This is a genomic window from Rhodococcus sp. Eu-32 (assembly GCF_003336925.1).
GTDB lineage: Bacteria > Actinomycetota > Actinomycetes > Mycobacteriales > Mycobacteriaceae > Rhodococcoides > Rhodococcoides kyotonensis_B.
Genome location: NZ_QGNK01000028.1, coordinates 1 through 55,898 on the forward strand (window position 1 = coordinate 1; position 55,898 = coordinate 55,898).

The window sequence follows — 55,898 nt, forward strand, 5'->3', positions numbered from 1 at the left end:
GCCCTTCCAGGATGTGCAGGTCGGTGCGGCACACGCCTGCACCGCCGATCTTGACGACGACGTCGAAAGGCCCTGTGGGCGTGGGTATCGGCAGTTCGGCCATCTGCAGTTTGTCGTGGTATCCCACTACCTGTACGGCTCTCATGACATTTCCTCCAAAGATGTTGTCAGACATTGACGGTCGTACGTTCCGGATCGTCGTACCGGGTCCGCAGCAACCCTCGGCAGAAGTGAGTGTTGCCGTCGATCGAAATTCGTGTCGAACGTGCTCGTCGAAGAGCCAGAGGCACATCGATCTTGGCGTAGTCGTTTCCGTCGTGGTCGACCATCACCAGACTGTCGGAGGTGGTGGGCAACCCGACCATCTCGCGGCGACGCAACAACGCGCCGGTGTTCTCGTCGTCTGGCAGTTCACGCAGACGCACCGTGCCCATCTCGCTCATATCGCGCGAAGGATCCTGCCGAAGCAAACCCGTCAGGCACCGTTCCATCGCCGCGACATGCGCTTTGCGAAGAAAGGTCGTGCGCAATTCCTCCAGATCGGTCTCCGCTTCGTGTCCGAAGGTTCCGCGGTAGCCCGCGTCGGCAGCCAAACCCGCGTTGATGATCAACGAATCGTGATGGTCGTCGAGCTCGACGGTGACTTTCCTCGTCCACGGGAGCCGGGTCAGCGCGTCCTTCGCATCCGACGCCATCAGGTATGCGAAGTTCGGCGCACAGAACGACGTCGGAAGCCGAAGGTGCACGACGACGTCTCCGGTACCGTCGACCTCGAGCGACTCGACGAAATCGAGATCGGTGATCGGCTGGTCGAGCTCGGGGTCGATCACCGTCCCGAGTGCAGCTACAGCAGCATCACGCAAAGTGGTCATACTCAGGCTCCTACCAGGTGTTCCTCCGAGGCGTTGTCGGCGCCCCGCGGTCCGGTCTCGGTCTCGTCTGCGTCCGCGAGCCGTAGGTCGGCCGGCACCGGAATGTCGTACATCTTTGCGGCGTTCAGCCCGAGGATCTTCTTCTTCTGTTCGAGCGTGATCGCCGGATATTCGGCGAGCTCCTCCGAGATTTGGAACTCGACGAACTTCTCGATCAACCAGCGCGGCGTCCACAGCGCGTAGTCGGAGGAGAACTGGATGCGGTCCTCCCCGAGCCAGTACAGCAGTTCGCCGATGATCTGGCCGAAGTACTTGGGCCTGGTGTGGATGAACGGCATCGCCACCGCAAGTCCCGCATGCACGTTCGGTTCCTGAGTCGCGATCCAGCAGAAGTCCTCCAGCCGCGGCAGGCCACAGTGCTCGACAACGAAGCTCAGATCGGTGAAATCGGTGGCGATGTGATCGACATCGGCGACATCGAAAGCATCGCGGTCGAGTGGGCGAATCGTCGGCCCCTTGTGGACATGAATATTCTTCACCCCGAGCTCTCGGCACACCTCCAGGTAACGACGGGTCCAATCGTCGTCCAGCTTGTACCCACGCGAATCACCGTGCCACTCGGCGGTATAGAGCTTCACCCCTTTCAGCCCGAACCGCTCCGCGTCCGCACGTAACTGGTCGAGGCCGCGTTCACCGTTGCGAGGATCGAAATTGTGGTTGTACGTGAGCAATTCGGGGTGCGCCTGCGTCAGCGCCCAGGCTTCCTCTGTCTGCCCGAACCCGTTGACGTAGAACTCGCCGAGGTGCGCCGGCTGGAAGATCGCATGGTCGACAAAGCCGTCGACGAACAAATCCTTGATCAGGCGTTCGCCGCCCTGGTACAGGTACTCGTCGTACGTCCACAGCTCCGACTCCGGCGACAGGTTCCGGTGGTAGTCGTAGAAGCAGTCGATGAACTGCTTGCCGTGAATGTTTCGTTGATTCTCGACGCGCGCATCCCACAACGCGACGTGCGCATCGACGATGAAAAATTTGTCGTCCCCGCGTGAATACATGCGAAAAACCCTTTCAGTCGTGTGACTGGCGCCACAACCAGCGTGTTCACGGTATGCGCGAGAGGAGGGCTCGGCCATCTCATTTTGAGACGAATCAGTCTCGCCGCGCCGTCCTGGAACGCGACTCGAACTTCAGTCTCAAAGTGAGACGGATGAGACTCAGGTCACAGTGTTCAATCGGGTGCACAACATCGCAGAGAAGGCCGGCACCCCCGCTGACCTTGCATCCAGGAGGGCACATTGAGTAGGCAAAGTCTCACCAAGGCACACGCAAAAATTTCGGAGCTTAAGTGGGAACCCACGTTCGCCACCCCCGCTACTCGTTTCGGTACGGACTACACATTCGAGAAAGCGCCGAAGAAAGACCCGCTGAAACAGATCATGCGATCTTACTTCCCCATGGAAGAAGAGAAGGACAACCGCGTGTACGGCGCGATGGACGGAGCCATCCGTGGCAATATGTTCCGCCAAGTCCAGCAGCGGTGGCTCGAATGGCAGAAACTGTTCCTGTCGATCATCCCGTTCCCGGAGATCTCGGCAGCCCGTGCGATGCCGATGGCGATAGACGCCGTACCGAACCCCGAGATCCACAACGGGCTTGCGGTTCAGATGATCGACGAAGTTCGTCACTCGACGATTCAGATGAACCTCAAGAAGCTGTACATGAACAATTACATCGATCCCGCAGGGTTCGACATGACGGAGAAGGCATTCGCAAACAACTACGCCGGCACCATCGGTCGTCAGTTCGGCGAGGGATTCATCACCGGCGACGCCATCACCGCGGCCAACATCTACCTAACTGTTGTCGCCGAAACTGCCTTCACCAACACGCTTTTCGTGGCGATGCCCGACGAGGCAGCCGCAAACGGCGATTACCTGTTGCCGACGGTGTTCCACTCGGTTCAGTCGGACGAGTCGCGTCACATCTCCAACGGATATTCGATTCTGTTGATGGCGTTGGCCGACGAGCGCAATCGTCCCCTTCTCGAACGCGATCTGCGCTATGCATGGTGGAACAACCACTGTGTTGTCGACGCCGCGATCGGGACATTCATCGAATACGGCACGAAGGACCGCCGTAAGGACCGAGAGAGCTATGCCGAGATGTGGCGCCGGTGGATCTACGACGACTACTACCGCAGCTACCTCATTCCGCTCGAAAAATACGGCCTGACGATTCCCCACGATCTCGTCGAAGAGGCGTGGAATCGCATCACCAACAAGGGGTATGTGCACGAGGTCGCACGGTTTTTCGCGACGGGCTGGCCGGTCAATTACTGGCGCATCGACACCATGACCGACAAGGATTTCGAGTGGTTCGAGCACAAGTATCCGGGTTGGTACTCCAAGTACGGCAAGTGGTGGGAGGAGTACAACCGTCTCGCGTACCCCGGCCGGAACAAGCCGATCGCGTTCGAGGAAGTCGGGTACCAGTACCCACACCGCTGCTGGACGTGCATGGTTCCCGCGCTCATCCGCGAGGACATGGTCGTGGAGAAGGTCGACAACCAGTGGCGAACCTACTGCTCCGAAACCTGCTACTGGACCGACGCCGTGGCATTCCGTGGCGAATACCAGGGCAAAGACACGCCGAACATGGGCCGGCTCACCGGGTTCCGCGAATGGGAGACCCTGCACCACGACAAGGATCTCGCCGATATCGTCAAGGATCTCGGATACGTCCGCGACGACGGTGAGACGCTTGTCGGTCAACCACATCTCGATCTGGATCCGAAAAAGATGTGGAAGCTCGGCGACATCCGCGGCAACACCTTTCAGAGCCCCAACGTGCTGCTGAATCAGATGTCGGACGCGGAGCGGGCAGCGCATATTGCCGCGTACCGCGCCGGCGCAACCGTTACTGCCTGATCACCGACTCGGAGGGCGGTGCCGCGACGAACGGCGCTGCCCTCCGATTCCACCGTGATCGACACATAAATTTCAGGAGAGCCTTGTGGCCGACACACACCGAATCACCTTCGAGCCGGTCGATATCGAGATGGAAGTTCGCGAAGACGAGCACATTCTCGATGCCGCGTTCCGGCAGGGCATTCATCTCATGCACGGTTGCCGAGAAGGTCGCTGCTCGGCATGCAAATCGTTCGTTCTCGACGGTGACATCCAAATGGAAAACCATTCGACCTTCGCATGTAACGAAGCCGAGGAGGATGAAGGTTTCGTACTGCTCTGCCGGACGAAGGCATACAGTGACTGCACCATCGAACTCCTCAACTTCGACGAGGACGAACTACTCGGCGGAATTCCCATTCAGAGCGTCACGACCCGCGTCGTGTCACTCGAGTCGGTGACGGGTGACATCGTTGCGCTTCGTCTCGAACCGATCGAACCCGATCTTTTCGAGTTCAAGCCGGGGCAGTACGCGGATCTCACCGTTCCGGGGACCGACGAGCACCGATCGTTTTCGATGGCGTCGACCATGTCGACTCCCGGTCAGGTCGAGTTCCTCATCAAGAAGTACCCCGGTGGCAAGTTCGCAGCACTGCTCGACGCGACCGAAACGGACGGCGGAATTTCGGTGGGCGACGAGATCGCGCTGACCGGGCCATACGGATCCTCCACGCTCAAGGACGGCCACGTGCTTCCTGTGGTCTGCATCGGCGGCGGAGCCGGCATGGCCCCGATCCTTTCGATCGTGCGTCACATGAGCGAATCGAGAAACACCCGCCCTGTGCACTTCTATTACGGCGCACGGACACCGAACGATCTGTTCTACGTCGACGAAATCAACGCACTCGGCGGCAAACTCGTCGACTTCACGTTCGTGGCCTGCGTATCCGACTCGGCCGGCGGGAAGTCGTCCGGTTCCTTGGCGGTGGAAGAAGGCAACGTCACCGACGTCGTGCGGAGACTGGAACCGGACATCGCCAAGGCAGAGGTCTACCTGTGCGGTCCGCCGCCGATGGTGGACGCAGCATTGGACTTCCTGGACGTATGCGGCACACCCAGCGACCAGATCTTCTACGACAAGTTCACGAGCCCGGCATTCGACTGATTCGCTGCCGCGCAGCGGTTTCACCGTACGACAGTCAACACACGACCGAGAGGCGAACATGACCACGACCACCGGGCCGAAGCAACGCAGCTTCCCCACAATCGAATTCACCGACTCCGAGGCGGGCGCCAAGGAGTTTCCGAGCTCGAAAAGCCGCACCTACAGCTACTACACCCCGGCCAAGCGCAGAGCGACGATGTACGAGGACGTCACCGTCGACGTGCAGCCCGACCCCAATCGCCATCTGACACAGGGCTGGATCTACGGCTTCGGTGACGGCCCCGGCGGCTACCCCCAGGAATGGACGACGGCGAAGTCGTCGAATTGGCACGCTTTCCTCGATCCCAACGAGGAGTGGGACCAAACGATCTTCCGCAACAACTCGGCCGTGGTCCACCAGGTCGAACTCTGTTTGAGCAACGCCAAGCGTGCTCGTGCGTACGACGGTTGGAACACCCCGTGGCTGAAGTTCATCGAACGCAATCTCGGCGCGTGGATGCACGCAGAGAACGGTCTCGCGCTGCACGTGTTCGCCTCGATCCAACGATCCGGTCCGACGAACATGATCAACACGGCTGTCGCCGTGAACGCGGCACACAAAATGCGCTTCGCACAGGACCTAGCTTTGTTCAACCTCGATTTGGCGGAAGCGGACGTACAGTTCGACGGCTCCGCGCACGTGGAAGTGTGGAATAACGCACCAGAGTGGCAGCCGACGCGGGAAGTCGTCGAGCAGCTCACTGCAGTCCCGGACTGGTGCGAACTGTTGTTCGCGACCAACATCGTATTCGAACAACTCGTTGGGTCTCTGTTCCGGACAGAGCTGGTCATGCAGATCTCCGCGCGCAACGGCGACTACATCACCCCGACGATCGTCGGCACGGGTGAACATGACTACGACCGCGACTTGAACTACACGCGTACGTTGTTCCAGCTGCTGACGCGCGACCCAGAGGTCGGCGATTCCAACCGCGCACTGTTCGGCGAATGGATGTCGGTGTGGGTGCCGCGGTGCCTCGAAGCCGCACGCGCGCTGCAACCGATCTGGTCTCAACCTGCGGACAAGGCGATCACCTTCGCGTCGAGCCTCGACGCAGCGATCGACAAGTTCACAGTCCTGCTCGAATCCCTCGGCCTCGACATCCCCAAGGAGTTGGCACGATGACCATGCAATTCGGATCCTCCACGGAATTCTCCAACATGTGCGGCGTAACTCTCATGAATACACCCGTCGGGCGCGTTGTCGCCGAGGTCATGGGCGCCAAAGACGGCGTCGAACTGACCGAGTACCCGTCGATGATTCGAGTCGACGGCACGAAGCTGCTGTCGTTCGACTACAACGAGCTGACCGACGCACTCGGACAAGAATTCGACGGCTCGGTGTTCGAAGAGATCAGCTCGACGCACTACGGGCGCATGGTCCACCTCGACGACAAGACAATGCTCTTCGCCAGCCCAGAGGACGCCGCCGAGTTCATCGGGTTCGATTTGGCCGAGCGCGCCTGATTTTTTCTTTTGCCGGTGGGTGCCCGCGTCCGGCGTGTGTGTATGCACAGTCTGGACACGCGGCACCCACCTTCCCTGACGAGTCGGAGACACAGAATGTATCAATCCGGACCTCTCTCAGCAGATTTTCCGACGCTCGGTGCGGCGTACAGGACTGCACTGGAACGTTCGATAGCCGATCATCTCGCCCGCACCGGTGGCGGCATCGACAGTGTTTCTTCGATGACTCTTCGTGACATCCGCGGCGAATTGCGTACGGCCGAGTTGATATCACGACGGAGTGCCCTCGGCCTCAGCCTGTGCCCCAACAGTCGGCTCTTCGTAGACGCCGAAGGCAACGCTATTCCTACAGAACAGTTCCCGTCGACACCACGACGCTCCGCCACCGTTTGCAGCGCGACACAAAGTCCCAACACCACCTCGAAAGGATCGAACTGATGGCCAAGGAACTGCGGTTCAATACCGAAGCACGCGCATTATTGGAGCAAGGTGTCAACGCTCTCGCCGACGCGGTGAAAGTGACGCTCGGACCGAAAGGGCGCAACGCGGTGCTCGAAAAGCTGACCGGCCCCCCGACCATCACCAACGACGGTGTCACCATCGCGCGTGAGATTCAGCTTCGAGAACCCTTCGCCAACATGGGCGCTCAGTTGGTGAAGGAGGTGGCGATGAAGACCAACGGCGTCGTCGGAGACGGAACCACCACCGCGACGGTCCTGGCGCAGGCCATGGTTCGAGAGGGACTGCGCGCGGTCGATGCGGGCGCCAATCCAATGCGGTTGCGCCGAGGAATCGAGACGGCAGTGTCGTCGATCGTCGACTCGCTGCGCGCACAGGCGGTCGAGGTCGTCGGCAGCAACGATCTGGAGCGAATCGCTACCCTCGCTGCTAGCGACGACGAAGCCATCGGCCAAAGCGTCGCGCGAGCTGTGGAGTACGTCGGAAAGTCGGGCATCGTCACCACGGAGGAAAGTGAAACCCTCGGCATGGCCGTCGATGTCGTCGACGGTATCGAGTTCGATCACGGCTTCATCTCGGGCTACATGATCACCGACCCCGAGCGCGCCGAGGCAGTGCACGACAATCCGGTCATCCTTCTGACCAACAAGAAAATCAATCAGGTCCAGGACATCATGCCGAGCATCGAGGCTGCCAAGCGCGCGGATCGTCCACTCGTCGTGGTCGCCGAGGACGTCGACGGACCCGCGCTGCAACTCTTGGTGGGCGGCAACATGCACAAGACCATGCAGTCGGTCGTCGTCCGCGCCCCCGGGTTCGGGCACCGCCGCGTCGCAGAACTGCAGGATCTCGCCATCGCGCTGGGCGGACAGGTCATCGCCAAGGACACAGGACTTGAACTGTTCGAAGTCACCATCGACCAACTCGGATCGTGCGACCGGATCACCGTCACCGAGAACGCGACGACCATCGTGGGCGGACGCGGCGACCAGAAGCTTCTCGAAGCAAGAGTTTCACAGCTGGAATCCCAGCTGGAGCGGTCGAAAATCGACGGCGACCGCGACAGCTTCGAGCTGCGAATCGCGCGGCTCACCGGCCGTGTTGCCGTGGTCCGAGTCGGCGGCGCCACCAGCGTCGAGCTCAAGGAGCGGATGCTGCGCGTGGAAGACGCCGTGGCGGCAGCTCGGGCGGCGCTGGAATCAGGTATCGTCTCAGGCGGCGGCACTGCGTTGGCGCAGGCTCATCGCGCTCTCGTCGGCCTCGAGCCGACCGGTGACCAGGCCATCGGTGTCGACGTGGTGCGCAAAGCACTGACCGAACCGCTTCGTTGGATCGCGATCAACGCAGGCTTCGAGGGCGACGAGGTCGTCGAGGTCGTGGCGGGGCTGCCCCTCGGACACGGATTCAACGCTCTCACAGGCGAGTACGGCGACATGTTCGACGACGGCGTCATCGATCCCTTGAAGGTGACGCGCGCAGCACTCGAGAGCGCGGCGTCCATCGCCGCGTTACTGATCACCACCGAGACCGCAGTCGTAGAGGAGGTGTTCGGCAATCCAGGCGCTATCGTGGCGCCAGGATTCGGTGACCTCGCCGAGGGAATGGTCCGCCCGTCGAACATCTACTGATCAACGGCACACGGAGCGCGGCCGTCTGAGGCGCGGACCGTCAGGGATGGAAAGACGCGAAACGCGAGACTGCGACTTTCCATCCCAGTAGTGTAACGAGTTGTCCCCAGGCAAGTTTCGGGTCTTGAATACCTCGAAACGTCGATCAGTGGTCGACACGGGACGACAACTTTCCGAATACGGATTCTCGTTGGGTCAGGTGACAATGCAGAACCGCCAGTCCAGTTCAGAACTGCACCGCGTCCGTGAGCGTTTTCTCGCCGAGCACGAGCTCGACAGATCATTGAGAGAACCCATCTCGATCTCCTGGGAACGATCGAAATCTCTCAATGTTCGCCCCGACGAGCTCGATCTGCCGTACATCCGCGAACCGGACCTCGACAGCCCGTTGGTGGTAGCGGCTGGGCCAGTCCTTCGTCAGCTGGCCGAGGGGCTGGCGGACGAGCCGGTAGCCGCGATTCTGACCTCAGCGGACGGCGTCGTCCTCAACCGCTTCGCCAGCAACAACAACCTACTCAACACCCTCGACGAGGTTCAGCTAGCGCCGGGTTTCAGTTACCTCGAGCAATTCGCCGGCACCAACGGAATCGGTACGACTTTGGAGACCCGCAAGCCGACCCTGGTCACGGGAGCAGAGCACTACGTCGAGACCCTCGGGTCGTTGATGTGTGCGGGTGTGCCGATCATTCATCCCACGACAGGCACCTTGGCCGGAGTGCTGGATGTCACCGGCTGGTGCGAAGACGGTGCACCTTTGCTGGTTGCGTTGGCTCGATCTGCGACCGCCCAGATCGAGGGCCGATTGTTAGCGCAGTCCAGCGAAGAGCAAACGGCGCTTCTGAACGCATACCTCAAAACATGTCGAAGGTCGGCGCAGGCAGGGGTCGTCGCTCTTGGCGACGACGTAGTGCTCCTCAACAGACGATTGCGACTAGCGTTGGATCCGCAAGATCAGGCTGCGACTGTCGAACACGTAATGGATTTAGGTCTCGACCAACGATCAGGAAGCCGCGTGGTCGAGTTGCCCAGCGGTCAGATCGCACGATTGTCTCTGGTCGAAGAGATAGGTCAACCGAAAAACCGATGCAGATCGGTAGTATCTCTCGTTCACCTAGCAGAGGGGATCAGTCCGACAACCGTGCCCGACGCTCTCGGACGCGCACTTCCCGGCGTTGTCGGTAGGAGTCCCTCGTGGCGACGTGTCTGCCAGCAAGTCGCCGAGTGCGCCAAGGGCGGAGTGTGGGTGGCGGTGTCCGGCGAGCCGGGAAGCGGACGGTTCGCGGGCCTGAAAGCCGCTGCCATGCAGCACGTCACGACAAGAACGCGTTTCTTCACCCCAGCCGAGCTCAGTGACGATGGCGGTCTGTCAACCCTCGAAACGGAGATCGAGGAAGACGGTTTCAGCGTAATACTGCGCGACCTCGACCTTATTTCCGATGACCGACAGCGCGCAGTTGCTACCGCAATCGAAGGCCGCGAACACGCTGGCTGGATTGCGGCAACTATCGGGACGGTGAATCGGAGTACCGAAACAGATGCAGTTCTGCTGCCGTATCTCAGCCACACCGTTCATGTTCCCGCATTACGTCACAGAATCGACGACCTCGAGGAATTGGTCCCTCACATGCTCAGACAGCTCACCAGGGGACAAGATTTGCGCCTGTCATCGGCAGCACTTCGCCAGCTGTCGAAGTTCGATTGGCCGGGCAATGTCGCGCAGCTGCGGGCAGTCCTGCAAGAGGTTGTCAACACGCAGCGGTCCGGCATCGTCGAGGTAGACAAACTACCGCCGTCATGTCGGTCCTTGAACCGACGTACTCTCACACCGATCGAAGCAATGAAACGGGACGCCATCGTTCGTAGCCTTTCGGACACTGGAGGCGACAAGCAGGCGGCTGCCGAAGCATTGGGGATGTCTCGTGCGACCATCTACAGAAAAATTCGCGAGTTCGGCATCGATGTGTGATTGGACTACGCGAAGGAGGGCCCGATGCGCGCTGAATACGATAGCCGATCTCGAAGGGTCTGACGTGGGGCGTCGGCCTCACTGTTACGAGAATGATTGGCTCGCAAACATCATGAATGATTCAATTCTACGACCGTCGGCACATCGATTCTGCGGGCAGCTCGCGGCGAGATTGAGACCAGACTCGCGGCAAAGGAATTCACTCTCCAGGAGTACCTGGCGGTACCAAGCGCGCGACTCAGGTTCGGTCCTGAGGAAATGCCATATCCTGCACAACGTCTGAGATGCCCATTGCGACCGAGACGGCAACGTCGTCGAGGTCTTCGTCCCTCAATACGAAGAGCAAACCGCCGTTCGACCTCGCCTCGGTCGAGACGGTACGCGGCGTCGGACACCGCCTCGTCCCACTCGGCTGGAGATCAGTCCTCGGGCGAGTACATAAGTTGAACAGTCACCGATTCGTGAATTCACCTCGACGACGTCCGCGCCGAAGTCCCGGCCGCCGCGCTGGCACAGGCGGTCCGGGACGCGGCTCAGAGCCGAATTGCTTGCCGATGCTGTCCTCGACTTTTCGGGCCGACTCCGCGAATCACGGTGACGACGTCGTCACTGCCGAACAGGTCGCTGTGCCGGGAATCGAATCCAGCAAAGCGGCGCCAGGGACAAGGCGGCGTCCGCGGCCGCTGTCCGACCACGCCGCGGCGGCGTCCGGACAGACAGGCACCCAGGAGATTACTCGAGCCCGAGGAACAGGCCTCGGGTGCGGAGGTTCTTCATTGGGGCCTCCCACGTCTGTGGCTCTACCAGCCAGGACCCACTCTTGTCGGCAATCCACGTTCGAATGCAGTGAGGCCCCCGCCAAGACCCCCTGACATTAGTCGGCGACAGTGTCGAGCATCTTGACAGGTGCGCGGTTGTAAAAATCGTCGGCGGCGGATGACGGCATTTCGATGCCGTAGCGCTTCTGTAGCTCTTCGGTCATGTCGATGAGCTTGCCCATGTCGTACTGGTTGATGTTGCGGTGCGTCGCGATCAGGTTGTCGTTCTTCAGAACCGGGTCGTAGCTCATGATCTCGTCACGGAACTCTTGTCCTTCGCCCGTCATCAGCCGCTTGGCGTCCCAGACGGCGACCTGGATCAGTCGGTCCCACGTGAGGTACGTGAGTCCGGGGAAGTGCACGGCTCCGGCCGCGTAAAGCCCTTCGACCTTGCTCGAGAGGGCGCCGAGGTGGAACTTGGGTGCTCCCTGCTCCCAGTCCAGGAGCTTGGGATCGAGCCAAGGGATATCGAACTGGTACCCGGTTGCCAAGATGATGAGGTCGACCTCGGCGGAGGTACCGTCGGCGAAGTGCACGGTCTTTCCATCGACCGACTGGACGTCCTGATGCGCCTGGAGGTGACCGTGCGCGATTTGGTAGAGCACCTGGTCGTTCATGACCCAGTGCGTTGCACCGGGTTCGTGGTCGGGCTTCGGCAGACCAAACGACGTAAGGTCTCCGACGCTCTCCAGGGTCAGTTGCATGGCCTCGGCGTCGGTCAGTTCGCTGAGGGGAGTAACTGCCTGAGGAACCTTGGCGGTGCGACTCAGCACCTGCAGGATTGGCTGACCGAAAATGAGCTTCGGGAAGAAGTGGTACCCGCGGCGCACGGAGAGGTGCGCCATGGAGCCTGCGATCGCGGCGTCGACCACGATGTCGACGCCGCTGTTGCCCGCGCCTATGACGAGGACTCGCTTTCCGACGACCTGATCGATGCGTTTGTAGTTGCTGCTGTGGATGACCTCGCCAGCGAAACCCTCAAGCCCTCTGATCTCGGGCCGGTACGGGCTGCTTTGAAGTCCGCAGGCCCACACGACGCCGCGGTAGAGGGTCTCTACACCGTCCGCAGTCTTCACTATCCAGCGCTGACCGGCCGCGGTATCGATCGGACGAGCTTCGATCACCTCCTTACCGGTTACGACGAACTCGTCGAGACCGTTATCGCGAGCGAACGCGTGCATGAAGTCGCGAACCTCATGCCAGGTGGGAAAGACCGGGACGCCGTCCGGCATGGGGTACCCGACCATGGCGCTGCTGACGCGATCGGAGATGAAGTTGCACGACTCGTACACCGGACTGTGCGGGTTGTCGATGTTCCAGATTCCTCCGACGGCGTCGTGCCGCTCCAGGATGTCGATGTCCAGTCCAGCCCGCCGAAAGGCGCGGGCGGCGATCAGACCATTCGGGCCTGCGCCGACGATCGCGAAGCGGTTCTCTCGATTCTCCATGGATCTTTCCTCTGTAGCTTTCGTTCTAGGTGTTGTTGGTTCGGGGGGTGGTCAACCGACGGGATCATCGAAAAGACCTGGTAGTCCATCCGGCCGCCGTCGAAAAAATTTTGAATGTTGATCAGCTCAAGGGCGATGAGCCCTTCGTGCCGAAAAAGGGACGTCGGCCAACGGGGTTACTCCCCAGATGCGACGTAGCACATTGGTGTGTTTGCTCGTCTGCTGGATGAGCGTGCGCTCGGAGACTGCCTTGTCGGCCGGATCGCGTGGTCCCGCATCACCTGGTTGACTTGGGTAGCTGCTGTTGTTGTCGGCGCCGCCGCGGAGGGTATGCCGAATCCGGATGTTCACGTCCAGCAATTCGCCGAGTAGTCGAATCCCTTGGGAATGCAGGCCTCTGCGAGCTTTTCAAGGTCAGTTGTGGGTTGGACGTTCATCTGCCTCCTCTGGCCGTTCCAAATTCAACCTACCGTCCGTTTGAATCAAGAGTAGCGCCGATCACACGCGAAGCAAAGCCCGGTATAGGTACACGCCTGTCGGGGTACGCGACGACCGCTCCGATCTGATGCTTGAACAACCCGATAGGGCGAGTTCCGTTCCGGAGTCGAGTCGGACGTGCGGCAACTCTGTGGCCTGCTCTCGACGAACCGCAGCTGTGAGCTGTGCGTCGTCGCCATGTGGCTGCACGCAGAGGTAGCCTCTACCCCCGGGGAGAACACGCGATGCGCCAGTCGGCAAGTTCGAAACTAGTTCACTACTGCGCTGCGCAAGAGGACAGACATCGCGCACCCGACGGTGATCTCGCACGCAAAGGGCTATCAATACTCGCCCATCCGAGTTGACGGGTAGACCTGCCCGCAACTGCTTTGTAAGGTGTACGCCGGGAGGGGGAACCCATGGATGCTTCTGCAGCAAAAGTGATGCGAGCGAGACGCGAGTTCGAACGTTTGATGCCACGACCGTGGAATCGTAAGTCGTTCCTGCATAACCTGAGTCAGTGGCGGGGACGCCCCGTTTTGTTGACTGCGGTTGAAACTTCATCATTGGGTGGCGCGCCCTGCGGAGTATGGCTCTCGTATGCCGACCACGATGAAATTGTCTATGACAAGGGCACTTCCGACTACCACATCGACCACAACATCTTGCATGAGACCGGCCACATGGTGCTCGATCACAACTCTGGAGATCTGAACGCAGGACTTGTCACAGTCCAGCGTTTGCTCCCTGATCTCGATGCCTCCGCAGTCGAGAAGGCGATGAGCCGAACGCAATTCGACGAAATCCAGGAGAGCGAGGCGGAGATGTTCGCCGACCTGCTCATGGCCAACTCGTACTCGAGGTACCGACGTTCGAAGCCCATGACATCGCTGTGGGGCACCCGCGCTTGACCTCCTCCGTCTCACCCGATGTCGCCTGGCCCGTCCTGGCATTCAGCTGCTTGGTAGTCCTCGTGCGCTGGTTCTGGTTCAGCGGAAGCCGGGGTGAACGTCGAATCACCTGGGTGCTCGGCCTTGCGGTCGTGGCGTGCATCCTTCGCGAACACCATGTCCAGCGGTTCTTGGCCCTCGCGCCTGGAAACTTCCTTTCTGTCGGCTTTGTCCAGCAGCTCAGCACGACGTTCATTGTCCTTGCTATGGCGCCGTTTTTCTTGGTAGTCGTGTCGTGGTCATTCGCTGACGAGGAACCGAAACGACTTGCGACCGCCGTCTACACGACAGCCGGCGCTTTCGTTCCGGTGATGCTGTGGCTTGGCTCGAACGCGCGATACGAGGGCCAGTACATCGATGTGACCGAGGGTTGGGAGACGGTTCTTTACTTCACGATGTTCGCAGTCTGGGTCGGGGGGATGGCCTGCGTCTTGCTGTGGACGTGCTGTCGCGAGCTGTTCAGAGGCAACCTCGAACCGCGTCACCGCTACTCGTATCTCGTTGTCGGTGCCATCGGAATCTGGGCTGCGGAAGAGGCCATCTCGATCATGGGTAGCGCAGTCTTTGCCTCACTCGGCAAATTCAGCGAGCTTGTCCAGTTCCGGGTTGCGATGAACGAGAACAACTTTGTGCTCATGACGGGGCTGGGCGCTATATGTGCAGCGCTCCCAGCGGCGGCTGCCGCACTCGAAAGCTTCGGCGCCGATCGTACGTCTCGCAACATCAAGGCCTTACGCCCCCTGTGGACAGATCTGACCGCCGCCTGCCCTGAAGTTCGCTACCTCGCCACGAGCGAATTCGAACTGCCTAGCACAGCTCGAACTCTTCATCGTATGGCCGTGGAAATCTGGGATTCCATTCTGATCCTGCGGCACTACGTACCGGAACAATCGATCGCAGCCCAGGTTCCGGACGACCTTGAGGGCCTCCGCAGCGCCGTTCAACTTCGAGAATCGATGAGGGCGAGAAGGATTGGCGCGTCTCCGCGTTCCGCACCGCGTCAGACCATCGCTACGACGGGCCGACACGGTGACGAGATTGGCCACCTCCGGGCGATCGCCGCTCAGTGGGCACGCGCCGGGGAACTAGTAGATACGACTCTGTCTCGATCCGACAGCAACAATGATGCATGAAAGGCCGTCGATAGCCATGAGCAGCACTACTCGTCTCCGCGCTGCGGATCGTGTACTCCCCCACCCACCTCGTCGACTCCCGATACTGGGGGATGTACTCGACCTCCACATCACAGATTCCAGTCAGTGGGGGTGGCGTGACGCCCAGAAGTATGGCCCGATCTTCGAACGTCGAATTCTAGGCGCCCGCGTCACGTATGTGTCGGGACCCGACCTGGTCGAGGAAGTCAACGACGAGTCCGTATGGGCGAAGTTTCTCGGTGTACCGATTCGAAACCTCAGATCGATAGCCAAGGACGGTCTTTTCACAGCACACAATTCTGAGCCGAACTGGGCCAAAGCGCATGCAATACTCGGTCCGGCTTTCACCCAGGCTGCTATGCGCCGCTACCACGACATCATGGTCAGTACGGTCCGCGAGCTCGTGAGGTCCTGGCAGACACGTTCTTCTGGTGACTGGATCGAGGTCCCCAGCGACATGAACAAGCTCACCCTGGAAATCATTGGTCGTGCCGGTTTCGGCTACGACTTCGGATCTTTCGCGGAGTCCGAACCCCACCCGTTCGTGGGACAGATGTCGCGAGCGTTGGCATACGTCAACCGATCTGCGTACTCCCACCCGCTCGTCGAAAACACCTTCTACCGACGAGAATACGCGCAGCACGGTCGCGATCTCGCCGCCGTACAGACCCTCGTCGACGACGTCATAGCCCGACGTTCCGCGGAGTCTCGGCCAGAAGAAAGCGATCTACTCGATCGCATGCTCAACACACCGGACCCGCAAACGGGACAGCGACTCGATCCGGAGAACATCCGCAACCAAATCCTCACGTTTCTCGTTGCCGGGCACGAAACCTCAGCCGGCGCGCTGGCATTCGCGCTGCACTTCATCGCCACCAACCCGGACGTTGCGGCACGTGCACGCAACGAGATCGACACCGTATGGCCAGTGGGCGACGAGATTTCTTACGAACACATCGGCAAATTGCGCTACCTGCGACGTGTCTTGGACGAGACCCTCCGACTGTGGCCTGTTGCCCCAGGGTATTTCCGGAAGGCAAAGGCTGACACGATGCTCGGCGGACAGTACCCCTTCCAGAAAGGTGAATGGGTGTTTGTTGTCCTGCTGCAGCTACACAGAGATGACGAGTGGGGCGCCGACCCCGAGACGTTCGACCCCGATCGCTTTCTGCCAGAACGAGTTCGAGCTCGCAGACCTGATCTGTACAGACCGTTCGGAACGGGCATGCGTGCGTGCATCGGACGCCAGTTCGCCCAGCACGAGATATTGCTGACCTTGGCGACGCTACTGCGGGAATTCGACTTCGAGGCAGATCCGAACTATGAGCTTCGAGTCAAGGAGATGATCACGTTGAAACCGGACGGGCTTCGACTGCGGGCTCACGCACGTTGACGTCACGCGACCTGCGCGTTGTGACTTCGTGTTCGGATTGCTTTCAAGAGGCACGACAATTCGGCCTGAGCGAAGTCACCCCGTAGGAACACACCCTTCACGCCAGAGTCGATCAACTCGCCTAGCAGAAGAAGTTGCCCGTGGAGCCCACCGCCGTCGTTCGACAACAGGTAACCGGGGTCCATGTGAAAATGCCGCGCAAGCGCTGTCAGCGAATCGACGTCTACGGACTCCACGGCACCGCCTCGGATATCGGCAATCTCCCTGGCGGACAACCGTCCACCGAGTGCAGATACCGACTTTGCGACCGCCTCGTAAGATTGCTCCTCTCCGGATTCACGCCAGGCACGGAACAGTGCGTCGACGCGCTCTGCGATCGACAGATGCTGGCTCTCGTCGTTTTTCATTCTGACGCTTCTCCCTGACCTGGATTGCTGGCTCTCAATCGCTGTGCAAACCGTTCCGACGTCGAGTGGTCTATCCCGCTCGTCCTCCCCGCAAGCCACCGTCGATACTGACGTTCCTCGAACTCCGTTGGGTCGGTCGACCGGTTCGGTTCGTCTAGCAGATGTCCGAAAACCGCAAAGACCGGTGAGACGGTCCCGCGATCCCGTCGGTTGGCTTCGAACAACTGCGTGACGTATCTGCCGTAGATCGGATGCAGTGCGTCGTTCAGATCGCTCGCGACGCCTTGCAATTCACGATCCTCTGGTCGATTCTCTGCCAATTCTGCGATTCTGGTTGACACGGAAACCAATTGCGCTATGGCTGCAACGTCCAATTCAACGCGTTCGATATTGGGAAACTGAACGGGCGAATCTTCGCGGTCCTCGATCGCCCTGACGTTGCCACCGCTCAAGAGTCGGGCAGCGCTTCCAGCTACCCACCCAAGACCGGCGTCCAGCTTCGCCAGCGTCGCAGGCGAAGGTTCCGGAAGTTCCTCTCGCTCGATCTTGGTCAAGGTCGGTTCCGACGGACCACCACGGTCACGCACCTGGACTCGTGTGAGTCCTAGTTGGCGTCGTCGCTCCCGAATCTGGTCCGAGAAACGGCGGTGGTCTTGCATGGACGGATCGTAAGCAAAACCGAACATAGACACAACAAATACACAAACTTGGGCCTTATTTTCGCCAGATTTGTGATAGATTTTTGTTTGCACATCGTCAACAAGAGCCTTTGGGGGAAGGACACCATGGACGAACAAGCCGGAACACTCGTAGTCCACGCGATCTGTGTTTCGTCGTGAACAGGAGCGCTGCGTGGCGACTCGGAGAAAACCCAGCGTACAACTGGTGTCGCTCGATCAGTCAGAGCAGCATCAGCGGCGAACTGAGGGCTTGCTCGCACGAGCTAGGCCATGCGGGCCTTCATCAATTCGTCGGTGATGACGGACTAGTACTCGCCCAGTGGGCTTCACCGCAACCGGTCTGACAGAACTCCCCCAGTCCGGGGGCAGGACAAGCCTCCGCTCGACACATCGTCGGATCGATCCCCATGCCCGGCCGATCGAGCGGTCACAGAGGCCGGGTGAGGACGCGTACCCCGCGCGTCCTTACCCGGCCTGCTCCATCTGCACGAAAGCCATTGTCGCACTTCGACCAAACGCACAGCTCATCCAGAGAGGTAACGGTATGCACACTGATTCGAGCCAGAGACTTCGTCTCGCACGCAAGGCGCACCACGGGGTAGTGGCAGGTCTGCCTGCCGTCGCAGCAGTGGCGATCGCCAGTCTGGTTGCGGCTCCGGCGAACGCCGCACCGTCCCAGCCGGGCGTGACCAGCCCGCAGGGCTCGCAGCCAGGCGTGACGACGACTCCTGCACCGGAGACGCCCGCGCCGGCACCAGTGATAGAGCAGTCCGACTACCTGCCCGGCTACACCCCGCTCTACGACTACGACGAGACCCGCACTGTCGACGATTACAACGCCGGCCGTCAGCAGCCTTCTTACCCGAGTCAGCCCGCCTACTACTACGAGAGCGATCCGGCTTCGGTTCAGGGCCCGGGTTTCGCAGAGGAAGGCGAAAGCATAGCTCCCGCACAGGAACCGGCACCTGCGCCGACGGTCAAGCGTAAAGCGATCGTGCCGATCGACACCCCCGAGGGCACGGTCCTCGTCGGCGCGAACCCGGTTCCTTACGATCCCGCGCTGGTCGACCCGACGTTCGCTCGCCAGTTCTCGAACACCGTGCAGGCGATTCAGGCGGACGGCGGAAACCTGCTCGTAGACAACGGGTTCGCGGACGCACCACGGGCGGACCGGATCGCCGCCGGGACAGCCGCGGGTGCGGTCACGGGCGGGGTGACCGGCCTGGGCGTCGGTCTCGTCCCGGGAGCGGCAATCACGGCTGGTGGTGCAGCGCTAGGCGGTGTACTCGGAGTCGCTGCAACCCCGGTGTTGACTCCGGCGATCGTGTGGGCCGGTCCGATCGGGTACGTCTTCGTGCCCGGTGCTGCAGCACTGGCCGGTGCCGGTATCGGAGCTGCGATCTCAGCGCCGCTCGTCGCTGGTACCACTGCCATCGGCGCTTTGGCCGGTGGCGCGCTCGGCGCCGCCGCTGCGGGCGGCGAAGCGACCGTCATCGAGGAGCCAGCCCCGGCACCTGACGCTGCTCCGCTGGCGGCGCCGCCGGCGGGGCCGAACGCAGACCAGGTCCCGGCCATCCCGGCACCTCTCATCGTCGACTCCGGCCCGGAACTGCTGGCGCAGGCGAATACCGTCGCCGAGAGCGCTGCACCTGCGGCGGCGCAGGCCGTGAGCGATGTGAATAAGTGGATCGAACCTGCCAGGGGTGCGGTGCAGGGATTCACCTCCACCGTGCTCGAGCAGCCCTCGGTCGCCGACGCTGTCGCTGCAGCGGGCCCGGCACTCGCCCAGGCCGGCGACCTACTCGCGGGTCTGCTGCCCGCCTGATCCCCCTCTACCCCAGAAGTATTCACGCCAGGAAGGACCACGCCAGATGTCGCGACGCTCCATGACATCCCCGATCGCCTCCGCTGTCGGTCCGACGCGGTCGGGGATGTCATCGGACGGTTCACCCCGCCCGCCCAGCACCCGATCCTCCCGCAGACGCACACTGTTCGTCGCCTACCTCGCCGTTACCGCGCTGCTCGCCGGCACCTTGATCGCCGCGTTCACCGGCGACAACTCCGACACCGTCGCCACCCCCGCACCTTCCGCCGTAGCGCCCACTTCGGCTGCGACGACGCGGCCAGCCCCAGCAGGCCCAGACTGCTCGATGCCTACAGGTGATCAGACCAGCGGTGAGGGCGTCATCGCGGCGTTCGAGCACGCCTACTACGTGCAGCGCTCCGGAGCGGCAGCGCACGCCCTGGTCTCCCCGGACGCCCCATCGTCGGCGCCGTTCACCGTCGTGGCCAATCTCGATGCCGGTATCGCCACCGTCGCGGCGGGGACGACCTACTGCCTCGACATCGACACGCTGCGTCCCGGGGTGTTCACCCTGACCCTCACCGAATCCGGCCCCGACGGCCCCGGAACGCAATACCGCCAGCGCATCACCACATCCGAGGTCGACGGCCGCTTCGTCATCGCCTCGATCGAGCAAGCCTGACCCACACGAGAGGACCACATTCACATGACCAGTGCAGCCCACGAATGGGATCAGGCCGCCGCCGCAGTCCGAGACGCCGCCGAAAGCCTCCGCACCGCGAGCACGGCAGACCTGCGGGCCTGGGCCGAGAACGCGGGTCTATTCAGCCGCTCGCTGTGGCCGAAGGTCAAGCGCGAGCTCTACAAGCAGCTCGACATCGACTACGACGCCCTCCGCACCGCAGAAGGCGAACAGGTCACCGAAAAGGTCGCCGAAGCCGCCGCAGCCGCGCCGCTCGTCGAGCTCTACGCCGCAGGCGACGAACGCGGTAGCTTCGCCGTCGTCGGGAACGGCGAAGACACCGCTTGGTACGGCACCTTCCACGCCGAGGACGCGATCTTCCGGCGGGGCGATCAGGACTCGGCCGACGATTCCGCAGCCGGCAAGGCCGCATTCCTCGCCGGGAAGCTCCGCGACGAACTCGCGGTTCCGGCACTGCGCCTGATCCTTCACATCTCCAACCCCAACGTCGATGGCACCCGGTTGGCGGTGATCGCCGCCAAACACGGTGTGCACCTCGAACAATTCGAGATTGCCGTCGACAACCCAGCATCGGTGTGGTGCGAGGTCCCCGGACACCGCGCCTGGCAGGCGATTCGGCTCACCGATCTCCTCGTCGACGACGACAGCACCGACACCACGAGCAGTGACGCGGATGCGGTGGTGCAGTGATGGTCTCCCGTGAACCCGCTCGCCGCGACGACGCCGATCCCACCATTACCGGCGGCGCTCCTGCATGCGAGAGCGCGAACCCGGTCGCGGACTATCAGGCCGAAGCGGCGGTGAACCTGCGCAACCAGCGCCTCCGCCGTCCCGACCCCGCCACCACCGACGGCCACGACTCCGAAGCCGACGATGCGGCCCTGAGGCCGGATCCGTACGGCGTCGGACAGGATGCCCTGGCCGCGATAGACGCACCCGATGTCGACCCCGAAACGCTGTACCGGGCGAAGATGTTCGACCGCCCCGAAGAAGATCTGACCGCCGAACCTGCGACATGGGGACTGCGCGGACGCCTCAACGCCGCGTTCGGGGCACACATGCGCCCCAAGCACGTCTCCGCCGAGGTGCGGTTCCGGCAGTCGGTACGTACCGTGCAGCAGCCGCTTCCGGGGTGCTCGGTGGTGTCGGTGATGAACCCGAAAGGCGGCTCCGGCAAGACGATCACCTCGATCATGCTCGGTGCGACGTTCGGCAAGCACCGCGGCCACGGCGTCGCAGTGTTCGACGCGAGCGAATCGTCCGGCTCGCTCGGGGACCGGGCTGCTCGGACCACCGATCCGGAGCTGACGGTGTGGGATCTACTTGCCCACGCCGGTGAACTCGCCTCCTCCTCGGCGGTGTCCGGGTCGCTGAACGCGTTCCTGCGACGCCAGCCGACGATGGAAGACATTCTCGCGTCCGACAATTCGACGATCCAGTCCCGCAGCATCGGCTGGGATGAATGCGCCGCGGTCATGGCGGTGCTGCGCCGTCACCGGGATCTGATCATCCTCGACACCGCCACGAACCCGTTGGCCGAGAACTGGCAATGGGCGATCGAGCATTCGGATGTGCTGGTGGTTCCGCTGCCGCTGCGGATGGACATCGCCAAACAGGTCTTCCTGATGCTCGACGGCATCACCGCCCGCGGCAAGCAGCATCTGCTCGCCTCGACGGTCATCGTCACCTGCATGACCCCGGACTCCTCTCCGGAGCTCTCGCAGTTGATCTACGACGACCTGCGCGCCCTTGGCGTCCCGGAGGGCAAGTTCGTCGAAGCGCCCTACGATGCGGCGCTGGCCCGCGGCGACCGCATCGTCTACAGGGACCTACCCGCCTCCACCGTCGAGGCCTACACCAATGTCACCGCGCTGGTCGCCGACGCCCTCGGTGCCGCCCGCCGCGCGGCGGCGTTCGAGTACTCCGACTCCTTCGCCCCCGAACCGGTCTACCGCCGCCCGCCCGAGCAGCAGAACCTCTCCCAGCTCACACATTTCGACATCCGCCGAGACCGCCGCCGCGGTGCCTGACCTTCCTACGTCCCATCCCCTTCCGGTTCCAGCCTGCACAGGAGATGCCATGACCCCCGCCGCCCGCACCGGCCACCGCTGGCGCCGACGACTCACCGCAGTCGGTAGCGCCGCTGCGGCCGCCGCAGTGATCCTCTCCTCCACCACCGTCGCCGGGGCAGCACCGGCAAAGACCGCCACCGCCGGGTGCGCGAAGTACGTCGCAGTCATGACCCCGGGAACATGGGAAACCACCGCCGCGGCGAACCCGTCCGTCCCGGTGGGGATGCTGAAAACCGTCGGCGACGCACTGGAAGCGAAGTACGGCAACGACATCGACGTCCGCTACCCTGCTTACTCCGCATCGGCGTTCGACCAGGGTCGGACGTACGCCGAAAGCAAGCAGACCGGCATCGACGCGATCAACAACATCCTCACCTCCGCCTGCGCCACCGCGAAGTTCCTCCTCGCGGGCTACTCCCAAGGCGCCGACGCCGCCGGGGACGTCGCCACGCAGATCGGCAACGGCCGCGGCGTCATCCCCGCCGGAAGAATCCTCGGTGTCGGACTGGTCGCCGACCCACACCAAGGCACCGCCGGAGGCACCCTCGTCGGCCCGAAGGTCGACGGCCAGGGCATCGGCGGGGTGCGCCCCGAAGGATTCGGCTCCCTCGCCCCACTGGTACGCCAGCTCTGCGCCCCCACCGATCTGTACTGCTCCACCAACGCCGGCTCCAACGGACTGATCGCCGGTCTCGGGAAGATCCTCGCCAACCCCAGCGACGGAGCCACGTCGACAGCCGCCGGTCTACCTTCCGGTTCTGGACCGTCGGCAGCGCTGACAATCGGAGCGAACCCGCAGGGCGGCGTCACCGGGACCTCCGCGGCGACCACCGGGCAGGCAGCCACTACCACATCGACGACGGCGGGCACCGATTTCGGGGCCTCGCTGGTCTCGGACTTCTCCCGCGTCGACCTCGCGGGTGCCGCGAGCACGGTCTCGGGTCTGTCCGATCGCATCGGAGCACTACCGGAGACGGTCGGCGCGAACCGCACCCAGTCGCAGGTCGCCGGGGTCGAAGCCTCCGCCACCTCACTGGCGAACACCCTGGGCCCGGTCGCCGACATCCAATCGGTGATCTCCGCCAACCCCGGCATCCGCTCCTCGCTCGACTCCGCCGCGGACGGCACCCCGGAGAAGCAGACCGCCGCGGTACTCGATGCCCTCGACCGGATCGACCTCCCGGCCACCATCGCCACCGCCACCTCCATCGCCGACGGCGCCTCGTCGCTTCTCGGCGGCACCGATACAACCGGGTCGGTGGCCGGAGCTGGCCTGGCCGACTCCGCAGCCGCCCTCAGCAGCCAAATCGCGCCCCTGCAGTCGGCGGCACCAAACGCCCTGACATCCGCGACGCAGGTCCTCTCGCTGCTGAAACCGAAGACCGTGGTGACCCAGATCGTCAACGTCGCCACCGGATTCACCTCACTGGACTACCAGGGCATCGTCGACAACCTCATCGCCCTCCCGCAGGCCGTGGCCGCGCTCGATGTGCAAAACGCGCACCGCATCTCAGGGGAGCTGAACAATCAGTTCGCGCCGATCGTGAAGATGGCCACCGGTGTAGACCTACACACCCTCGCCGGGCTCATCACACTGATCCCCGACCCGTCCGGGGCGGCGCAGATCGCCTCCCTCGTCCTCGGACTGCTCGGCAACGTCGACGTCATCCGGCTCGCCAACAACGTCGGCGCCATCCAGGAAGTCGGCTGGAAGATCCTCGAAACCGGAAACCTCTCCGCCGCAACAGAACTCCTCCCGATCGGCCTCGACCTCGCCTCCGTCGCAGTCGGGGTGATCTCCGGTGGCGGTAGCAACACCAACCCCGACCAGCTCGGCGCACAGACCCAGGTGACCGGCCAATCCGCCGCAATCGGGCAACAAGCCACTACCGGCGACTTCGCCGGCCTCGCAGACTCATTGGTGTCCCTCGCCTCCTCCCCCGGCGCCGGCGATCTAACCGAGCTCGTGGGCACCGGCATCGACGCCGCCACCTTCTTCACCTCCGGAGCCCACCAGTCCTACGCCGACTTCCAGATCGACTCCACCGGCCGCAGCGCCCTGCAATGGCTCATCGACTTCTTTACCCAAAAGATCGGAGGCTGAACACCTTTCACCCACGCGCAGTTCATGTCCGGCCGGGAGGGCAGCACATGGACACACACCACACGACACAGCAGCAACCACCACAGCAGTTCACGGTGTCCGGGCGGGCATCGATCAACTTCGATCGACAAGGGACACACACCGATGACCACACATGGCAAAGCGAGCGGAAGGGCAGCAGGCGCAGTAAGCGCACTGCTGATCGCACTGCTCGCCGCGACCGCCCTGTTCGGTGTGCTCTCCGGCGACCGCAAGCCACGCGACGACGAAGGCACCTGCCTTCCCGCCACCGGCGGTGCCCCTGCGCCGCATTCGGGAACAGTGGTCATGCCGCTGCGCGAAGGCACCTATCACGCGACAAGCCCGTTCGGGCCGCGGATCAATCCTGTCACCGGCCAGGATGAGGGCCACCAGGGCCAGGATTACTCCGCCCCCGCAGGTACCCCGATCTACGCCGCCACCGCCGGCACCGTCGTCGAGGCCGGACCCGCATCGGGGTTCGGCAACTGGATCATCATCGACACCACCGTCGACGGGCAGACGGTGTCCACGGTCTACGGACACATGAACGACGACGGCATCGACGTCACCGAAGGCCAGACCGTGAACGCCGGGGACCCGATCGGAAAGGTCGGCAACGCCGGACAGTCCACCGGACCGCACCTGCATTTCGAGGTCTGGTCCGGCACCCGGCTCGCCGCCGGGTCGAAGGCGGTCGATCCCGTCGCCTGGCTCGCTGCCTCCGGAGCCGGCGCTCCCACCGGCACCACCGACTCGCTCGCCGCCGCTGGCACTGCAGCGGCCACCACTGCCGCATCCACGGCGTCAACGGGGCGCGCGTCGAGCCGCGACGTGACACTGGCGGCCGCGATCAAACCCGGCTGTGGACAACCCACCGGCACCACCGGCCTGCGCCCCGGGTCGGTGCCCGCGGAGTTCGAGCCGTGGATCGTCAAGGCGGGCACTGTCTGCCCGGAAGTAACCGCACCGATCGTCGCCGCGCAACTCGAACAAGAAAGCGGCTTCGACGTCCAGGCGCGTAACCCCTCGTCCGGGGCGGACGGCCCGGCCCAGTTCATGCCCGCCACGTGGGCTGCAAAGGCAGTCGACGGCGACGGAGACGGCAGCACCGACACTCGCAGGATCGCCGATGCGGTGATGACCCAAGCCGCCTACGACTGCGAGCTCGCCGGCATCGCGATAGACGCACGCGCGTCAGGCAAAGTCACCGGTGACCTGACCGAGCTGTACCTGTCGATGTACAACTGCGGACCGGGCGCCACCCTCTCCCAAGGTCGCGTCTGCCAGAACACCGAAACCCTCGACTACGTCGCCAAGATCCCGAGAACCGCGGCCGAGAAGTTCGCCATCACCGTCCCGAACACCGGGCCCGGCCAGATTCCCGCCGGCCCGTTCGGGCAGAACGTCGTCGCCGCGGCAATGGCATGGCTCGGCACCACCTACGCCTGGGGCGGAGGCGACCAGGACGGCCCTACCCGGGGCATCAGCGACGGCGGCGGTCGCGCAGACATGATCGGCGATTTCGACAAGGTCGGATTCGACTGCTCCGGGCTCGTCCTCTACGCCGTTGCACGAGCTTCCGGGGGAAGTATCGTTCTCCCCCATCAGGATTCGGCGCAGATCGCCGACCCACGCGGTCGAATCGTTGCCACCCCCGGCGAACTGCAACCCGGCGACATCATCCAGCCGCACTCCGGCCACATCTTCATCTGGCTCGGAGAAAACAAGGTCGTCGAAGCACCGCAGTCCGGCGACGTAGTGAAAGTTTCCGATTGGACCCCGCCTACCAGTGGCCTGACTGCACGGAGATTTGGATGAACCACAACCACAGCAGAATCCGTATCGGAGTTCTCGTGGTCACTGCACTGCTCACCGCCGCGATCCCCACAGCCTGCGGACGAAGCGGAACCTCGGAACCCGCTGAGGGGCCCTCGATTCCGGCGCAGCACTGGAACCCAGGTGATACGCCTGCCGAGTCGATCGACCCGGTACGCACCCCACCGCGCGCAGCAACCGCACTCCCCGGCGACATCGACGTCGACCGCGGCGACCCGGACTCGGTCGCGGCCTCTACACTCAGGATCTGGTTCACCTGGGACACCGGCGTCGACGCCGGCCCCAACGATGCCGCCGCGCGCACCGCACCACTGCTTACCGACACTTATTCCCGCGAGATCACCTCCACCACAGCGCAATCGAATCCTGGCGCGCAGTGGCTGTCCTGGGCCGCACACGGGGCCGTACTGGTTCCGTCGCTCGTGGTCGACGACGAGCCGACACCGCCGCAGACCGACGAGATCGCCTACCGCGCCTACCGCGTCACCCAGACCATCGACGGCGCACCAGTGAACCAATCCATCGTCGCCGTCGTCCTCCGCCGCGGCGCTGCCGGATGGGAGGTCAGCCGCGTTCAAGACAAATAGTTCAACTTTGCTCACCTTCAACAATTTTCGACGAAAGGACATTCGACATGACACCGTCGACGACTACATCGAACCGATCTACGCGGGCGCTGCTCCGCGCCGTCGTCATCGGCGCTCTCCTGCTGATGATGCTGTTCATCGGCAACCATCTGGCCTACGCCCAGCCGCTCCCCACCCCGACCCCCGCTCCCCAGCCCGGGCCGGCCAACCCGTTCGACGGGGTCAGCCCCGATCTCGGTGTGCTCGGTCCGGCCTTGAACTCGACGTGGAAGCGGATACTGGCAGCGATTTGGGGCGGTTGCTTCGCAGCTGCCGGGGTCTACCTCGTGACGTCGTTTCTCAAGCTGAAGAAAGCACGTAACCGAGGCATGTCGAGCGATCTGTCCGATGCATCCGAGGACGTGAAGTTCTCGCTGTACTGCCTTGCCGGTGTCGCCGCGGTATCGCCGATTTTCGGCGCGGTTCTGCTCCTCGTCCAGCCCGCTGCCTGACCCCCAACAACCCCACCCGATGCGGCCGCGGCCGCGGAAAAGAGCCACTCATGGGAACCGACTACCGCAACGTCTCGGCCGACTCCGCCGGCCCCGCCCTCACCGAACCCGCGCGGCAGTCAGAGCGGCGCCACGGTTCGATCATCGCGATCGCCGCCGGCGGTCTTGTGGTGGCGCTCATCCTCATCCTCGTCATCGCCCTCGCCGGCCGATCCGGAAACGGCGGCGACACCGGCAGCGACGCGATCCGCGCCGTCCACGGGCCGACGACCGTCTTGGGCGGTGTGCCCAGCGGCTACACCCGCGACGAACAGGGCGCATCAACCGCGGCAGTGAACACTATCCAGGCGATCGCGCAGGCGGGACAGGGACGCATCGACATGTCCGGAGTGCGCGAGACAATGATCGCGAGCGAACCGGGCTCGACACTGGCAAGTGCCCTCGACCTGGAAAACAACCGAGACGAGGACGACGATGTGCTCTCGCTCCTGCCGGGCGCGGTGACGGTCACCTCATTCACCCAAGACGCTGCCGAAGTATCCATCTGGACGATCGGCGTCGGTCAGTCCGACATCAACGACACCGGCAAGGTCGCGGTGTCCACCACGTATTCGACCACCGACCTCTCCCTCGTCTGGCAGGCCGGGGATTGGAAGGCGCAGGACTGGTCCTTCCGTCAGGGTCCGCGTCCCGAGGATGCCTCCTACCCGGCCGTTGATTCCGCGCTCGGCGGGCAGCTGACCGCGGGTTACTACACCTTCTACATCGACTAGGAGAGAACATGATTCGCCGTCTCGTTCTCGTCATCGTCGCTGCCGCCCTCGCTGTCCTGTTCGGACCGCCCGCAGTCACTGCCGCGCAACCCCAGCCTGGACCCGAGCCGGGAGCGGTCACCGGACAGCAAGTGGCGTCGAAGCTGCCGGTGAACTTTCCGCAGGATTTGCGCGAATTCATTGGCGGCACCGAAGAATTCAAGAACGGTCCGTGGTTCACCGGCAATTGCCGCGACCACGGCGGCGATCTCGGCCTCTACATCTCACAAGCCCTCACCGCCGAAAACCGGCTGCTGTACTGGACAGCACCGGACGAGCAGAAGATTGACATGGTCGGCGGTGCCACACTGACCGCGGGCAGCGAGAGCGCTGCTGTCGGGACCGTCGACGCCGCCAAGAAGGCCGTCGAAGACGGTGTCGAACCACCCGAATCTGCTCTGCCGACGGTGTTTCCGGCCGGGGATTCGAGCTTTCATCCCCCGACCGGCACCTGCGCCGACGACCTCGCACGCTGGGGCACCACCGAATGGAGCACCTGGGGCTTCGTCTGGGCAGGCGCCCCGGACGCCGATTCACTGACCGCGATCAAGGAGCTACCCGGCGCGGACAAGGTTCCCGACGCCGCCTGGTCCGATCCTTGCTCCGAGGGTTCCGGGGATCAGTACTGCATGCACGCCTTTTTCGTCGACTGCAGCCGAGCAGCCTCCGAACGCGACATCCGGCAATGCCAGGACTGGAATCTCGCGATCGGCCGATTGTTCGCCGGGACCGCGAACTGGATCGATCAGAACACCGGGTTCACCGACCGGGTCGGCGAAGCACTGAGCATCGTGGTGCAGTCCACCCCGCAGTACAAGCTCGGGAAGGCCTACGTCCAAGCCTTCTCCTGGGTCGCCGGCACCGTCGGTGACGTCGTCGACTTCGTCTCCGAACCCGCCACCGTCATCGACGACTGGGCCAACTCCACCAAATCCGGAGCCCTGTCCCTCACCGACGCAGTCCTACGCGGGTTGACCTCCACCGGAGACTTCGACGCCACCCAACCCTGGTTCCTGACCTGGTACGCCACCTCGACCGGCATAGGGATGATGGTGATGTCGTTCGCCGTGTTGATCGCGATCACCCGCTCCCGGCAGAAAGGCTCCCCCAGCGAGCTCGTCGCCAACGTTTTCGGCTACCTCCCCGCCGGGTTCGTGATGATGATTTTCTCCCTCATCGGAGCCCAGTTCCTGCTCGAGATCGCCAGAGTCCTCACCGAAGGCATCACCGCAGCGAGCGGTTCGACCGTCACCGAGATGGTCGACAACATCTATGGCTCGATGTCGGCTATGAACAACGAAACGATAGTCGGCGGCTCCATCGTCGGGCTGATCTTCTTCGGACTGCTGCTGCTCGGCGCCATGTCGGTCTACATCGGCCTCCTACTGCATCAGATCGGACTGCCGCTGGCTGCGTGCATCGCCGGAATCGGCTACGGCATGTGGGTCCACCCCACCTGGCGGGTGAAAGCCCTGCGCCCGGTGCTGACGTTCATCGGACTGGTGCTGAGCAAGCCGATGCTGTTCCTGCTGATCGCCGTCGTCCTTGCCGGCGCCAACAACGCACTGCTCTCCGGCGGCGGCGGATCCGGTGATCTGACCTCACTCGGCTCTCTGGCCTTGGTCGCAGCATCGATGGTCCTCGTCGGGTTCGCGCCGTGGGCGCTGCTCAAGTGGGCACCGATCCTGCCGACGAGATCGGACTCCGAAGGATTCGGGTCGGGCGGCGGATCCGTCGCGGGCGGTGTCGTCGGCGGCCTGGGCAGCTCGGCGTTGTTCCGCAGTCGCAGCGGCGGTGGGAACCGGTCGTCCGGCAGTGGAGGCAACTCCGGTGGTGGCCGCTCCACGCCGCCGGGGAGCGGACTGGCCAATACCGGCCACGCCGCTCATTCGCCGCGCGCACGGCACAACAGCACCACCGCGACCGGAACGGTCGGTCACAAACCCGGATCCGGCAGCCACGGCGGGGCGGGGCGTGGTGGGTCCGCGGTCGGGATGGCGGGGCGACTGGGCGGAAAACTCGCCAAGGGCTCGGCCGGGACTGTTGCGGCCGCCGGTGCGGTCGCGGTGCCGATCGCGGCGCAGTCCGCGTCGGCCGCAATGAACAAAGCCAAAGCCACCGCCGAATCCTCGGCCACCGAATCCGAAGGCAGGTGAGCTGTGAGCACCGAAACCAGCCACGACACCGTCCAACGCACCTCGATTCTCGGCGGCGAGATCGCCCGCCGCGGAACGACCGGAATCGCCCTGCCTGTCCTGATCGCCTGGTCGGCGACGTTGATGCTCGGCGTCGTCGGCTATTTCGTCATCGGCGGGGGAACCCTCGCTGTCGGCACCGTCGCCACCCTGTACATCACTGTCTTTCTCGCCACGTTCGAGTTCAACGGACCGTCCTTCGCCGCCGGGAAACTGCACACCCTGCGCCGGGTGACGCGGATGCGCCGCGGCGAGCACATCTTCCGGCACGCCGCCGATCCGGCGTTCGGGCAGCCCGGTCTCGATCCTGGTTGGGAGTACCCGGTGCCGCTCGGGCGCACCGAACCGCTCGATGTCGCCGGCACCGGCCTGGACGAGATGTTCATCGTCCGCACCGCCAACCCGGGCGAGCGCCCGTACTACACCGTCGTACTCGCCGTCCAAGGCCTCGCGGGCGGGCTACGGACCGACGCGGCATGGGCAAGCACCTCGGACAAATTCGGCAAGTTCACAGCGTCGTTGGCGAAACAGACCTCGTTGATCCGCGGACTGCAGATCCTCCACCGCTCCATCCCGGCGGATCTGACGATGCACGAAGACTGGGTCGAACAGCGGGTCGAAGCCCTCGGCGACCTGCGGCTGGAAGCGCCGGTCGCCTCATACGGGAATCTCCTCGACACCATCCGCCCACACACCGAAGAGCACCGCGCCTACGTGGTGCTCAAAGTCCCGCAGACCGACGCGCTCGATGCCGCAGCATTCCGGGCGGCGGGCGGTAAGAACGCCCGATACGAAGGCGGCGTCGCGCAGGTCATCCGCGACGAGACGATGCGGGCAGTGAGCCGACTCGTCTCCGCCGGCTTCGGACGGGTAGAGGTTCTCGGCGAGCAACGCACCTGCGCGGTGATTCGAGCGTTCATCGACCCGACGTATCGCCTCGATCGCCACCAAGGTGCCCGTTGGTCGAACTGCTGGCCCTCCTACATCGGCGGCGCCGACTCCGCCGTGATCTCCGGTCGCTGGCACACCCGGGTCGGGGTGATGCCGCCGGCGAGCATCGAACCAGTCGAGCTCGGACCGCTGTGGCTCGCCCCGCTGCTCACCTACGTCGCACCCGACCCCGGTGACGACGAAACAGCACCATCGCCGACGATTCGAACTATCAGCGTACGAATGGATTTCGTACGTGACAAGGTTGCCCGCGATATCGCGGCGAAAGACTTCACCCAGGACCTCGCCGCTCAAGCGAGTCAGGAGAAGAAGGGCAAGACCGGCGACGGATCGAGCGAAGTGATGACCAGTGCGTCGGCTCGGCGCCGCGAGGATCTCAAGCCCGGTTCCGGCCATCACGGCGTCATCTACTCCATGACCATCGCCGTCACCGGCCGCGACGCTGATGACCTCGAGCGGGCCTGCATGCGCGTCACCGAAGCCGCCGACGCCTCGGCGATCAAAACCATCGACTGGCAGGACGACAACCACGACGTCGCACTGTTCGTCACCCTGCCTCTCGGCCGCGGACTGGCCGTCACTCGATCGAGCAAATAGGCCAGGAGCACCCGACATGACACCGAACACCGCCGCCCGACCTACGGCCCATGCCCGGCCCCCGGTGCGCACCAGCAGCCGACTCTTCGCGACCGGCGCGGCGCCCACGTCCCCCGAGACCCGCCAGCAACCGGGTGCCACCACGCAACCGACCGTGCCGCGGCGGCGGGCACCGAAACGCAGGAAACTCCTCGACCGATTCGGGTGGTACGAACCCCGCCCCGAAGGCGCGTGGTCCACCACCCGGCAAGCCGAAGCGCTCAATCTCGCGATCAGCCGCCGCAGCGTCCGGCATCAAGGCCCGGTCACCGGCCTCAATCGCATCTCCAACGACCTGGTGATCACCGACCCGTTCGAGCTGTACGGCACCGACATCTCCAACATCAACGTCTGCGTCGTCGGTGATATCGGTAAGGGCAAGTCCTCACTCATCAAGACCGGATCGTGCTGGCGTCAGCTGATTTTCGGACGCCAGGTGGTTGTCATCGACAAGAAACGCCAAGGCACCGAAGGTGAGTATTCGATCTTCGCCCGCACCCTCGGTGTCGAATCGGTGCGGTTCAAAACCGGTGGCGGCGGGGCGCGGTTGAACCTGCTCGACCCGGCGATCACCACCGGCGGTGAGCACGCCGGCGGCCTCGACGGTGTCACCCCGGCTGGTCAGGAAGCGCTCGTGCTCGCCGTCCTTGCCGACACGATGGAACGCCCCCTGTCCACGCCGGAGAAAAGCGCCGTCGGCTGTGCCCTGGAGTTGGTCAACCAGGACGCTGTGGCCACGGGACGCGAACCGGTCCTCGAAGATCTCGCGCGCCGTCTCGTCGAGCCGCACGACGGCGACGGTGAGTACTTCGGTGACCGGTGGGCACAGCGTTCGTTGGAGTGGGGCAACGAACCCGGATTGGCGTTGCTGCGCTTGGTCGACCGCGACCTCAAAGGTCTCGTCGACGCCCCGACATCCCCGGAGGTTCGCGCTGCACTCGAGCATCCGTTCGCACACTTCGACGTCTCCACCCTCCCTACCGAGGGGCCGGCGTTGCGGGTGGTGATGACCGTCATCAACACGTGGCTGTCGAACCTGCTCGCCGCCCGATCGTCGCTCTCACGGCAGACGATCCTGATCGTCGAGGAAGGCTGGCACGTCGCCGAGGGTCGCACCGGCAGCGTGTTCCGGTCGAACATGAAACTTTCACGCGGACTGGGCTTGTCGACCGTCTCAGCGTTCCACCACCCCTCCGACATGTCCAAGGACTCGCCCGCGAGGGCCTTGATGCAGGAAGCGGGGATCGTGTTCCTCTTCGCCCAAGAACGCTACGACGACGCCCGTGAAACCGCCGAAATGTACCACCTCCCACCAGGATCGGTGGACATCATCATGGGCCTCGGCCAAGGCGAATGCCTGGTCAAAATCGGATCCGCCGACCCGATCCTCATGGAACACGTCCGATCCCCGGAAGAAATCGCACTCACCGATACCGACACCGCCGTGAAAGGAACGAGAACTGCATGAGCACCGATTCCACTGCACCACAACACATCGACTCCGACGGCTGGCGCGAACACGGATTCACGACCCCGCCCTCGGTAGCAGCAATGAGCGAAGCCCGTGGCTGGCTGACGGACTGCGGTTTCGCCGACGACCTTCTCGACGATCTGCACGACTGGCAGATAGCAGGCCTGGTAGTACGCCTGTACGAGGGCGGCTGGACGGCATTCGCGTCGGCGATAGACGAACCAGCCGTCGTCGTCACTACGTCGGACGGTCCAATCCGATGAGCCAGCGACAGGCGCCGCCGCGGCCTCGTGACCCGATCGTCCCGGCCGAGGCGTTCACCATCGCAGCACTGCTCGGCGGCGTGCTGTTCGCTGTCGTCGGCGGTGGCATGGTGTCCTCGATCGTCTCGGGCACGGTCGTCGCCATCCCCGCTAACGGGGCCGAGATCGCGCAGATTTTCATCGGCCTGATCACCCACCCGGGGGACCCGGCCGCCGGGTGGCCCGACGACGCGCAACCGGGGCCGGCATGGGTGACCTGGTCCTGCATCCTGATTCTGGGGGTCACGTATACGGCGGCCGCGCTGTGGATCAGCTCCGAGATCGACGACTGGCACTACCGGCGTCGCCAAGCCGACCGCGGGTTCGCCACCCGAAAAGACCTCGCCCGCGCCGGCATCGACGAAAAGAGTGTCCACAAGGCGGCGGTCGCGACCCGCGCATCCCTGAAAGACGTCAAGCCTTCGTCCCTCGACGCGGCCGAAGTGGCGATCGCGCTGGGAGCCAATGTCGTCGACCCCGACCGCACCGTCTACCTCAACCAGAACGACTGCATGCTCGTCGAAGGTGTCACCGGCTCCGGTAAGACCTGGCGTCTGGCCTACCAACGCTGCATGGACGCCCCCGGGCCACTGCTCGTCACGACAACGAAAGTCGACCTGGTCTCGGCCACCTACAACCGCCGAAACAAGATGGGCACCATCGCGATCTTCGATCCGGAGAACATCACCGGCTGGCCGCAGCCGATCCGCTGGTCGATCCTCTCCGGTTGCCAGGACCCGGATGTCGCGATCCGCCGCGCCCAGGGCCTGGTCTCGGCGATGCCGATGGGCGACACCAAGAACGGCGGTTACTGGGAAGACAAAGCCGTCGTCCTGTTGCGCTGCTACCTGCACGCCGCCGCCGTCACCGGAGCCAGTTTGGGCACTCTGCGGGTGTGGGTGAACTCCCGCAAAGGCCGCGAGCCACGCGAAATACTCGCCCGGACGATGCCGGCGTGGGAAAGCGAGCTGGCCCAGATTCTCGACTCCGGCTCGGACTCCTCCGACGACATGATCGGCGCCGCGAGTCGTCTGCTGGCACCATTGGCGTCACCTTCGCTACTCGAGTCCATCGACGTGCCGATCGGCCAGTCGTTCGACATCGCCGAGTTCATCCGCTCCGGCGGCGACACCCTCTACCTGGTGTCGAAAGGCAAGGACAACTCCGCTGCCCCGTTCGTCGCTGCCCTGGCCACCGAAGTGCACTATCTCGCCGACCGGCACTCGCAAACCCTGCCCGGCGGCCGGTTCGACCCGCCGATCCGGTTCGAGCTCGACGAGGTCAACAACGTCGCACCGATCCCCGGCCTGCCGGATCTGATGTCGGATTCGGGTGGCCGCGGCATCACCATCCATGCCTACGCCCACAACGAGGAGCAGAACAAACTGCGCTGGGGACCGGTCGCTGGCACGATGTTCGCCGACAACTCCCCCGCCCGCCTGATCCTCCCCGGCCTCAAAGGCGAGGAGTTACAGGCAATTTCGCGAATGCTCGGCGACCGCTTCGAATGGCAGCCCTCCGGGAATCGTCAATCCGGTCCGACGCTACGGGAAGTGCCGATCATGTCTGCGGCCGAGATCCGGACAATGGAACCCGATCACGGACTGTTGATCTACCGGGGCGCTCCGCCGATCCTGGTGCACTTGCCGTCGGTGTGGGACGACAAGACCGCCCGCGCTGCAGTCACCTCGTCGCAGAATGCGTTCGACGAGATCGTCGCCGACGGACATCTGCCGCGCCGCGACAGCAATTCTGGCGCAGTCGAACTCGACAAGCTCAGCGATGGGGTGCAGTTGTCGTGACGACAGGTGACGGAGAGCAGGAACTGCGACCGTCCCGGTTCGCGTGGCGCTACCTCGACCGCGCTCAGGCACGGCAGCTATGGCACGAGCTGACCGACTGGACCACGTGGATACGCGAACGCTACGAGCTCGACACCAAGATCCCGCCGTGCTGGTATCGACACGGGCCGGTCGTCGAGGAACTGTCGGCGCTGATGGCCGCATGGACCGACGCCTACTACCGGGGCGATGAATACCGCGACGACCTGACCGCCTGGCACACCCAATGGTTCTGGCCCGTCATCAGCCGGATCCGCACGATCACCGATTTCGAGACCTGCACCCACGAACGCTGCACCGCTACCCCGCGCACACCTTTTACCCTCGGCGGGCTCGACGAGTTCACCACTATCGACATCGACGATCGGCCCGAACCCGAACCGCCGAGCCCGGTGATTCCGGTCGCGGACATCAGTGCCCCTCAGGAGGTTCGCTCGATCCCGGAGGCGGACATGGAGACCGCCATCGAGTCCGGTCTCGCCAGATCTGTTGACGCTGCCGACCCCAACCGTTTAGTGACTTTCGAGGGGATCGATTGGATCTATAACACGCAGCAGGGCGCCTGGACAGAGGCCACCTAGCACCGATCAGATTGGAGTCCCGACGCAGTGGGGCAAGCTCCTCGAAACAAGACACCGCACCAAACAGACCGGTAGGCACTCTGGGTGATCTGGACAAGCAGTTCGTGTGTATTGTCTAGTTTCCGAATACACACTTTCTGGCGAGGAGCAGCCACATGCCGCGCTTTCCCCCGGCCGAAGTTGCTCTGGCGCTTGGGGTCCCCGAAGTAAACTTCCTGGGCGAGGGAGCTTTCGGCGACACATGGCAAGTTGGCGATCGAGCTATCAAGATCATCTGCGATGAGGCTTACCCTCCAGAACGCGTTGCGCGCGAAGTGAGTGGACTTCGTCGAGTCGACAGCCCCCACGTTGTTCGCTTGTTCGAAGCGGGTTCAGTCGAGCTAGGTGGTCGCAAGCGACCCGCATTGACATTCGAGTTCGTCCCGGGTGGGGACCTAGAGCAGACGATAGCTGCGAAAAGACGTCCTTCGAGCGTCGAGTCCCACTCCCTGCTGCTGGGGCTTTTGATGGGAGTGCAGGCGCTCCACGCAGCCAACTCCACGCTGCACCGCGACATCAAACCGGGCAACGTTGCGCTTCGGAATCGTGCGTGGTCAGAACCAGTGCTCCTAGATCTCGGACTCGCGAAATCCACGTCCGAGACAACGTTCACTCGGTACCCGGGCCGGCTAGGGACGGACTTCTTCATGCCCCCAGAGCAGTTGACCGGTCAGCGCGCTCGTAAAGCCTCGGACCTCTTCGCCATCGGAGTGACGGTCCGTCTAGCCATCACGGGCCGCCACCCGTTTTTCGACGGTGTTGAGAGTCTGACCATCGATAACGCTATCGCGCGTATCGAGGCGGGACCATCACCACTTCCGCCCTCCACCGACCCGCGCGTTCTCAGTGTTCTCGACCGGTTAGTGAGCCCATCGCAATCCGAGCGTGGTAGCGCCCGTAGCAATCTTCGACGACTGGATTAAGACTATGAACGATGACGTGGGCGGCGATGCCAGCCTGGACTGGCCGGAAATCGACCCCGAGGAGGAGAGCGACCTTGAGCTCGACAGCACGTTAGATGCGACCGCGACCGACCGTGTGACGGCGACATTGCCTGACGGTCGGACCCTCGTAGTGCGCGGCCCAGGAGCGGGAACGGCCATCGTCTCAGCTCCGAACCCCCGCGATGATCCAAAAGCAAGCAATCAGATTCGGTTACGGACTAGAGACCAAGCTCTCGATGATCAACAGCCGATATTTATACTTCATTGCCCACACCAAAACCGGGCCACCGCGCCACGCGCTGCAGCCTCGATTGTCGCAGCCACCGGTGGTTCAGTGGCGATAGCGGCGTCTGTGCGTCTCCCGTCAGCAACTTCCTCCTCCCATGCAACCTGGCTGAACAACTGTGCAGCAGCATCGATTCGAATCGCCGATCCTTCGGCGTACCTGCTCGATCGCGCCCTGGTACGTGTAAAGAAGGTCAGCGCCAGGTCTCGGAGGTGGGCTGACTATCTGAACGACTCTCCTCTGAACGTCGTTGCAATTCTGGACGCTCAGCGATCCGCTGGCGCCAACATGTTGCTGTCTGCGGGATCTGCATTGGACCCAGGAGATCCGAGGAAGTCGCTCGACGCCGCATTCGCACAGGCCGACGACACACTTTCTGAACTCAGGACGGGCGAACGTATGGCGCTCAACCTCACAGTCACTTCGCAATGGTTGCAGAGTCCAGTTCTTCGCGAAGCGCTATTCGCCGAGCTACTCGACCAAGAACAGTTCGATGTGTGGCACATTCGTGTCCAATGGCCGTCCACACTGGGGACATTCGAACAACCCCGTCAAGACGACCTTCTCGAAGGCTATAAACGTCTCGCACAGCTGGCATCCGATGAAGATCGAGTGTTGCTGCTACCCCAATCCGGAACTACCGGCTGGTTGCAACTTGCTTTCGGCGCGTCAGGATATGGAGCCGGGCTGTTCAACTCGGCACATGCATTCAAGGAGGAGTCAGACGGTCCAGGCTTCGCAACTCAACCAATTCCCCGATACTTCGAAGCGTCGCTTCTCCACCCCGTTGAGCGGAGTGTCCACGACGTTCTGGCGAAGGATCCGAGCTACGTCCCATGTGATTGCCCGTACTGCCCGTCACTACTGGCGAATCCGGACTGGAATCACGAGCTTTCACGCCTACACCATCTTTACTGGATGGGTTGCTTAGCCGGAATAGGTTCCTCGACTGGGCGAAGCCTGGCCGCAGCGATTCGGCGTGCGGTGCGAGACGCGACAGCCCTGAAGAGTAGGTCATTGCTCACCGGCACCAGCGATCCTAAGCATCTACCAGTCTGGGATCATCGCCTGTAGACGACCACAAGTAGTTTCCGAATACTTGGTGTACCTCTCCGCAAACCTTTCCCGCAAGGTGCAGGGCTATCGCGCGTTCTACGAGAAGTTCTCGTTCGGCTCTTCTGACCTGACCAGGTGATGGGGCAATGAGAGCGCGAACATCTCCGTCTCGCGAGACCGATGCCAGACCAATCCCGTACGCCTGAAACCACTTTCGATTCTCGAATGCCCTCCCGGACGAGACATTGTCGATTGCAACCCACGCCGAATCAGCAACGGCTGCGTGCCGAGATGCTTGACCGATCGCGCCGCGCCAGTCGCGGAGCTTTGCCTCGACCGTTACGACGTTCGAAGCCTGAGATGTATACCGGTAGGTGGCTCGAACTTCTCCGCGGTCATTTATCTCAACATGCCCTCCTATCTCCAGACGGGGCAATACGGTCCGACGTAGGTGAGTGACCGTCAAACTAAGGCTGCTCGAGATCTCGGACGAAGTCCACCATCGCGGATTGCCACGCTGTCGTTGGGACACCTGAAGCATGACGCGGATGTCGGAAAGATCAAGCAACGAACTTGTACCTTCTCTGCGCTTCATCGCACGCCGGTCTAACCGAAGAAAGACGACGTCGGGAACGCCAGCGGAACACGGTACTTCGTACTTGACGACGGCGCCCGTGCCCGCGAATACATCGTGCGATTGACCAAGAGGGCGAAGCATGTCCGCCTCTGCATCGAAACGCACGGCACGCGGCATCGAAGGTGAGGTCATTCCGTCAGCCTAGCCACCGGAACTCAATGAGGGAACCCGACCTAAACTGCCTGGTAGATCAGGTGGCGTTGATTGAAAATCGCTCGCAGCGCTGTAGCGCCGTTACAATAATCTCGTACATTGACCGGTTCCGGTCCTTGTGCGCTCTCAGCCGCCGACAGGTAGGTCTGCGTTGATTATCTAGGTCCGTAAACCGCGAGCGCGGCCGTCTCGGCGGTTCCGATCTCGACGTAACCGTTCGCGTCTTTCAGCTTTGCGTTGTTCGGTGAGTCGGCGTTGTTCTCGTGCGCGTAGTTCGGCGGCATCTCGGCGTGCGCGATCGGAGGTCACGGCCGCGTCTACGACTGGGCCCGGCGCTGCCGGACCTGTCTGCGCACCATGTCCTGCGGGGACGGTGAGTGCGTTGATGCGGGCGTTGACCTGATCCCAAGCGGCAGCGGCGTCGCCATGTTGGGGACGGTCACCGATGAGCGTGCGTCCGGTGTCGATGCCGAATTGTTCGCGGTACGCGCCGACCTGCGCGGCGGTGAGTTGCCAAGCCAGCTTGCCTGCCGGGGTGTCCGGGACCCGGCCGAGATGCCGCGTCCAGTCCGGTTGATCGTCGAGTGCGTGTTGCCCGAGTTCGCGGGTGCGGTCGGCGATTTCGGTGTAGCGACGCCGGCTCCACGCCGTCAGTTCCGGGTCGACACCATCGCGGTCACTCATCGGCGGCAGCACCCAGCTCGGGGCGCTCGGGTTGCGGGCATCGCGGCCGAGCGGCCAGCGCCGCTCAGCGTCGGCCAGGAGCTCGGTAGCGGTCGGCTCGGGGTCGGTGACACCGCGCCGCAGTTGTGCGATCGCCGCGTGCGGATCCTTGCCGGAACGCTCGAGGTTCCGCAGGTGCGCGGCGAGGCGATTCCACGTGTCCTCGTCGGCGAGGATCGTATCGGCGTGCACGCCGAATCGCTGCGTCATGGCCGGTTCCAACTGTTGCCGCCACGCGGCCCGTTCGTCGCTGCTCTGTTCAATGCGGCGCTCCAGTCTCCAGTGCATGACCGCGGAAATCGAGTCGGCGGTGCCGAGTTCACGTTGCGCGCGGGCCGACGCCAGAGTCGGTGCGGCGTCGATTCCGAGCTGTTCGGTGCGCCGGAACTGGCGCACGAACGAGTCCCACTCAGCCTCTCCAGTCATCTGCGCAGTCAGCTCCGGGCTCAAGTGCTTTCGGACGATCGCTTCGACGCGGTGCGAGTCGATCAGGTCTTCGGCATAGCCGTAGCCTGCGACGTTGTAATCCAGACGCAGGTGCGCGACCGCGGCCTCGCGCTGTTGTTCGGTGGCGGAGGTGTCGGAGCCGTCGCGGCCGATGACGGTGCGCACGACTTCGTCAGCGATCTTCGCCTCCGGGTGCACGTGTATCAGGTGCGGGTCGACGATGCGGTCGATCGGCACATACAGCTGGTTCGCGCTGCGGCCGCGGGTGAGCGCGACGTAAAGGGCCTGCCGGTTCATCGCGTCGTCGACAAGTACGTGCACGGCGTCGACGGTCATGCCTTGGGCGCGATGAATGGTGGTGGCATAGCCGAGTTCGCAATTGCTGCGGACGTAGTCGGCGGGCAGGCGGATGCGGCCACCGTGCTCGAGGTGTGTCACCGACAGTGAACCGTCGCGGTGCGCGGTCTGCACGGTCCACAGGTCGCCGTTGCGGACGCGTTCGCCGCGGGTGCCGGTCACGCGCAGGTCGCTGTCGTTCAGGCGGGTGACGATGGTGTCGCCCTTACTCGCCCGCAACCCGTCGGACAGATCGTTGCCGCCCTTGGACACCAAGCCGCGCGCGAGGCGATCGGTCCGGGCGCGGTCGTTGAGGTCGCGGACGGTGTGGTTGCTGCTGGCGATCATCAGCGACGTCGTATCGCCGTCCGCGTCTGCGGTCCAGGCGGTGAAGACTTTCTCGGCGAGATCGTCGGCCATGCCGTGGTGCACGCGGTCTTTCGCGGCGTACCAGGCGGCGACCGAGGCATCCCCGTCCCGTAGTCGTAGGGAGATGTCTGCTTCCTCGCGGTCGCGGAAGCGGTGCACGTCGACCAGTTCCGGTGCGGCGCTCTCGCGGGCGATGAGCCGGAGGGCACCGCCGGTGTCGACGGCGGCGAGTTGTTGCGGGTCCCCGAGCAGGCGGACGACTCCACCGTGTTCGGCTGCGATGTGGGTGAGTCGGTCGAGGTCGTGGGTGGAGGCCATGCCGGCTTCGTCGACGAGGACCATCGTCCCGGGGGTGATCCCGACATCCATGCCGTGCTCGTAGCGGGTGAGGACGTCGGCGATGGTGCGGCCTTGTACGCCGAGTTCGTCACCGAGCACGCCGGCCGCTTTCGCGGACGGGCCGAGCGCGATGACGTCGTAGCCGATGGCGCGCCAGGCGTCGACGACCACACGCATCGCGGTGGTCTTGCCGGTTCCGGCCGGTCCGACGCCGGCAGCGACCAGGGTTCCCGAGAACAGAAAGTGCGCGACGAGAGCTTTCTTGTCGGCGGCGAGTTCCCAGCCTTTCCGGTGAGTGTGCGCAGCCAACGCGGCGTGCAGTGATTCACTGGTGGCCATGACGGCGGTCGGAGTACGCGCGGCACCGACGAGGCGGTGTTCGGCGGCGAGGATCGCGCGGCTGGTGTAGGTCTCGTTGCCGTGCACAGTCAGGATCGACGCGCCGTCGCTGCGCTGCAACGCCGTTGGTGCGGCGTCGACCTGACGAGTCAGGCGGATCGAATGAGCGCCGAGCGCGGCCTCGGTGATCTGCTCGGTGGCGGCCTCGCGCGCCGCGGCGCTGTCGAAAATGACGCCCCGCAGTTGTCGCTGCACTTCGGCTTCGATGTGCCAGCGGTTCCACGTTGCGCGTTGCCGCGACACGACGGTGACAACGGTGTCTGCGAGCTGGCCGGTGTCGACATACGCCGCTGCGTGTTCAGACGTTGCGTGTCCGACGCTGCTACATAGGGCTTTCGACAGGGTTCGGTTCCCGATGCGGGCGACGGCGCGGGTGTGCCATTCGGCGCGTTGCGCGGCCAACGATGTGGCGGGTGGTTTCTGCTCGCGGGTGTCCAGAGTTGCCTGGTCTGCCAGGCGCATCTGCATAGCTTTCGAGGGATCTTTGTCATGCAGTTTGCGGTAGTCGCCGACGAGGTGTTCGAGGCGTCGTTCGATGGCGTCGCGGCGGGAGAATTCGCGCAGCAATTCGGGCGGGATGCCGTCGATCTCGCGGACGGGTCGTTTCCCGATTCCGGTGTCGGGGCGTTCAGTGAACCTGGCGCCGATCTCGCGGGTGACGTACTCCTCGATCAGGGTGTTGTAGCGCTCGGACGCGGTGACGGCGAGCTTGTGCAACACTCGGCCGTCGAGGCTGCGCCACTTACCGTCGACGCCTTTGACTTTGGTCGAGATCGCGACGTGGGTGTGCAGGTTCGGATCCCCGTTGCGGTTGTCGCGGTGATCGAACCGCGTGTACATCAGGCCGGTCGATTCGATTTGTCCGACACCGGCTTTGCCGACCCGGGTGTAGGAGGCGTTGTCCTCGACCCAGCCGATCGCGTCGGTGACCGCTTTGGCGTGGGCGCGTTCGATACCTTGGCGCACGGTGTCGTCGCCGAGTCCCCACAGCACGGAGACGGACTTGACGGGGGTGAACACGCAGTCGTAGCCGGCGACGGGTTGGCGTTCGCGTCGTTTCTGCGAGGCGATGTAGCGGGCGAGTTCGGCCTCCGATGCAGGTGATCGGCCGACCTCGCGGTGGAACTCGTCGGCGCCGACGCGGTAGCGGATTTGTTGGCATTCGTCCGCGGTGAGGACACGTCCGAGACTCTTGTGATCGCTCTCGATCTCGGCGCGGATGCGCTGCATCAACGGTACTTCGTTGCGGTACACCGCGAATTTACGGCCGAGGCGGACGCTGTCGACCGCGGCCTGTCCTTCCGCTCCGTCGGCGACCGCAGCCTTGATCAGCGTTTCGGCTTCGGGGTGCAACCCTTCCCCGAACAACGCTTTCATCTGATCTTCGCGTACCTCGCCGTCGACGCCGAGGTCGGCTGCCGCGCGGCCTCCCCACATCCCAGGCGGGGTGCCGTCGGCGGTGTAGTAGTCGGTCAGGCTCTGGCCCCGTTCGACGGTGGTGTCACCGGCGGCGACTTCGCGTGTGAGGTAGGTGTATCCGTCGCCCGCGTGCAGGGCGTGGACGGTCATCATGACGCCACCATAGCGCTGCCCGCCCCATAGTCACTAGTAGTGCAAGAGGTGTGTGACGGTTGATGCAGATTTTCGGAGAGAATTCAAGAGAATCTGGATTCGATGATATCGGAATTTCGAACGAAAGCGGACGGGCATAAACGGCGATGGACGAATCCGGCTGATAGACAGCGTTTTCGACAATCGAAACGGCGCGTCGGGGGCTTTCGCCGACGCGCGTGTCGGCGGTAGCGTGGCCGGTATGACTTCCTCGAACACTGCACCAGTGAGCGCTCGGGAACGGGCGCGGGCGGCGAATGCGCAACGCCTCGCGGATGCGCAGTCACGGCTGAAGAGTCAGGAACAGGATCTGATTTCCTATTTCGACGCGACCCGCGACGAAGACAAAGTCGCCGACGATCTCGCGAAGCGGGTCGCGCGACTGCAGTGCGACGCCGACGCGAAACTCGAATCCGCGCGCCGGCGACGGGCCGACGCGCTGGCAGCATTGAAGGCGCGAGGTGAAACGTATTCGAGCATCGCGGCTTTGGTGGATCTGCCGGTGCCGGAGACGACGAAGCTCGTCAAGTCCGTACTCGCGGCTGGGTTGCCTGCCGACACCGAGGCGACGGTGAGGCAGCGGGAGCGAGGCGCCGTAGGCGCCGACAATGAGTCCACGGCAGAGGCTGTCCATTCCTCGTCCGAGGACCCGCAGCAAATAAGCCCGACCGATGCGCGCGACATCGCGTAGCCACGTCGCCGCGACCCGCGGGTTAGCACGGGGCGTCGATTGATCACCAGGCGTCGAATCTCGTTCGGTTCGACGCAGCACACACTGGCAGTGCAAGAACGTCGAGCGTCTGTGGCGTCGACCGGCCGGTTGACCGAGTGAACGTGTCGGTGGCGTCATGTCTAATTCGAGTGAGCCGGGAAGGGGGTGGAGACCATGATCGGGATTGTTCTCATCGGCGTCGTCGTCGCAGTTGCGTTGTGGCGGGCCGGTGACACCGGGTCGGGGTGGCGTTTCGCGCCGCTGCGCGCGACGGGACTTATTGCAGGGTGTGCGTTTCGGGTGGCACTGTTCGTTGTAACGCTGGTGCTTGCCTTTGTTGTCGCGGCGCTCGGTGGGGCGTTGCGCAGCAACTTCTTAATCTCGACTCCGCGTCAATGGAGTACGTCTGCGCGGGCGGTTGTCTGTGCGCCCGTGGTGATAGGCCGCGTTGTGCACGACACGTCGTGCATCGGTGGCCGCGCACAGGCGTATGTCGTGATCGGATCTCGAACCGGACCTCGTGGCGAGGCCGGTAGTTCACGTGAGAATGTGCTGCACCCATGCGTAGACCCAGTACGGCAACTGTGGTGCATCGAACGGCGCTACTGCACAATCGGTTCCGCTTCGCACTACTGCGTCGGGGATTGCATCGACGGTCTGAGTACCGAAGATGCGCACTGCGATGATCCACTGCCCTCGATGCTGCACACGCACCGCTGACGATACGGCTTGCTTCCCGTCCGCGTAGCCAGCGGCCAAGTGGTGGCAGTCCCACTCAACAGCTTGGTTCTGCCCGAAGAAGTGTGCCAGTGTCTCGGCGAACGTCGGGCCGTAGAGGGCTCCCCTGTCGGTGTCGATTCGGACGTACGTCATCGGTGTCGCCTTTCAGCTTCGAATGTGGGCTGCGGTGGTGACTTGTTCAGAACAACGTGATCTGGTCTCGTGCAGCGAGCCCGTCACGGAACGTGCGGAACCGATTCCGGAGGTCTGTTGCGACTGCGTCGGTGTGGCCGATCGTCGCTGCCGCCTCGCTGATCGACTGGCCTGTGTTCAGCGCGTCGTCGACGTCCCGGCCGGCAGCAAGGTCGTCGATCTCGTCGGCGTCGAGGCCCGCGACATCTGCCGCATCGAGCCTGGCCCGCAGAATCGCGTCGCAGCGCCGCTGCTGTTCGTCGTCGTTCATGCGTTCTCGCCTCTACGGAAAGCGTTGAGACGGTTTGTCGCTGCCCGCTGACGTCGGCCGATCTCGACGAGCTGATCGAACAAGAGTTCCTCGGGTGCTTCCTCCGCGAGCTGCTGAATCTTCACGCCGGCTGCGTGGAAACTGCGGCGGTAGCTTTCCGACAGAACCATCCCCGCGTAGTCGGTGGCCGAGGCACCGCACGCGTTCGCAGTCGTCACATCGGTCAGCGCGCGACGTAAGCGCGCCCCGCGATGTCCGGCGGCACCCGATCGAATGAGCACAGCGAGAACACTGGCAGGATCGTGCGGCACACCATCGGTGATGAGTTGTTGCACAATCGCATACAGCTCGCGGTACAGCGGCTCGCCGAAATCATCGGCCTGCAGCGTGCGTGCGATGCGTGCGTCTGCGGTGGTATCCCGCGACCACATCAGCGCACAGATCGCCAGCGCCTCGGGTGCCGTTTCGACGTGGTCCGTGAGATCGACATGGTCGTCGACGGCTGTAGTTACCTGCACGGCTCGCAGAGCTGACATGAGTTTGCCTCTTCCGGTCGGCGGTGCGCTTTCGATGATGGAGAGAGAATCGAGACGCGAATCCCCACAGCGTCTTTCTCTCGATTCTATCAATATCGGTACTTGATAAACAGGCGTAAGAGCATCAGCCTGGCGTCGGATGTACGGTTATTGCAACGATTCCTCCGACCAGGTCGATACTGAATCCTGAAATTTCTCACGCATTTGGTTGAGCGGGAATTACACGCAATGCACGTAATGAAAATTCGCTGAACGGGGTGAATTACTTCTATTCGGTTTCTGGACGGATCTGCAGTGGAACGGCACCCACGGGCACGACAGCTAGAGTCGACGGCATGAGCACTTCCGATGTCGAACTCGGCCTGTCCGGTCTACTGGGACCACCGCCGGCGCTGTCGCCTGCCCAGATCGAGGCGGTAGTCGCCGGCGCGTTGACCGAGGATGTTGCTGCCAGCGCGCCCACTGTCGACGTCGCGTTCGTCGATCGAGCCCTGTCCGACTGAGGTCGCCTGTCGTAATCCGGCCGCGCTGGCTGGTCGCGGTGTCGGTGTGAGGGCTCGATGCCCGATTCACCGGCGTCCCCCGGCGCCGGCCGCCGGATGCGCACGGGGCGCACCCGGCGGACACCGTCAGCCCTGTAGGTCTGCGCCTGTGCGTTCGCGGACGAAGTCGGCGTCGGGGACCAAGTCGCGTAGTTGCTCGGGTTCCATCCCTGCCCGTAGCGCCCGGTCGAGTAGATCTGCGAACGACGGTGTCGGCACTCCTGCGTCTGCGGCGGCGGCGCGGGCGGCGTCGATCGCGATTCCCGTGGCGGGACCCTGGTTCGCCAGGTAGGAGAAGAACGCGGTGATCGTCAGCGCCTGCGCGCGGGCCGCACCTCGTAGTGCTCCGGCGATGTGAGTCATCGCTTCTACTGCGTGCTCTTCGCCGTACACCGCAAGCCGCAGATACGAATCACGGACGTCGAGGCCTCGACCGGACAAGGTGAGTCCGACTCGAGCTGTCAGCTCGTCGCTGGGAACTTCGCGGGCGTAGACCACGGCTGCGAGCTCTTCGAACGTGTGCGGCAGGAATGATGCACCCAGTCGGGCGGCGGCCTCGAGTCCGACCGACTCGGGGATCTCGGCGCGTTCGCTGAACCGCTGCTCGATCACCGATCGGCTGGATTCGATGCTGCGTCCCTCGAGCACCGTGAGGGCCGATAGTTCCGTCGATGCCGGATCCGGGAAGTTGCCGACGGTTCCGGTGTCGAGATCGACGAATGCCGCTCCGGTGGTCAATCCGTAGGTGTGAAGTGACTTTTCGACGCTGACCCCGACGTCGGCGAGTGCTGTCCGCAGCGCAGCGAGCGCGCGGAGCGCGTGCCCGGATTGTTCGGGGTCGGCGACGGCGATCACGATCGCGGCGGCGATGTTGTTCACTCGGGCTGCCGCTGCGACGTCTGCGGCCGGGCCGGCGCCGTCGTGCACGTTAAATCGGACGATCGCGCGGACGGTGGTGGTGTCGACGTCGGAGTCGCCGAGGAAGATGGTGACGATCGAGTTCTCGGGAGTGAATCCGAGCATCGCGGGGATGGCGGCCAAGACTGCGGCGGTCGAGGTGAGTCGGGCGGGGGGGCGATTGTGGTTGCTCATGGTGTGCCTTTCGTCGTTTCGAACGGGTGCGGGGATGTCGAGGGCGTCAGGAGATTCCGGCGGCTCGAGCGGCGTCGATCTGCTCGTCGGTGGCGCCGAGCTCGCGGGCCTCGTCGTGCCAGGCGTTCAGGGCGCGGCATACGTCGGTGACGTCGACGGTGACTCCGCTGCACATCGCGGCGTCGAGTCGTGCGGTGGCGCGGGTGATCTGCTCGAGTGCGCGTGTGCGTCGTGCATCGATGCTCATGGTGACCTCTCCGTCGGACGGTGACCGGGACCCTGCCCTGCCAATTTCTTTCGCCTCATCTGGCGTAGGGAGAGAAGGCGGTCGACGGGGCCGACGCGGCAACTGCTGGACCGAAAAGTCTCAGCCGTAGGCGCTTTGAGAGTTTTCGGGGCCTTGTGCCGGCGTCAGCCGCCAGCGGTTGACGCGGCGGACACGGCGGACGCAAGCTCGCCTGTAGCCAGATGCGCCGAAAGAAATTCGATGCCCTTCACAGGGCGGAGCGAAGCGGAGCTCAATCCGGTGGACGCCCGAAGGGTGGCCCGTACCGCCGCAGGCGGAATCCCCAACGGCACCGGCCCGCACGAAAGCAAACACCTCGACCCGGGTGATGCTCGGAGTAATTGTGCGGGAGCGACGGAGCCCGGCCACACCCGGTGTCGCGGTAGCGCAGATCCCTCATCTCCACCGGCTGAAGCCGCTACATCAGGCCTCGTCGGCGACCGAAGGTAGCAAGATGCCGCGACAATTCATCCTTGTCGGCAGCAGTACAGGGGTTACACCACGTTCGACGACCCAGTCCACCGCACCGACAGTCGAACGTTGTTCGCGGCGACAGACCGACCGAGGCGCGAAAGCCAGTCAGATTGGCTTCACCATCCACACCGGAACCCAGTGCGTCACGGGCGCGCTATCGCCACCGAACTCCATCCGGTAAGTCACGTAGGCCAGCCGCGCGCCCTCGGTTGTCGTTCCGAACATGCTGAGCTTGGCCTCGACACAGCCGGAGGCTTTGAGGCCACCAGCGGTGTAGACAGCCTGGTGATGAGGGGCGTGCCGGAACAGGCAGGACAAATCAACCAAGACCTGCTCAGGAGGATCTACTCGCTCGAGCGGGTTCACGCGCCCAGATCTGACCATGACACCAGACTAGAACACTTGTTCGATTACTGGTATCGTCGCAATTGGCAGGGTCGGTGACGCAGACCTCCCCCGGCTGCTGGGAAGCTCCGACCCTGCCAACTTCCCGCCGACACCGTTCACGTGACGTGCCCTTCTATCGCGGCTCCGAATCCGGTCGCTACCGGCCGCACATCGAGATGTCGGTCGTCATCGAAATCGGGTGCTCGACGAGGTTCGCCGGCACGTATCCGCAGACGCTCTTGTGCGTGTCGAGCGAACTGCAGCAACGACTTTTCGTGGTGATTGAATCTCGCCGCCCGCCGTAACCTGTGATGCCCCGCAGAACTTTGCCCGGCACGAAAGCTGGACACTGAATTCGAAACGGGCATCTATTCAGCTTTACACTCGGCGGCCTCGGATCACTGCTCGGCTGGCATTTCATAAGTGATCGATGACGGATTCCTCAGCATTCTCGGTTACGCTTACCCAGATCACTCACGCAATGAATCGGAAAGGTGCGTAAGCACTGTGGCCACACATGTCATCACATCCTTGATCGACGACCTCGACGGCTCCGCTATCGATGACGGATCGGGAGAATCGATCGAATTCGCAGTGAACGGCGTCGAATACGTCATCGACTTGAAGACCAAGAACGCCACCGAGTTTCACCGCAAGCTCGACTATTACATCGACCATGCGACTCGTGTTGGTGGGCGTCGCCGCAAACCAGCCGCGGCCGGCACAGCACCCGCCGCTAAATCATCGAGCAAAGCCGCCGCATCGGCCACGAAGCGCGACCCGGCGCAAACACGGGCGATTCGGCAATGGGCCTCGGACGAAGGCTATGAGATCAGCGAGCGTGGTCGCATTCCCGCTGACATCGAAGAGGCGTACAACGCCGCTCACTGATTCCTTTTCGGTGACCACACTGCGCACGCGGCCGCCGTAGCGCCTCCTATCCCGTAGCTTCTGCTCGGCAGTGGGGAGTATGAGGGGCGTCAGCCCTTCGCCGAGAGCAGCGCGACAGCTCCGATCACCACCACCACGACGTCGACTACCCGGTCATGGGTGCCTGGTGCTGCGTAGTGTTCGGGTTCAGGCACCGGGCAGATTGCAGCTGCCCGGTGCCGGCTGTTCTTTCGGGGATGGTGTTCTATCCTGTGTCGCCGATGTGTTCTTCGGCGAGGTTAGAAGGTCCGGACCACTTACGGGGTCGAGGGTTGCAGCTCGCTCTCTTCCCACTTGCGGAACCGCCGCATCGCCGTCGATGCGACCACCCCGTCTGTCTCCTGACCGATCCGCGCCCACGACCACTCCGGATGTTCCTGCCGCAGTCGCACCGTCTCCAGCACGACGCCGGAGACGACATCGACGTCATCATCGCCGCCGAACCCCTCGTCGTTGTCGGGGATCGGCAGCGTAGGAGGCGTCGTTGCCTCGACCTCGACGCGACGATTCTCGATCGGTGCGGGCGGCGCCGCAGCCGCCAGTTCTGATAACCGCGTGGCGGTGTCAGCGCCGTCTCCTCGTGCAGTGTCGCGCTGCATGATTCGGGGAGCCCGCAGAATCACCGCCAACACCTCGGTCATGAGGAGAAGCGAAATAGGCGCTATGGACGCAATACCCGCCGACACCACCGCCGGCAACAATGTTGCACTCAGCACCGCGTGATAGGAATTGCCCGCAATCGACGCTGCAGCCGCGACCCGCAGAAGCAGGGTCACGAAACGCCGCCCGCGCACTGTGCGTTTGTCGACGTGATTCGACAACGCGATCGCCGTCATCGTGAGCGAGACGATGGCGCCGTCCAGCACAACGGGAATCACCCATGCTTGCGCGTGACCGGTGCCGCCCATGATCGCCAGCTCCCGCAACGCAGCGAAGCTCAACCAGAACGACGCACCTGCAATACCGACAACTAAGAGGACCGCGGTTGCCAGCGCCCATTGCAGTACGCGTGGATGGATCGGCGTTGCGTCGACATCTGCGGCGCCAAGCGAATCGTGGTGTGCGTGGCCGGTCATCGGATCCTCGGTCCCCGTGCGAGCGGACCGGTGCGTTGCGGGAACGGCTCACCGTCGTTGAACCTCTTGCGCAACGTCTCCAGGTACTCCTCGACCGCTGCGTTGACCAGATCCGACGGACCACGCGGCGCACCCGGTGTCGCCGACAGCGCCTCGGCGGCATTCAACAATTCATCGACGGTCGAGCGGTACAGGTAGAACGAGCGCTTCCATTTCGTCCGATCAGGGCCGTCTGCAACAGGTTCCGGCTCCGGTTGCGCAACGACGTCCGCCGGTTGCGGTGGATCGACCGGACTCCACCCGGCCAGTGCGCTCTTCATGCGTTCGGGTCTGGGCATCAGTGCACTCCGTCCGTGAGGATTGCGATGGTGTCGCGGTAGATCGTCGACAGGTTCCGCGATTGCGTGGTGCCCCAGTCGGGCAGGCTGGTCTGGGACTCCATGGAGTCTTTGATGACCACCCGTTTCGGGATCGCGTCGCCGAGGATGTTGATGTTGGCTGCGATCTCGACCAACTGCTCACGGCCGGCGATGGTGTTGTTCTCGTGCAGGTTGATCATCGCCCCCAGCAGTTCGAGCTGCGGGTTGTAGCTCCGCTTGACCGCCTCGATCGTGCGCCGCAGCCGCGCCAACCCGTTCGCCGAGAACAACGCGGACTGACTGACCACAACCACCTTTCGTGCCGCGACGAGCGCATTGATCGTCAGCAGGTCCAGACTCGGAGGGCAGTCGATGAGCACGACGTCGTACACCTTGTCGACGAAATCGACCGCGTCGCGCAGCCGCCGTTCTCGTCCCGCGCCGGCGATGACCAGTTGGTCGCGGACATAGGCCAAGGATTCGTTCTCCGGCACCGTCGGGACCAGCTCGACACCCGGCCAGATCGTGGGCACGATCGCGTCGGCAATTGTCGCGGTGGAGGCTTCGGAGAGCACATCTGCCACGCCGACTTCGTCGCGTGCGAGGGCCTGTCGGCTCAGGACGGTACTGAGGTTGCCTTGAGGGTCGATGTCGACCACCAGCACCCGCATGTCAGCCTTCGCGGCCGCGTAGGCGAGATGGAAGACCGACGTCGTCTTGCCCACTCCCCCTTTTTGATTGCAGAACGCGAGAACTTCAGCGGACATTACGGGCCTCACTTGCTACGGACGCGATACGCGAAACACGCGAATGGCATCCCATGCCGGTATCGGGGGCATCGGGTGACATACGCGTCATGGGGGTATCGGGGGCTTGGCGTGCTACACCCGCAATACGCACTGTGCCCGCATGGCAAGTGTTGGATGTATTGACCGACAATGCTTCCCAAGCAACCGATGCACGTGCGGCGTGTCCAGGGCGTGTGGACCGTATGGGATGAACAGCGCCTGATGCCACCAAGTCGCCCCTTGTGGGTATTTCATGACCGGAAGATTGATGGACGTGCTCGATGGATGACCGAACAGAGCTCGTCGGCAATACTTTCGTGGAAGTTTGTTGAGGTCGAGATGGATCGTCGCAGCGTGCGTGGTGCAGCAGTGTCACAGCAGGTTTGGCAGCTCGACTCGATCGATCGTCCGCAGTCGCGCAGCCAGTAGATAACAACCGACACTGACGTTGGCTGGAGGCAGTTCGCTGCAAGATGAGTACCGTCTCGGCCTCTATGACTGGCGATGGTTCTGATTGATGGATGGCGTACATGACTACCTCTCTGCTTCGGTTACGTATGTAAGACAAGGGACTTCGTCCTGCTTCTCTCGGACCCCCCATGGGAAACCCCACTTGTCCACACCCGCGTTGTCCGCTCCACGCCCGATGGCCCCGCGTCGCCCTGGACGCGTGGCTCATCGGTATCGCCACGTGATCGATGATCAGTCGAACCAGTGGTGCCTCGGGGCCGGTCTCCGAGGATTTACAAAGGGTGCACAGGCCGGCGGCAGGCTGGTTTCGAACGTCGGGCTCTGCCAGGAAACGACGCGGCGACGGGTGGTTCGCCTCGGGATCGACCCAGACGACGAAGATTGACTCGTCCAAACCAGAATCGAAACCGCGAAACCTACTCGTACGCCCACGGATACACACACATGTTGTGTGGATTGAGGTACGGCGAAATCACCGCACCGGAGGGTTACGGGTAACCCGTCAGCCGGTGCGGGTGATCGCGAATGTTCTTGAAGAAGTCGCTATGACCGCTTACGATCGGATACTGAAGCTCCTTCCTGTTGGGTTGAGGTTTCGACAACGCCCTCGGCCCCGGTGCTCGTAACACCGGGATTCGCCGAGGGCGTCTCTAGTTCGTAGGGGTCGGGCGTCAGCGGCATGTCAGGCAACGCCAGGGCTGGTCGACTGGGCTTCCAGACCTTCGATGTACTCGTCGATCGCGGTGTCCGGAATCAACCGCCGCTTCCCGATTTTTACACTGCGGATCTCACCCGAGGCGAGCTTGCTGAAAAAGTTGGAACGCCCGAGCCCCGTGCACGCCATGGCCTCTGGGACAGAGAGCAACCGTCTGGGCATGTTCATCACCTTCCGTCAGTTGTGTTGCATTCCCACAAAAGAGCCCACAAAACTCGTCAGTCCATGTGACTCCAACGGAGACTAGCAATGTCGTGATGGTGCCGCAAGAAGTACAAAGAATCAGCTAGACTGCGTGACCATGACAGAGTCTTGGGCTGAATCGCTTGTGAGTCGCATCATGGGCGAGGTACGTCGACTGCGCGGCAGAGACCACTCCGCTTTGTCAGCAGCCAAGCTCGCTGATCGAACCGCAGACATCGGCTATCCGATCTCCCGCAACGTTCTTGCCGAGCTCGAGAGTGGACGCAAGAAGAGCCTCGATGTCGCCGAATTGCTCGTACTCGCAGCTGCATTGGGCGTCTCCCCGGCGCAACTCGTCTACCCCGACTTACCGAAGGGCGAGATCGAGGTGTTGCCAGGGCTCCCTCAAGAGTCGCATGGCGCCTTGCAGTGGTTCAGCGGTGAGGCCGGGCTCATGAAGCCCTCCCGCGCATGGAGTGACGGCGAAACCAAGCAACCTGTCGACATGTGGCTGCGCGAACAGTTCGATCCGAAGAACGATCGGGTTGGCATAACCCGCGAATGGCTCCAGGCGCTTACTACGATGCGGCGAGCCCGGTCTCAACTTCGCAGTGGGTTGTCGAAGCAAGAAGCGGCTGAACACATCGAGACCATGCAGCTGGCGTACGAGGATGCTCGACGCCGCGCAGAAGAGCTCTTCCATCGAATGACTGAACTGGAGATGAACGTGGGCACCGAGGCCGCCGATGCCTAGGCAGCAACTCCCGCCACAGATCCGCAAGGTTATCGTCCGGGACCGGAAAACACACCGCGAGACACCCCGGTACGAGGTAACCGTCGATACCGGTACGCGAACAGACGTCAAGGTGGACGAAGACGGAACGCCAAAGACAACGACCAGACGGACACAAAGTCGCCGACGGTACAAGACCGAGCAGGAGGCGCGCGCAGCTCTGGCTGCGACCCTGAACTCCGTCAACAACGGGCTATACATCCATTCGTCGGCATTGACGGTGGAGAAGGCAATCGAGTACTGGTTGGAATCGAAGCACCGCCTGAAACCATCGTCGTTGCACGGACACCGGACGAACTTGCAGCCGGTGGTCTCCGAGCTTGGGCAGATTCCCGTCCAGAAGCTCACCAAGCCCAATATCGAATCACTGGTGAGGAACCTGCGGGAGGGTGGGCTGCCGTCACCCAGTGGCCGGCCGAGAAAGCCTTGGGCGCCTCGCACGGTGAACTACATGCTCAGTCTGTTGACCGCGATACTGCAGGATCAGATGGCACAGGGAAACGTCGTACGCAATGTGGGCGCCCTGGTGGAACGACTAGCTACCGAAACGCCCGAGATGCAGACGCTATCGAAGCTCGAAGTCGACAAGCTGATGAAGCACGTCGCGCGCGAACCGCTATCGCAGGCATGGCAATTGGCCATGCATGGCATGCGGCGGGGTGAGATCGCAGGACTGCGTTGGCAAGACGTCGACCTGGACAATGGCAAGCTCAGGGTTGCGAACACACGTATCGCGGTTGGCAAGACCATCGTCGAGGGTCCGCCGAAAACGAAGAAGTCTCGACGCACACTGCCGATCTCCAAGCCGCTGGACGCGGCACTTCGCGCGGCCAAGGCTCAGCAGGCGAAAGAGAAGCTACTGCTCGGTGCGCACTACCAGGAAACGGATTACGTGGTGCGGCTACCTAATGGACAACCGGTGCACCCGAACCTGCTGACGTTCCGATGGAAGAAGATCTTGCAGGCGGCCGAGCTTCGACATGTCAGACTGCATGATGCGCGGCACACCTGCGCGACGTTGATGCACCTCCAGGGGATCCCCATCGCCGTTATCGCGGCTTGGCTTGGGCACGCATCGGCAGCTTTCACGCTAAGCGTGTACACACACTCTCAGGAGGAGGCCTTGCTCGACGCTGCTAGCAGCTTTACGTAGGCCGTCGTAGTGTGATTCCGCCCGCCCACAAAGATATACAAGTAGTTACTTCGTCCTGCAGTCTACGATCCGGCAGAGCAAGATCGCCCGCCTGCGGTGTCGGCACGTAGGCGTACGTGAAGCGCATGTTTCTCCGATGGCAGGCGGAAGATCGCGACGCATCCTGCTCGTCCCGGTTGTGCATTGCGTCAACCTGTAGATAATGATGGCGTGTCCGAGCCACCACCGCCCGATCTCTCCGTTGTAGCATCTGTCTGCAACACCGTCTCCTTAACGATCAACAGGTTGGCTTACTCGTCGTACCACGAGCCTGGTTTCGACCTGCGAGAAATAGATGACCAGTACGGAACCAAAGAAGTCCCAGATCCATTGACAAACGCGCACAAGTTAGTGCGATTCTTTCTCCTAGCCTCGATCTTTCGCCCGGGTGATGTGTCGGCCTGAGCACTCTCGAACTGATGTTTGCAGGCCTGGTCTCGGTGGCCGAGCATGGTGGTTTGACCGATGTCGCTCGGCGGGGGCCGGTTCCACAGGTCCGGTTGGTCTTTCGGAGTTGTCGGGGCGGGGTTCGGTCGGTCAGGTCGGTGCCGGCAACGCGGCGAGTCGGGTCAGAGCAGTGACGGTGAGGTCGGTCCAGGGTGCG

Annotated in this window: 46 protein-coding genes and 1 pseudogene; 30 read left to right on the plus strand and 17 right to left on the minus strand. The window is 63.2% G+C overall.

Annotation, left to right across the window (positions count from 1 at the left end; genetic code table 11):
* From DK926_RS23915 to DK926_RS23925, 3 genes and pseudogenes are all read right to left on the minus strand, one after another.
* A pseudogene (locus tag DK926_RS23915) lies at nt 1-145 on the minus strand (NAD(P)-dependent alcohol dehydrogenase); the annotation flags it as partial.
* 22 nt (nt 146-167) lie between these two features.
* Complete coding sequence (locus DK926_RS23920) at nt 168-872, minus strand: iron-sulfur cluster assembly protein (protein ID WP_114332465.1); 705 nt, start codon at nt 870-872, stop codon at nt 168-170.
* Between the two features lie 2 nt (nt 873-874).
* Nucleotides 875-1,927, minus strand: a complete 1,053-nt coding sequence (locus DK926_RS23925; RefSeq protein ID WP_114332466.1) for an amidohydrolase family protein — start codon at nt 1,925-1,927, stop codon at nt 875-877.
* Nucleotides 1,928-2,167: 240 nt separating this feature from the next.
* Here DK926_RS23925 and DK926_RS23930 point away from each other — a divergent pair, with 240 nt between their 5' ends.
* The 6 genes from DK926_RS23930 (at nt 2,168) to DK926_RS23955 (ending at nt 10,502) form a co-directional block, all read left to right on the plus strand.
* Entirely contained in the window at nt 2,168-3,799 is a 1,632-nt protein-coding gene (locus tag DK926_RS23930; protein WP_114332467.1) for a methane monooxygenase, read from the plus strand.
* A gap of 85 nt (nt 3,800-3,884) precedes the next feature.
* Complete coding sequence (locus DK926_RS23935) at nt 3,885-4,943, plus strand: 2Fe-2S iron-sulfur cluster-binding protein (RefSeq protein WP_114332468.1); 1,059 nt, start codon at nt 3,885-3,887, stop codon at nt 4,941-4,943.
* Nucleotides 4,944-5,001: 58 nt separating this feature from the next.
* Entirely contained in the window at nt 5,002-6,108 is a 1,107-nt protein-coding gene (locus tag DK926_RS23940) for an aromatic/alkene monooxygenase hydroxylase subunit beta (protein WP_114332469.1), read from the plus strand.
* Nucleotides 6,105-6,449, plus strand: a complete 345-nt coding sequence (mimD, locus tag DK926_RS23945; protein WP_114332470.1) for a propane 2-monooxygenase effector subunit MimD — start codon at nt 6,105-6,107, stop codon at nt 6,447-6,449. Before DK926_RS23940 ends, mimD begins: the two co-directional genes overlap by 4 nt.
* Nucleotides 6,450-6,886: 437 nt before the next feature.
* Complete coding sequence (gene groL / locus DK926_RS23950) at nt 6,887-8,536, plus strand: chaperonin GroEL (protein ID WP_114332471.1); 1,650 nt, start codon at nt 6,887-6,889, stop codon at nt 8,534-8,536.
* Between the two features lie 205 nt (nt 8,537-8,741).
* Nucleotides 8,742-10,502, plus strand: coding sequence for a helix-turn-helix domain-containing protein (locus tag DK926_RS23955; RefSeq protein WP_114332501.1), 1,761 nt, complete (start codon nt 8,742-8,744; stop codon nt 10,500-10,502).
* Nucleotides 10,503-11,376: 874 nt separating this feature from the next.
* On the opposite strand, the gene DK926_RS23960 is transcribed toward DK926_RS23955, so the two are convergent.
* Entirely contained in the window at nt 11,377-12,768 is a 1,392-nt protein-coding gene (locus DK926_RS23960; protein WP_114332472.1) for an NAD(P)/FAD-dependent oxidoreductase, read from the minus strand.
* 896 nt (nt 12,769-13,664) lie between these two features.
* Here DK926_RS23960 and DK926_RS23965 point away from each other — a divergent pair.
* The 3 genes from DK926_RS23965 to DK926_RS23975 all read left to right on the plus strand — a co-directional run bounded on the left by DK926_RS23965 (nt 13,665) and on the right by DK926_RS23975 (nt 16,742).
* Nucleotides 13,665-14,156 carry a hypothetical protein gene (locus DK926_RS23965; RefSeq protein WP_243636991.1) on the plus strand — a complete coding sequence of 164 codons (492 nt, stop codon included), beginning with the start codon at nt 13,665-13,667 and terminating at the stop codon, nt 14,154-14,156.
* A gap of 62 nt (nt 14,157-14,218) precedes the next feature.
* Entirely contained in the window at nt 14,219-15,328 is a 1,110-nt protein-coding gene (locus tag DK926_RS23970; RefSeq protein ID WP_125833453.1) for a DUF6545 domain-containing protein, read from the plus strand.
* A gap of 16 nt (nt 15,329-15,344) precedes the next feature.
* Complete coding sequence (locus DK926_RS23975; RefSeq protein WP_114332475.1) at nt 15,345-16,742, plus strand: cytochrome P450; 1,398 nt, start codon at nt 15,345-15,347, stop codon at nt 16,740-16,742.
* Nucleotides 16,743-16,744: 2 nt separating this feature from the next.
* Here the strand turns inward: DK926_RS23975 and DK926_RS23980 are convergent, their stop codons facing one another.
* Together DK926_RS23980 and DK926_RS23985 are read right to left on the minus strand one after the other, a co-directional pair.
* Nucleotides 16,745-17,149, minus strand: coding sequence for a hypothetical protein (locus tag DK926_RS23980; protein WP_114332476.1), 405 nt, complete (start codon nt 17,147-17,149; stop codon nt 16,745-16,747).
* Nucleotides 17,146-17,835, minus strand: a complete 690-nt coding sequence (locus tag DK926_RS23985; protein ID WP_114332477.1) for a helix-turn-helix transcriptional regulator — start codon at nt 17,833-17,835, stop codon at nt 17,146-17,148. Before DK926_RS23985 ends, DK926_RS23980 begins: the two co-directional genes overlap by 4 nt.
* Nucleotides 17,836-18,373: 538 nt before the next feature.
* Here DK926_RS23985 and DK926_RS23990 point away from each other — a divergent pair.
* The 16 genes from DK926_RS23990 to DK926_RS26515 all read left to right on the plus strand — a co-directional run bounded on the left by DK926_RS23990 (nt 18,374) and on the right by DK926_RS26515 (nt 38,579).
* Entirely contained in the window at nt 18,374-19,654 is a 1,281-nt protein-coding gene (locus DK926_RS23990) for a hypothetical protein (protein ID WP_243636992.1), read from the plus strand.
* A gap of 46 nt (nt 19,655-19,700) precedes the next feature.
* A complete protein-coding gene (locus DK926_RS23995; RefSeq protein WP_243636993.1) occupies nt 19,701-20,315 on the plus strand; it encodes a hypothetical protein in 615 nt (204 codons plus the stop codon).
* A gap of 24 nt (nt 20,316-20,339) precedes the next feature.
* Complete coding sequence (locus DK926_RS24000; protein ID WP_114332478.1) at nt 20,340-21,026, plus strand: hypothetical protein; 687 nt, start codon at nt 20,340-20,342, stop codon at nt 21,024-21,026.
* A complete protein-coding gene (locus DK926_RS24005) occupies nt 21,026-22,366 on the plus strand; it encodes a ParA family protein (protein WP_243636994.1) in 1,341 nt (446 codons plus the stop codon). The genes DK926_RS24000 and DK926_RS24005 overlap by 1 nt, the downstream gene beginning before the upstream one ends.
* A 49-nt stretch (nt 22,367-22,415) precedes the next feature.
* On the plus strand, nt 22,416-24,512 hold the full coding sequence (locus DK926_RS24010; RefSeq protein WP_114332479.1) for a cutinase family protein: 2,097 nt from the start codon (nt 22,416-22,418) through the stop codon (nt 24,510-24,512).
* Between the two features lie 144 nt (nt 24,513-24,656).
* Nucleotides 24,657-26,351 carry a peptidoglycan DD-metalloendopeptidase family protein gene (locus DK926_RS24015; RefSeq protein ID WP_114332480.1) on the plus strand — a complete coding sequence of 565 codons (1,695 nt, stop codon included), beginning with the start codon at nt 24,657-24,659 and terminating at the stop codon, nt 26,349-26,351.
* On the plus strand, nt 26,348-26,956 hold the full coding sequence (locus DK926_RS24020) for a hypothetical protein (RefSeq protein ID WP_207890901.1): 609 nt from the start codon (nt 26,348-26,350) through the stop codon (nt 26,954-26,956). The genes DK926_RS24015 and DK926_RS24020 overlap by 4 nt, the downstream gene beginning before the upstream one ends.
* Before the next feature lie 47 nt (nt 26,957-27,003).
* Nucleotides 27,004-27,447 (plus strand): hypothetical protein, encoded by a 444-nt coding sequence (locus DK926_RS26905; protein ID WP_207890902.1) that lies wholly within the window; start codon nt 27,004-27,006, stop codon nt 27,445-27,447.
* Nucleotides 27,448-27,497: 50 nt separating this feature from the next.
* Nucleotides 27,498-28,220, plus strand: a complete 723-nt coding sequence (locus tag DK926_RS24030; protein WP_114332481.1) for a hypothetical protein — start codon at nt 27,498-27,500, stop codon at nt 28,218-28,220.
* Between the two features lie 8 nt (nt 28,221-28,228).
* Entirely contained in the window at nt 28,229-30,415 is a 2,187-nt protein-coding gene (locus tag DK926_RS24035) for a hypothetical protein (RefSeq protein WP_114332482.1), read from the plus strand.
* A gap of 3 nt (nt 30,416-30,418) precedes the next feature.
* Nucleotides 30,419-32,002, plus strand: coding sequence for an SCO6880 family protein (locus DK926_RS24040; protein WP_114332483.1), 1,584 nt, complete (start codon nt 30,419-30,421; stop codon nt 32,000-32,002).
* 16 nt (nt 32,003-32,018) lie between these two features.
* Nucleotides 32,019-33,509, plus strand: coding sequence for an ATP-binding protein (locus tag DK926_RS24045; protein WP_243636995.1), 1,491 nt, complete (start codon nt 32,019-32,021; stop codon nt 33,507-33,509).
* Nucleotides 33,506-33,775, plus strand: a complete 270-nt coding sequence (locus DK926_RS24050; RefSeq protein WP_114332484.1) for a hypothetical protein — start codon at nt 33,506-33,508, stop codon at nt 33,773-33,775. Before DK926_RS24045 ends, DK926_RS24050 begins: the two co-directional genes overlap by 4 nt.
* The gene (locus tag DK926_RS24055; RefSeq protein WP_114332485.1) at nt 33,772-35,616 is read left to right on the plus strand and encodes a TraM recognition domain-containing protein; all 1,845 of its coding nucleotides are present in this window, start codon (nt 33,772-33,774) and stop codon (nt 35,614-35,616) included. The genes DK926_RS24050 and DK926_RS24055 overlap by 4 nt, the downstream gene beginning before the upstream one ends.
* Nucleotides 35,613-36,236, plus strand: coding sequence for a hypothetical protein (locus DK926_RS24060; RefSeq protein ID WP_114332486.1), 624 nt, complete (start codon nt 35,613-35,615; stop codon nt 36,234-36,236). The genes DK926_RS24055 and DK926_RS24060 overlap by 4 nt, the downstream gene beginning before the upstream one ends.
* Nucleotides 36,237-37,202: 966 nt before the next feature.
* Nucleotides 37,203-38,579 (plus strand): hypothetical protein, encoded by a 1,377-nt coding sequence (locus tag DK926_RS26515; protein WP_125833455.1) that lies wholly within the window; start codon nt 37,203-37,205, stop codon nt 38,577-38,579.
* Nucleotides 38,580-39,510: 931 nt separating this feature from the next.
* Here the strand turns inward: DK926_RS26515 and mobF are convergent.
* Nucleotides 39,511-43,536, minus strand: coding sequence for a MobF family relaxase (gene mobF, locus DK926_RS24070; protein ID WP_114332488.1), 4,026 nt, complete (start codon nt 43,534-43,536; stop codon nt 39,511-39,513).
* A 241-nt stretch (nt 43,537-43,777) separates the two neighbouring features.
* Between mobF and DK926_RS24075 the strand changes: the two genes are divergently transcribed.
* Nucleotides 43,778-44,266 (plus strand): hypothetical protein, encoded by a 489-nt coding sequence (locus DK926_RS24075; RefSeq protein WP_207890903.1) that lies wholly within the window; start codon nt 43,778-43,780, stop codon nt 44,264-44,266.
* Between the two features lie 558 nt (nt 44,267-44,824).
* Here the strand turns inward: DK926_RS24075 and DK926_RS24080 are convergent.
* Genes DK926_RS24080 through DK926_RS24090 form a run of 3 tightly spaced genes read right to left on the minus strand, consistent with a single transcriptional unit; the run spans nt 44,825 to nt 46,006 of the window.
* Nucleotides 44,825-45,160 (minus strand): hypothetical protein, encoded by a 336-nt coding sequence (locus DK926_RS24080; RefSeq protein ID WP_114332489.1) that lies wholly within the window; start codon nt 45,158-45,160, stop codon nt 44,825-44,827.
* Between the two features lie 46 nt (nt 45,161-45,206).
* Entirely contained in the window at nt 45,207-45,470 is a 264-nt protein-coding gene (locus tag DK926_RS24085; RefSeq protein WP_114332490.1) for an urea amidohydrolase, read from the minus strand.
* On the minus strand, nt 45,467-46,006 hold the full coding sequence (locus tag DK926_RS24090; protein WP_114332491.1) for a DnaB-like helicase N-terminal domain-containing protein: 540 nt from the start codon (nt 46,004-46,006) through the stop codon (nt 45,467-45,469). The genes DK926_RS24085 and DK926_RS24090 overlap by 4 nt, the downstream gene beginning before the upstream one ends.
* A 335-nt stretch (nt 46,007-46,341) precedes the next feature.
* Here DK926_RS24090 and DK926_RS26800 point away from each other — a divergent pair, with 335 nt between their 5' ends.
* Nucleotides 46,342-46,509 (plus strand): hypothetical protein, encoded by a 168-nt coding sequence (locus DK926_RS26800; RefSeq protein ID WP_165839661.1) that lies wholly within the window; start codon nt 46,342-46,344, stop codon nt 46,507-46,509.
* A 126-nt stretch (nt 46,510-46,635) separates the two neighbouring features.
* Here the strand turns inward: DK926_RS26800 and DK926_RS24095 are convergent, their stop codons facing one another.
* The 3 genes from DK926_RS24095 to DK926_RS24105 all read right to left on the minus strand — a co-directional run bounded on the left by DK926_RS24095 (nt 46,636) and on the right by DK926_RS24105 (nt 48,784).
* A complete protein-coding gene (locus DK926_RS24095) occupies nt 46,636-47,640 on the minus strand; it encodes a DUF4192 family protein (protein WP_114332492.1) in 1,005 nt (334 codons plus the stop codon).
* A 46-nt stretch (nt 47,641-47,686) separates the two neighbouring features.
* Complete coding sequence (locus tag DK926_RS24100) at nt 47,687-47,887, minus strand: hypothetical protein (RefSeq protein ID WP_114332493.1); 201 nt, start codon at nt 47,885-47,887, stop codon at nt 47,687-47,689.
* Nucleotides 47,888-48,505: 618 nt separating this feature from the next.
* Nucleotides 48,506-48,784, minus strand: a complete 279-nt coding sequence (locus DK926_RS24105) for a hypothetical protein (RefSeq protein ID WP_114332494.1) — start codon at nt 48,782-48,784, stop codon at nt 48,506-48,508.
* A 510-nt stretch (nt 48,785-49,294) separates the two neighbouring features.
* On the opposite strand from DK926_RS24105, the gene DK926_RS24115 reads away from it, so the two are divergent.
* Complete coding sequence (locus DK926_RS24115) at nt 49,295-49,678, plus strand: Lsr2 family protein (protein ID WP_114332496.1); 384 nt, start codon at nt 49,295-49,297, stop codon at nt 49,676-49,678.
* Between the two features lie 296 nt (nt 49,679-49,974).
* On the opposite strand, the gene DK926_RS24120 is transcribed toward DK926_RS24115, so the two are convergent.
* From DK926_RS24120 to DK926_RS24135, 4 genes are all read right to left on the minus strand, one after another.
* Nucleotides 49,975-50,793, minus strand: coding sequence for a DUF2637 domain-containing protein (locus DK926_RS24120; protein ID WP_114332497.1), 819 nt, complete (start codon nt 50,791-50,793; stop codon nt 49,975-49,977).
* On the minus strand, nt 50,790-51,131 hold the full coding sequence (locus DK926_RS24125; protein WP_114332498.1) for a hypothetical protein: 342 nt from the start codon (nt 51,129-51,131) through the stop codon (nt 50,790-50,792). Before DK926_RS24125 ends, DK926_RS24120 begins: the two co-directional genes overlap by 4 nt.
* On the minus strand, nt 51,131-51,919 hold the full coding sequence (locus DK926_RS24130; protein WP_114332499.1) for an AAA family ATPase: 789 nt from the start codon (nt 51,917-51,919) through the stop codon (nt 51,131-51,133). The genes DK926_RS24125 and DK926_RS24130 overlap by 1 nt, the downstream gene beginning before the upstream one ends.
* Nucleotides 51,920-53,093: 1,174 nt before the next feature.
* Nucleotides 53,094-53,288 carry an excisionase family DNA-binding protein gene (locus DK926_RS24135; RefSeq protein ID WP_114332505.1) on the minus strand — a complete coding sequence of 65 codons (195 nt, stop codon included), beginning with the start codon at nt 53,286-53,288 and terminating at the stop codon, nt 53,094-53,096.
* Nucleotides 53,289-53,427: 139 nt separating this feature from the next.
* Here DK926_RS24135 and DK926_RS24140 point away from each other — a divergent pair, with 139 nt between their 5' ends.
* Nucleotides 53,428-54,063: a helix-turn-helix domain-containing protein gene (locus DK926_RS24140; protein WP_114332506.1), complete on the plus strand. Its 636-nt coding sequence runs from the start codon at nt 53,428-53,430 to the stop codon at nt 54,061-54,063.
* A 112-nt stretch (nt 54,064-54,175) separates the two neighbouring features.
* Entirely contained in the window at nt 54,176-55,255 is a 1,080-nt protein-coding gene (locus tag DK926_RS24145; protein WP_243636996.1) for a tyrosine-type recombinase/integrase, read from the plus strand.
* Nucleotides 55,256-55,898: the final 643 nt, after the last annotated feature.

Excerpts from the sequence above, each read along its gene's own strand:
- DK926_RS23920 (WP_114332465.1), bottom strand. The coding sequence starts at position 872 with ATGACCACTTTGCGTGATGCTGCTGTAGCTGCACTCGGGACGGTGATC.
- DK926_RS23925 (WP_114332466.1), bottom strand. The coding sequence starts at position 1,927 with ATGTATTCACGCGGGGACGACAAATTTTTCATCGTCGATGCGCACGTC.
- DK926_RS23940 (WP_114332469.1), top strand. The coding sequence starts at position 5,002 with ATGACCACGACCACCGGGCCGAAGCAACGCAGCTTCCCCACAATCGAA.
- mimD (WP_114332470.1), top strand. The coding sequence starts at position 6,105 with ATGACCATGCAATTCGGATCCTCCACGGAATTCTCCAACATGTGCGGC.
- groL (WP_114332471.1), top strand. The coding sequence starts at position 6,887 with ATGGCCAAGGAACTGCGGTTCAATACCGAAGCACGCGCATTATTGGAG.
- DK926_RS23955 (WP_114332501.1), top strand. The coding sequence starts at position 8,742 with ATGCAGAACCGCCAGTCCAGTTCAGAACTGCACCGCGTCCGTGAGCGT.
- DK926_RS23960 (WP_114332472.1), bottom strand. The coding sequence starts at position 12,768 with ATGGAGAATCGAGAGAACCGCTTCGCGATCGTCGGCGCAGGCCCGAAT.
- DK926_RS23965 (WP_243636991.1), top strand. The coding sequence starts at position 13,665 with ATGGATGCTTCTGCAGCAAAAGTGATGCGAGCGAGACGCGAGTTCGAA.
- DK926_RS23975 (WP_114332475.1), top strand. The coding sequence starts at position 15,345 with ATGAGCAGCACTACTCGTCTCCGCGCTGCGGATCGTGTACTCCCCCAC.
- DK926_RS23980 (WP_114332476.1), bottom strand. The coding sequence starts at position 17,149 with ATGAAAAACGACGAGAGCCAGCATCTGTCGATCGCAGAGCGCGTCGAC.
- DK926_RS23985 (WP_114332477.1), bottom strand. The coding sequence starts at position 17,835 with ATGTTCGGTTTTGCTTACGATCCGTCCATGCAAGACCACCGCCGTTTC.
- DK926_RS23990 (WP_243636992.1), top strand. The coding sequence starts at position 18,374 with ATGCACACTGATTCGAGCCAGAGACTTCGTCTCGCACGCAAGGCGCAC.
- DK926_RS23995 (WP_243636993.1), top strand. The coding sequence starts at position 19,701 with ATGTCGCGACGCTCCATGACATCCCCGATCGCCTCCGCTGTCGGTCCG.
- DK926_RS24000 (WP_114332478.1), top strand. The coding sequence starts at position 20,340 with ATGACCAGTGCAGCCCACGAATGGGATCAGGCCGCCGCCGCAGTCCGA.
- DK926_RS24005 (WP_243636994.1), top strand. The coding sequence starts at position 21,026 with ATGGTCTCCCGTGAACCCGCTCGCCGCGACGACGCCGATCCCACCATT.
- DK926_RS24010 (WP_114332479.1), top strand. The coding sequence starts at position 22,416 with ATGACCCCCGCCGCCCGCACCGGCCACCGCTGGCGCCGACGACTCACC.
- DK926_RS24015 (WP_114332480.1), top strand. The coding sequence starts at position 24,657 with ATGACCACACATGGCAAAGCGAGCGGAAGGGCAGCAGGCGCAGTAAGC.
- DK926_RS24020 (WP_207890901.1), top strand. The coding sequence starts at position 26,348 with ATGAACCACAACCACAGCAGAATCCGTATCGGAGTTCTCGTGGTCACT.
- DK926_RS26905 (WP_207890902.1), top strand. The coding sequence starts at position 27,004 with ATGACACCGTCGACGACTACATCGAACCGATCTACGCGGGCGCTGCTC.
- DK926_RS24030 (WP_114332481.1), top strand. The coding sequence starts at position 27,498 with ATGGGAACCGACTACCGCAACGTCTCGGCCGACTCCGCCGGCCCCGCC.
- DK926_RS24035 (WP_114332482.1), top strand. The coding sequence starts at position 28,229 with ATGATTCGCCGTCTCGTTCTCGTCATCGTCGCTGCCGCCCTCGCTGTC.
- DK926_RS24045 (WP_243636995.1), top strand. The coding sequence starts at position 32,019 with ATGACACCGAACACCGCCGCCCGACCTACGGCCCATGCCCGGCCCCCG.
- DK926_RS24050 (WP_114332484.1), top strand. The coding sequence starts at position 33,506 with ATGAGCACCGATTCCACTGCACCACAACACATCGACTCCGACGGCTGG.
- DK926_RS24055 (WP_114332485.1), top strand. The coding sequence starts at position 33,772 with ATGAGCCAGCGACAGGCGCCGCCGCGGCCTCGTGACCCGATCGTCCCG.
- DK926_RS26515 (WP_125833455.1), top strand. The coding sequence starts at position 37,203 with ATGAACGATGACGTGGGCGGCGATGCCAGCCTGGACTGGCCGGAAATC.
- mobF (WP_114332488.1), bottom strand. The coding sequence starts at position 43,536 with ATGATGACCGTCCACGCCCTGCACGCGGGCGACGGATACACCTACCTC.
- DK926_RS24075 (WP_207890903.1), top strand. The coding sequence starts at position 43,778 with ATGACTTCCTCGAACACTGCACCAGTGAGCGCTCGGGAACGGGCGCGG.
- DK926_RS24080 (WP_114332489.1), bottom strand. The coding sequence starts at position 45,160 with ATGACGTACGTCCGAATCGACACCGACAGGGGAGCCCTCTACGGCCCG.
- DK926_RS24085 (WP_114332490.1), bottom strand. The coding sequence starts at position 45,470 with ATGAACGACGACGAACAGCAGCGGCGCTGCGACGCGATTCTGCGGGCC.
- DK926_RS24090 (WP_114332491.1), bottom strand. The coding sequence starts at position 46,006 with ATGTCAGCTCTGCGAGCCGTGCAGGTAACTACAGCCGTCGACGACCAT.
- DK926_RS26800 (WP_165839661.1), top strand. The coding sequence starts at position 46,342 with ATGAGCACTTCCGATGTCGAACTCGGCCTGTCCGGTCTACTGGGACCA.
- DK926_RS24095 (WP_114332492.1), bottom strand. The coding sequence starts at position 47,640 with ATGAGCAACCACAATCGCCCCCCCGCCCGACTCACCTCGACCGCCGCA.
- DK926_RS24100 (WP_114332493.1), bottom strand. The coding sequence starts at position 47,887 with ATGAGCATCGATGCACGACGCACACGCGCACTCGAGCAGATCACCCGC.
- DK926_RS24105 (WP_114332494.1), bottom strand. The coding sequence starts at position 48,784 with ATGGTCAGATCTGGGCGCGTGAACCCGCTCGAGCGAGTAGATCCTCCT.
- DK926_RS24120 (WP_114332497.1), bottom strand. The coding sequence starts at position 50,793 with ATGACCGGCCACGCACACCACGATTCGCTTGGCGCCGCAGATGTCGAC.
- DK926_RS24125 (WP_114332498.1), bottom strand. The coding sequence starts at position 51,131 with ATGCCCAGACCCGAACGCATGAAGAGCGCACTGGCCGGGTGGAGTCCG.
- DK926_RS24130 (WP_114332499.1), bottom strand. The coding sequence starts at position 51,919 with ATGTCCGCTGAAGTTCTCGCGTTCTGCAATCAAAAAGGGGGAGTGGGC.
- DK926_RS24135 (WP_114332505.1), bottom strand. The coding sequence starts at position 53,288 with ATGCCCAGACGGTTGCTCTCTGTCCCAGAGGCCATGGCGTGCACGGGG.
- DK926_RS24140 (WP_114332506.1), top strand. The coding sequence starts at position 53,428 with ATGACAGAGTCTTGGGCTGAATCGCTTGTGAGTCGCATCATGGGCGAG.